Origin of the sequence: Neopusillimonas maritima (assembly GCF_003576595.1) — a bacterium.
Lineage (GTDB): Bacteria > Pseudomonadota > Gammaproteobacteria > Burkholderiales > Burkholderiaceae_B > Neopusillimonas > Neopusillimonas maritima.
The window spans coordinates 1-57,671 of sequence record NZ_NQOU01000007.1 but is presented as its reverse complement, the minus strand read 5'-3'; the positions used below and the strand labels follow the sequence as shown (position 1 = coordinate 57,671).

The 57,671-nt window shown below is 53.4% G+C and carries 48 protein-coding genes and 1 riboswitch (1 of these 49 running past the window's edge); of the genes, 27 read left to right on the top strand and 21 right to left on the bottom strand.

All coding sequences use genetic code 11. The features are described from left to right. Window positions 1-199, bottom strand: partial view of an MFS transporter gene (locus CJO09_RS14180; protein ID WP_119442944.1) — the 5' portion only. It extends 968 nt beyond the left edge of the window; the window shows 199 of its 1,167 coding nt (coding positions 1-199); the start codon lies at window positions 197-199; the stop codon falls past the left edge of the window. 66 nt (window positions 200-265) lie between these two features. Here CJO09_RS14180 and CJO09_RS14175 point away from each other — a divergent pair, with 66 nt between their 5' ends. After that, window positions 266-3,040, top strand: coding sequence for an autotransporter domain-containing protein (locus CJO09_RS14175; protein WP_119442943.1), 2,775 nt, complete (start codon window positions 266-268; stop codon window positions 3,038-3,040). 20 nt (window positions 3,041-3,060) lie between these two features. Here CJO09_RS14175 and CJO09_RS14170 read toward each other — a convergent pair whose 3' ends face one another. Next, complete coding sequence (locus tag CJO09_RS14170; protein WP_119442942.1) at window positions 3,061-3,948, bottom strand: LysR family transcriptional regulator; 888 nt, start codon at window positions 3,946-3,948, stop codon at window positions 3,061-3,063. A 147-nt stretch (window positions 3,949-4,095) separates the two neighbouring features. On the opposite strand from CJO09_RS14170, the gene CJO09_RS14165 reads away from it, so the two are divergent. The 7 genes from CJO09_RS14165 to CJO09_RS14135 all read left to right on the top strand — a co-directional run bounded on the left by CJO09_RS14165 (window position 4,096) and on the right by CJO09_RS14135 (window position 11,777). Further along, window positions 4,096-5,040, top strand: coding sequence for a dioxygenase family protein (locus CJO09_RS14165; RefSeq protein ID WP_119442941.1), 945 nt, complete (start codon window positions 4,096-4,098; stop codon window positions 5,038-5,040). Between the two features lie 42 nt (window positions 5,041-5,082). Then, window positions 5,083-5,889 (top strand): 2-keto-4-pentenoate hydratase, encoded by an 807-nt coding sequence (gene mhpD, locus CJO09_RS14160; protein ID WP_119442940.1) that lies wholly within the window; start codon window positions 5,083-5,085, stop codon window positions 5,887-5,889. Beyond that, window positions 5,886-6,653 (top strand): 2-keto-4-pentenoate hydratase, encoded by a 768-nt coding sequence (locus CJO09_RS14155; protein ID WP_119442939.1) that lies wholly within the window; start codon window positions 5,886-5,888, stop codon window positions 6,651-6,653. The genes mhpD and CJO09_RS14155 overlap by 4 nt, the downstream gene beginning before the upstream one ends. 78 nt (window positions 6,654-6,731) lie before the next feature. Next, window positions 6,732-7,691 (top strand): acetaldehyde dehydrogenase (acetylating), encoded by a 960-nt coding sequence (locus CJO09_RS14150; protein ID WP_119442938.1) that lies wholly within the window; start codon window positions 6,732-6,734, stop codon window positions 7,689-7,691. After that, window positions 7,691-8,728, top strand: coding sequence for a 4-hydroxy-2-oxovalerate aldolase (gene dmpG / locus CJO09_RS14145; RefSeq protein WP_119442937.1), 1,038 nt, complete (start codon window positions 7,691-7,693; stop codon window positions 8,726-8,728). The genes CJO09_RS14150 and dmpG overlap by 1 nt, the downstream gene beginning before the upstream one ends. A 129-nt stretch (window positions 8,729-8,857) precedes the next feature. Beyond that, window positions 8,858-10,030, top strand: coding sequence for an ABC transporter substrate-binding protein (locus CJO09_RS14140; RefSeq protein WP_119442936.1), 1,173 nt, complete (start codon window positions 8,858-8,860; stop codon window positions 10,028-10,030). Window positions 10,031-10,253: 223 nt separating this feature from the next. After that, window positions 10,254-11,777, top strand: a complete 1,524-nt coding sequence (locus CJO09_RS14135; RefSeq protein ID WP_119442935.1) for a sensor domain-containing diguanylate cyclase — start codon at window positions 10,254-10,256, stop codon at window positions 11,775-11,777. Here CJO09_RS14135 and CJO09_RS14130 read toward each other — a convergent pair. Further along, window positions 11,707-12,921, bottom strand: coding sequence for an MFS transporter (locus CJO09_RS14130; protein WP_119442934.1), 1,215 nt, complete (start codon window positions 12,919-12,921; stop codon window positions 11,707-11,709). The genes CJO09_RS14135 and CJO09_RS14130 overlap by 71 nt on opposite strands. A gap of 136 nt (window positions 12,922-13,057) precedes the next feature. On the opposite strand from CJO09_RS14130, the gene CJO09_RS14125 reads away from it, so the two are divergent. Next, entirely contained in the window at window positions 13,058-14,509 is a 1,452-nt protein-coding gene (locus CJO09_RS14125; protein ID WP_119442933.1) for an aldehyde dehydrogenase, read from the top strand. 80 nt (window positions 14,510-14,589) lie between these two features. On the opposite strand, the gene CJO09_RS14120 is transcribed toward CJO09_RS14125, so the two are convergent. From CJO09_RS14120 to CJO09_RS14110, 3 genes are all read right to left on the bottom strand, one after another. After that, entirely contained in the window at window positions 14,590-15,261 is a 672-nt protein-coding gene (locus CJO09_RS14120; protein ID WP_166132232.1) for a YiaD family glycine zipper/OmpA-like lipoprotein, read from the bottom strand. 101 nt (window positions 15,262-15,362) lie between these two features. After that, on the bottom strand, window positions 15,363-16,424 hold the full coding sequence (locus tag CJO09_RS14115; RefSeq protein ID WP_119442932.1) for an amino acid ABC transporter permease: 1,062 nt from the start codon (window positions 16,422-16,424) through the stop codon (window positions 15,363-15,365). Between the two features lie 2 nt (window positions 16,425-16,426). Beyond that, window positions 16,427-17,611, bottom strand: coding sequence for an amino acid ABC transporter permease (locus CJO09_RS14110; RefSeq protein ID WP_119442931.1), 1,185 nt, complete (start codon window positions 17,609-17,611; stop codon window positions 16,427-16,429). Between the two features lie 84 nt (window positions 17,612-17,695). On the opposite strand from CJO09_RS14110, the gene CJO09_RS14105 reads away from it, so the two are divergent. Genes CJO09_RS14105 through mutY form a run of 3 tightly spaced genes read left to right on the top strand, consistent with a single transcriptional unit; the run spans window position 17,696 to window position 20,387 of the window. Beyond that, the gene (locus CJO09_RS14105) at window positions 17,696-18,367 is read left to right on the top strand and encodes a cell division ATP-binding protein FtsE (RefSeq protein WP_119442930.1); all 672 of its coding nucleotides are present in this window, start codon (window positions 17,696-17,698) and stop codon (window positions 18,365-18,367) included. Beyond that, window positions 18,364-19,272, top strand: a complete 909-nt coding sequence (locus CJO09_RS14100) for a cell division protein FtsX (RefSeq protein ID WP_119442929.1) — start codon at window positions 18,364-18,366, stop codon at window positions 19,270-19,272. Before CJO09_RS14105 ends, CJO09_RS14100 begins: the two co-directional genes overlap by 4 nt. 5 nt (window positions 19,273-19,277) lie before the next feature. Further along, window positions 19,278-20,387: an A/G-specific adenine glycosylase gene (mutY, locus tag CJO09_RS14095; RefSeq protein WP_119442928.1), complete on the top strand. Its 1,110-nt coding sequence runs from the start codon at window positions 19,278-19,280 to the stop codon at window positions 20,385-20,387. On the opposite strand, the gene rodA is transcribed toward mutY, so the two are convergent. Genes rodA through CJO09_RS14070 form a run of 5 tightly spaced genes read right to left on the bottom strand, consistent with a single transcriptional unit; the run spans window position 20,384 to window position 25,914 of the window. Then, window positions 20,384-21,529: a rod shape-determining protein RodA gene (gene rodA, locus CJO09_RS14090; protein ID WP_119442927.1), complete on the bottom strand. Its 1,146-nt coding sequence runs from the start codon at window positions 21,527-21,529 to the stop codon at window positions 20,384-20,386. The genes mutY and rodA overlap by 4 nt on opposite strands. Then, entirely contained in the window at window positions 21,526-23,400 is a 1,875-nt protein-coding gene (mrdA, locus tag CJO09_RS14085; protein WP_119442926.1) for a penicillin-binding protein 2, read from the bottom strand. The genes rodA and mrdA overlap by 4 nt, the downstream gene beginning before the upstream one ends. Window positions 23,401-23,417: 17 nt before the next feature. Next, window positions 23,418-23,978 (bottom strand): rod shape-determining protein MreD, encoded by a 561-nt coding sequence (mreD, locus tag CJO09_RS14080; protein ID WP_119442925.1) that lies wholly within the window; start codon window positions 23,976-23,978, stop codon window positions 23,418-23,420. A 3-nt stretch (window positions 23,979-23,981) separates the two neighbouring features. Beyond that, on the bottom strand, window positions 23,982-24,845 hold the full coding sequence (mreC, locus tag CJO09_RS14075; RefSeq protein WP_119442924.1) for a rod shape-determining protein MreC: 864 nt from the start codon (window positions 24,843-24,845) through the stop codon (window positions 23,982-23,984). A gap of 25 nt (window positions 24,846-24,870) precedes the next feature. Next, window positions 24,871-25,914, bottom strand: coding sequence for a rod shape-determining protein (locus CJO09_RS14070; RefSeq protein ID WP_114421406.1), 1,044 nt, complete (start codon window positions 25,912-25,914; stop codon window positions 24,871-24,873). Window positions 25,915-26,219: 305 nt separating this feature from the next. On the opposite strand from CJO09_RS14070, the gene gatC reads away from it, so the two are divergent. Genes gatC through gatB form a run of 3 tightly spaced genes read left to right on the top strand, consistent with a single transcriptional unit; the run spans window position 26,220 to window position 29,529 of the window. Continuing rightward, the gene (gene gatC / locus CJO09_RS14065; RefSeq protein WP_119442923.1) at window positions 26,220-26,528 is read left to right on the top strand and encodes an Asp-tRNA(Asn)/Glu-tRNA(Gln) amidotransferase subunit GatC; all 309 of its coding nucleotides are present in this window, start codon (window positions 26,220-26,222) and stop codon (window positions 26,526-26,528) included. 23 nt (window positions 26,529-26,551) lie between these two features. After that, complete coding sequence (gatA, locus tag CJO09_RS14060; protein WP_119442922.1) at window positions 26,552-28,075, top strand: Asp-tRNA(Asn)/Glu-tRNA(Gln) amidotransferase subunit GatA; 1,524 nt, start codon at window positions 26,552-26,554, stop codon at window positions 28,073-28,075. After that, on the top strand, window positions 28,075-29,529 hold the full coding sequence (gatB, locus tag CJO09_RS14055) for an Asp-tRNA(Asn)/Glu-tRNA(Gln) amidotransferase subunit GatB (protein WP_119442921.1): 1,455 nt from the start codon (window positions 28,075-28,077) through the stop codon (window positions 29,527-29,529). Before gatA ends, gatB begins: the two co-directional genes overlap by 1 nt. 50 nt (window positions 29,530-29,579) lie before the next feature. On the opposite strand, the gene pyrE is transcribed toward gatB, so the two are convergent. Beyond that, window positions 29,580-30,254 carry an orotate phosphoribosyltransferase gene (gene pyrE / locus CJO09_RS14050; RefSeq protein WP_119442920.1) on the bottom strand — a complete coding sequence of 225 codons (675 nt, stop codon included), beginning with the start codon at window positions 30,252-30,254 and terminating at the stop codon, window positions 29,580-29,582. A gap of 184 nt (window positions 30,255-30,438) precedes the next feature. Here pyrE and CJO09_RS14045 point away from each other — a divergent pair, with 184 nt between their 5' ends. The 3 genes from CJO09_RS14045 to CJO09_RS14035 all read left to right on the top strand — a co-directional run bounded on the left by CJO09_RS14045 (window position 30,439) and on the right by CJO09_RS14035 (window position 33,388). Next, a complete protein-coding gene (locus CJO09_RS14045) occupies window positions 30,439-30,849 on the top strand; it encodes a DoxX family protein (RefSeq protein ID WP_119442919.1) in 411 nt (136 codons plus the stop codon). A gap of 69 nt (window positions 30,850-30,918) precedes the next feature. Next, window positions 30,919-31,719 (top strand): DODA-type extradiol aromatic ring-opening family dioxygenase, encoded by an 801-nt coding sequence (locus CJO09_RS14040; protein WP_245961348.1) that lies wholly within the window; start codon window positions 30,919-30,921, stop codon window positions 31,717-31,719. Between the two features lie 190 nt (window positions 31,720-31,909). Then, window positions 31,910-33,388 (top strand): GGDEF domain-containing protein, encoded by a 1,479-nt coding sequence (locus CJO09_RS14035; RefSeq protein WP_119442918.1) that lies wholly within the window; start codon window positions 31,910-31,912, stop codon window positions 33,386-33,388. Window positions 33,389-33,395: 7 nt separating this feature from the next. Here CJO09_RS14035 and CJO09_RS14030 read toward each other — a convergent pair whose 3' ends face one another. From CJO09_RS14030 to metX, 5 genes are all read right to left on the bottom strand, one after another. After that, complete coding sequence (locus tag CJO09_RS14030; RefSeq protein WP_119442917.1) at window positions 33,396-33,848, bottom strand: PACE efflux transporter; 453 nt, start codon at window positions 33,846-33,848, stop codon at window positions 33,396-33,398. A 20-nt stretch (window positions 33,849-33,868) separates the two neighbouring features. After that, a complete protein-coding gene (locus CJO09_RS14025) occupies window positions 33,869-34,657 on the bottom strand; it encodes an exodeoxyribonuclease III (RefSeq protein WP_119442916.1) in 789 nt (262 codons plus the stop codon). A 10-nt stretch (window positions 34,658-34,667) separates the two neighbouring features. Then, a complete protein-coding gene (locus CJO09_RS14020; protein WP_119442915.1) occupies window positions 34,668-35,903 on the bottom strand; it encodes a muropeptide transporter in 1,236 nt (411 codons plus the stop codon). 23 nt (window positions 35,904-35,926) lie between these two features. Then, window positions 35,927-36,562 (bottom strand): methionine biosynthesis protein MetW, encoded by a 636-nt coding sequence (gene metW, locus CJO09_RS14015; RefSeq protein WP_119442914.1) that lies wholly within the window; start codon window positions 36,560-36,562, stop codon window positions 35,927-35,929. Continuing rightward, window positions 36,559-37,788 carry a homoserine O-succinyltransferase MetX gene (gene metX, locus CJO09_RS14010; RefSeq protein WP_119442913.1) on the bottom strand — a complete coding sequence of 410 codons (1,230 nt, stop codon included), beginning with the start codon at window positions 37,786-37,788 and terminating at the stop codon, window positions 36,559-36,561. The genes metW and metX overlap by 4 nt, the downstream gene beginning before the upstream one ends. Then, a riboswitch (SAM riboswitch) is annotated at window positions 37,780-37,858 on the bottom strand. It overlaps the preceding gene by 9 nt. 158 nt (window positions 37,859-38,016) lie before the next feature. Between metX and CJO09_RS14005 the strand changes: the two genes are divergently transcribed. Then, window positions 38,017-38,280: a response regulator transcription factor gene (locus CJO09_RS14005; RefSeq protein ID WP_119442912.1), complete on the top strand. Its 264-nt coding sequence runs from the start codon at window positions 38,017-38,019 to the stop codon at window positions 38,278-38,280. A 19-nt stretch (window positions 38,281-38,299) separates the two neighbouring features. Here CJO09_RS14005 and CJO09_RS14000 read toward each other — a convergent pair whose 3' ends face one another. Continuing rightward, entirely contained in the window at window positions 38,300-38,806 is a 507-nt protein-coding gene (locus tag CJO09_RS14000) for a hypothetical protein (protein ID WP_119442911.1), read from the bottom strand. Window positions 38,807-38,894: 88 nt separating this feature from the next. Between CJO09_RS14000 and gshA the strand changes: the two genes are divergently transcribed. The 8 genes from gshA (at window position 38,895) to CJO09_RS13960 (ending at window position 49,837) form a co-directional block, all read left to right on the top strand. Then, window positions 38,895-40,484: a glutamate--cysteine ligase gene (gene gshA, locus CJO09_RS13995; protein WP_119442910.1), complete on the top strand. Its 1,590-nt coding sequence runs from the start codon at window positions 38,895-38,897 to the stop codon at window positions 40,482-40,484. Between the two features lie 109 nt (window positions 40,485-40,593). Next, window positions 40,594-43,401: an aconitate hydratase gene (locus CJO09_RS13990; RefSeq protein ID WP_119442909.1), complete on the top strand. Its 2,808-nt coding sequence runs from the start codon at window positions 40,594-40,596 to the stop codon at window positions 43,399-43,401. Window positions 43,402-43,514: 113 nt separating this feature from the next. Beyond that, a complete protein-coding gene (locus tag CJO09_RS13985) occupies window positions 43,515-43,700 on the top strand; it encodes a hypothetical protein (protein WP_119442908.1) in 186 nt (61 codons plus the stop codon). A 131-nt stretch (window positions 43,701-43,831) separates the two neighbouring features. Continuing rightward, on the top strand, window positions 43,832-45,289 hold the full coding sequence (locus CJO09_RS13980) for a TolC family outer membrane protein (RefSeq protein ID WP_119442971.1): 1,458 nt from the start codon (window positions 43,832-43,834) through the stop codon (window positions 45,287-45,289). A 48-nt stretch (window positions 45,290-45,337) separates the two neighbouring features. Then, entirely contained in the window at window positions 45,338-45,565 is a 228-nt protein-coding gene (locus tag CJO09_RS13975) for a hypothetical protein (protein WP_114421555.1), read from the top strand. Continuing rightward, the gene (locus tag CJO09_RS13970) at window positions 45,546-47,774 is read left to right on the top strand and encodes a type I secretion system permease/ATPase (protein WP_119442907.1); all 2,229 of its coding nucleotides are present in this window, start codon (window positions 45,546-45,548) and stop codon (window positions 47,772-47,774) included. Before CJO09_RS13975 ends, CJO09_RS13970 begins: the two co-directional genes overlap by 20 nt. Continuing rightward, on the top strand, window positions 47,771-49,183 hold the full coding sequence (locus CJO09_RS13965; RefSeq protein ID WP_119442906.1) for an HlyD family type I secretion periplasmic adaptor subunit: 1,413 nt from the start codon (window positions 47,771-47,773) through the stop codon (window positions 49,181-49,183). The genes CJO09_RS13970 and CJO09_RS13965 overlap by 4 nt, the downstream gene beginning before the upstream one ends. Before the next feature lie 12 nt (window positions 49,184-49,195). Continuing rightward, complete coding sequence (locus CJO09_RS13960; RefSeq protein ID WP_119442905.1) at window positions 49,196-49,837, top strand: response regulator transcription factor; 642 nt, start codon at window positions 49,196-49,198, stop codon at window positions 49,835-49,837. On the opposite strand, the gene CJO09_RS13955 is transcribed toward CJO09_RS13960, so the two are convergent. From CJO09_RS13955 to CJO09_RS13945, 3 genes are all read right to left on the bottom strand, one after another. Beyond that, the gene (locus tag CJO09_RS13955; RefSeq protein ID WP_119442904.1) at window positions 49,834-51,828 is read right to left on the bottom strand and encodes a bifunctional diguanylate cyclase/phosphodiesterase; all 1,995 of its coding nucleotides are present in this window, start codon (window positions 51,826-51,828) and stop codon (window positions 49,834-49,836) included. The genes CJO09_RS13960 and CJO09_RS13955 overlap by 4 nt on opposite strands. Before the next feature lie 34 nt (window positions 51,829-51,862). Further along, the gene (locus CJO09_RS13950) at window positions 51,863-52,555 is read right to left on the bottom strand and encodes a transglutaminase-like cysteine peptidase (protein ID WP_119442903.1); all 693 of its coding nucleotides are present in this window, start codon (window positions 52,553-52,555) and stop codon (window positions 51,863-51,865) included. Window positions 52,556-52,652: 97 nt separating this feature from the next. Further along, window positions 52,653-57,671, bottom strand: a 5,019-nt coding sequence (locus CJO09_RS13945; RefSeq protein WP_119442902.1) for an Ig-like domain-containing protein, incomplete at its 5' end; no start/stop codon positions are given.

Here is a 57,671-nt window from a genome sequence, read left to right as displayed (position 1 = left end):
ATATCGGAGACAGAACCGCATAACTTGCAGCAAAAACCGTTACGGCATATCCTGCGTGGGCGACGCTGACACCCAGCTCCGCGGCCATCTCGGGCAAAAACGCAGAAAGAATAAATGCGTCGGTACCCACAGCAAAGGTACCCAGGGCCAATATGGCAACAGAACGCGCAACGTCGCTTTGTAATCCAGGCAATTTCATCAGTAAACCGTGTCTCTTGTGCTTATTCTGATCAGGCGACACTATACAAGAAGAAATAACGAGACAATGAAAAATACCAATAAGCGGCGCATACCCACGACATTTGCAGCGCTACTCACCCTCATCTCCTTATCAGCAAGCGCAGAGAACTTCGACACGCCGGAATATCGACAGCAGTACGGCCTAGCCATGATCAATGCCGCCCAGGCCTACCAACAAGGTTTCACCGGCCAAGGAGTGCGCGTGGGCGTCATAGACTCAGGCATATTCAGCCTGCATCCCGAATTCCTGGGGCGTATCGGCGGTGGCTGGGATATCTACAACAACCGGGCGATTACGCAAAACTGGGGCATTGATCTTGAAGGACACGGTACCCATGTGTCGGGCATCATTGCCGCCAACCGCAACGGCATTGGCATGCACGGTGTTGCATTTAATTCGCAAATCGTCATGATCCGCAGTGATGACGACGGAGAGGGTGAGGAAGAAGAAAGCTACGAGCAAGAAGATATTGCCTTTGCGCGCGGATGGAACCGGGCGGCCACATTTAACTTACCCATACTGAACGCCAGCCTTGGTTACAACGGTTGCGACCCGGGTGACAGCGGCTCACTGGCCGAACCATGCAATATCCTAGACTACGGTAACGCCGGAAATATCGAAGAGCGGTATCCCCGCTCCCTTGAGGGTCTGCGCGCCTTAACACGCGGCGATACCTTGATGGTGATCTCAACGGGCAACGAACAACAGCCCAGCCCGGATATGCTGGCGGGCTTGCCCCATTACTTCGACGAATTTGAAGACAATTGGGTTGCTGTTGCGGCACTTGGGGAAGATGGCCAGTTGGCGGGCTATTCCAATCTGTGCGGCGTCGCTGCGCAGTGGTGTATTTCCGCCCCCGGCGGCGACTGGGATGAAACACGCGGCATCTATTCAACCAAGACCGGCGGTGGCTACGTGCGCATGTCGGGCACGTCGATGGCGGCACCTCATGTTGCCGGTGCCGCTGCATTGGTAAAGGAAGCGTTCCCGTTCTTCAAAGCCTACCATTTGCAACAGACTCTTTTGACTACGGCAACTGATATTGGCGTCGCAGGAGTCGACAGCACCTACGGTTGGGGCGCGCTGAATGTCGGCAAAGCCGTGAAAGGCCCAGGCGCCTTTACCGATGATTTCGCTGTCGACACACTGGGATACAACGCGACTTTCTCAAACGACATTGGTGGCAACGGCAAACTCATCAAGCTTGGTCAGGGCTCGATAACCCTTACCGGAACCAACAGCTACCAGGGCGGCACTGATATTGTTGGGGGCAAAGTGGTTATGAATGGCATTCAAACCTCAACCACCACCGTTCGAACAGGCGGCACACTGGGCGGCACGGGCACGATTCAAGACGTCCAAAATTATGGGGTGGTGGCGCCGGGCAACTCGATTGGCACGTTGAATATCTTTGGTGACTACACCGCCTACCCGGGTTCACGCCTGGAAATCGAGGTGAATGAAAACAATGCCACCGATGTTCTGCAAGTTACCGGCAACGTTCAACTGGATGGCACCCTTGCGCTTGAAGGCGGACCCTTCCGGCAAGGCGTAGACTACAATTTCCTGGCCGTTAACGGCGGGACGGTTAGCGGAACCTTCGCGGATATTGATACCGACCTCGTGTTTCTTTCACCCAGCTTACGAATTAATAACAGCGGCGCCATTTTCGATGTCCAACGCAATAATGTTGCGTTCTCGAGCTACCTGACAACCTCCAACCAGATCGCGGTAGCCGATGCGTTGGACACGCTCTCAAGCAGTCCGCCGGCCGCCATGAGCGCAATTTTCGACGATTTGCTGAACTCAACACAAACCTCGATCAGCGGCCTTGCTGACTCACTTTCCGGGGAAGGCCATGCCAGCGTGCAAAGCGCCCTATTGCAAGCCGCTTATCAAAGAACAAACCGGTTATCTGAGCGGATAGGCGGGGCGCTGGATCTTGCCGCCTCTTCTTCTGCCTACCCACTCTGGGTAACTTTCGATAACCAATGGCAATCGATGAACGGGCGCAACGGCGCCGCTGACACCCGCTACCGTAATCACGGGTTCACCCTGGGCGGCGATTTTTCAATTGGATCTGACTGGCGCGCCGGCCTTGCAGTGGGTTACAGCGATGGCCGGGTGGAAACCGACGCGCGCCAGACAAGTACCGACGCCGACAATTACGCCGTATCCCTGTATTCCGGCAAAAGCTGGCGCAACGGAAACAGCAGGCTGAACCTGCTATTCGGGGCGAGCCTTTCGCGTCACAATCTTGATGCACAGCGCACCGTTAGCACAGGCGGAGCGCAAACGCTTACGACCGATTACCACGGTTATGGCCGGCAATTGTTTGCTGAACTCGGCTACGCGTTTCAGGTTAGCCCGGCCGGCATGCTTGAACCCTACGCATCCGTGGCATGGTCATCGTTAAAAACGCGTGGTTTTACCGAATCGGGCGGCGCCGCAGCACTGACCGCCGAAAGCCGCACCGACACCGTAGGCACGATGACGCTGGGTATTCGTGGCTTGACACATGTCTCCGTTGGCAAAAAGCAGGCACGCTTGCGCGCGGGAATCGGATGGCGCTATGCCGCCGGCGACCTGACACCGACACGCCTTATGCAGTTCGTTGCAGCACCAACGGCAACATACACCGTTGAAGGCACCGCGCTGGCACGCAATGCCCTGGTCATGGAGCTAGGGGCCGAAGTCGATCTGGGCCGTTACAGCACCCTGGGTTTAGCGTATAACGGCCAATTCGGTGACGGCACGTCTGACAACGCAGGCTCAGTCAACTTACGCGTTCGGTTCTAGGCAGGAACCCGGCAGTTCAATCACTCGTAATTGAACTGCCGTACCAATGCCAGAAACGCATGCAGAATCGGCGAAGTATCATCGCGCCGATACATGCAGCTTAGCTCTATATCTTTCAACGTGTTTGAACGCAACGGCCGGTAAACTACGTTTGGCAAATTAAGGGTTTGAGCCGACTGCGTTGTAATACATACCCCGAAACCGCTTGCCACCATGGCGATACACGTAACGATGTCATCGGTTGCCTGCTCAACCTTGAATTTCAAACCCTCGGTCCGAAACGCGGCGGCAATCTCTTCGCCCAACCCGTGCATCGGTGCATTCGGATACACCACCAAGGGCTCGTTATCGAGATCGGCCAATGTAATATAGGCCCGATCACACAAAGGGTGCCCCTTGTACAAGCCCACCAGAAAGGGTTCGCGCAAGACAATCTCTACAGCAAGGTCGTCTTCGTCGGGCACCAGACGGTTGAACCCGATCGTAATGCGTCGGTCACGCAGTGCCTCCAACTGCTCGGCTTTCGTCATGTTGTACAGCGCCACTTTAACCTTGGGCCGACGTTGGCGGAACTCACTTAGAATTCGCGGAATCGCATTCAACACGCCTGAACTGAAAAACGCAACATCAAGACGCCCGATATAGCCCTGCTCGGCCAGTTGAGCCCGCTCTTCGGCACGACGGCTCAAGGCCAATACGTTTGGCACCTCTTCAAGCAACGCCCGACCGGCTTCAGTCAGCTCGGCGCCTTTTGGCGTGCGCGTAAACAGCGTGACGCCCAGATCGTCTTCCAATGCCTTGATATGCCGGGTAAGAGGCGGCTGCGTAATATGTAGTTTGGCTGCCGCCCGTCCGAAGTTTTGCTCCTGCGCCAACATTAAAAAGTAGCGCATCTGCTTTAGATCCATACCGCCCCCCCTCCTGGTATCCACAACAACCCCATCATACCGAAACGGTATTGAATTTTGATAATTTAGTATTGGACGATATGACGCATTCAATGCGAATATTAGAAGTTGGCCTACTTGACATTTATACGCAGTTCCCCGCGCGCCATGATTATTAAAGACCAAAACGATGTTACCCAAGCCGTATTAGCGGAAATTTCCCGTGCGCCCAACCCGCGTTTCAGAGAAATCATGTCGGCCGCGGTTCAGCACTTGCATGATTTTGCCCGCGACGCACAACTGACCGAAGCCGAATTTCACCAAATGTGCCAATACATTGCGTGCCTGGGGCAGCTTACAACACCGTCACACAACGAAGTAGTGCTGGCATGCGGCTCGCTGGGCTTGTCGTCGCTGGTTTGTCTGTTGAACAACGGCAGTAACGGGCAAACCGAAACAACAGCCAATTTAATGGGCCCGTTCTGGCGACTTAACTCGCCGGCCACGGAAAACGGCGGCTCGATTGTGCGGTCGCCTACGCCGGGTGACCCCATTTTCGTGGAAGCCTGGGTGAAAGACAAGAGCGGAAAGCCGGTTCGCGGTGCCAAAGTCGACGTCTGGCACACCTCTGCCGATGGTTTCTACGAAAACCAGGATCCCGAACAAGCGGAAATGAATCTGCGCGGCCAATTTACAACCGACGAAAATGGTTATATTGCCTTTCGCAGTGTGAAACCGGCCGGCTACCCCGTTCCTGTCTCGGGGCCGGTGGGTGAATTGCTTAAAGCGCAGGGGCGCCACAACATGCGCCCCGCACACATACACTTTATGGTGTTTAAAGAAGGCTATAAAACTCAGTTTTCGCAAGTTTACTCAAGCGATGACCCCAATATCGAGACCGACGCCCAGTTCGGCGTAACCCAGGCACTTCTTGGGGAATACGTCAAACACAATGGGAACGCCCCCAGCGCCGATATCACCGGCACATGGTATTCACTGCAATGCGAGTTTGTCATTGAACCCGGTGAGGCGAGGTTACCCAAACCGCCTATTACGGAAAAAACCAATGCGCCCAGACCCGGCCGGGTCGTACTCGACCGCGTACCCGATTAAACTGTTTTTTATCTATTTACGTTTATCTGAAAGGACTCTTGGATGACGCCTGATCAAATTAAAACCGCCGCTGCCGCATTGCGCCAGGCTGCCGAAACCGGCCAAGCCATTGGCGCCTTGCGCAACGACTACCCGGAACTCACCGTTGAATCGGCTTACGCCATTCAACAAATCAATACCGAACACCGGCTTAAACAAGGGCGGCGCCGCATTGGCTGCAAAATCGGCCTCACCTCGCCGGCTGTTCAAAAACAACTGGGTGTCGACCAGCCCGACTTCGGCGTGCTGTTCGACGACATGGGCTATGGCGACGGCGAGCCTATTCCGTTTTCAGTACTGATGCAGCCCAAAGTCGAAGCAGAAATTGCTTTCGTGCTGAAGAAAGATCTCGACATGCCCAACCCAACACAAGTTGATGTCATGCAAGCCATCGATTACGCCTTGCCCGCCATTGAAATTGTAGGCAGCCGCATTGCCAATTGGGACATTCGCATTACCGACACGATTGCCGACAATGCTTCTTCGTCAACTTACGTACTGGGCACCACACCCCGCCAACTGAGCGAATTCGACGTGCGTCTGTGCGGCATGGCCATGATGAAAAACGGCGAACCGGTGTCAGTCGGCGCCGGCGCAGCCTGCCTGGGCAATCCAATTAATGCGGTTGTATGGCTCGCTCGCACACTTTCCCGGCTGGGTACGCCATTGCAGGCGGGCGAACTCGTTTTATCCGGCGCGCTGGGCCCCATGGCCCCCGTCAATCCGGGCGAAATATTTGAAGCCCGAATTAATGGCCTGGGTAATGTCCGGGCAGTTTTTGAGCCAGACACGACGAAGGAAGACAAATGAAGTCCATAGCTGAATACGCAGAACTTCTAGACGAAGCCGCGCGACTGGGCAACGAAGTGCCCCAGTTCGACACCGAAAACAAGCTCTCGCTGGAAGACGCTTACTCTATCCAGAAAGCCTCGATCGACCGTCGCCTTAGCCGCGGCCAGCGTCGTGTGGGTGTGAAAATGGGCTTCACCAGCCGCGCAAAAATGATCCAAATGGGTCTTTCCGATGTTATTTGGGGTCGTTTAACCGATGCCATGCAGGTGGAAGAAGGCGGCAGTATTGAACTAAAAGGTTATGTACACCCACGTGCGGAGCCTGAACTGGCCTTTTTGCTTAAGCGCCCCCTGGCAGGCGACGTCACCGGGCCGGAGGCCCTGGCTGCGGTTGAAGCAATTGCGCCGGCCATTGAAATTATTGACTCGCGCTACAAAGATTTCAAATTCACGTTACCCGAAGTGATTGCCGACAACGCCTCCTCCAGCAGTTTTGTCATCGGTGCCTGGCACGACCCCAGAACTGATTTCAGCAACCTGGGTCTAACCTTAAGTATGAATGGCAAAACCGTTCAAGTAGGTTCAACCGCCGCGCTGCTGGGCAACCCGTTAAGGTCGCTGGTCGCCGCTGCGCGGGTTTCGGCGCAAGCGGGAGAACCGCTGCAAGCCGGCTGGGTCGTTATGGCGGGCGGCGCAACACCGGCAGAATGGATCAAGCCGGGGCAATACGTTTCGGTTCAAATGGAAGGATTAGGTGAGTGCGGGTTCCACGCCAAAGACTAATGCACCCCACCCTTGCCGGAGCGACACAACGCCGCACCGGCCCTTGACTCGTTTTTATGACTCCTGCAGGAGCACACAATGACACAGAAAGTAAAAGCCGCCATTATTGGTTCAGGCAATATCGGCACCGACCTCATGATCAAGATCATGCGCAACAGCAAAACCCTTGAAATGGGTGCCATGGTAGGGATCGACCCCAAATCCGACGGCCTGGCCCGCGCTGAGCGCATGGGTGTAGCCACGACCGCAGAAGGCATCGACGGCCTGGTGAAAATGGATGTTTTCAAGGAAATCGATGTGGTGTTCGACGCCACATCGGCCGGCGCCCACGCACATCATAACGAGGTACTGCAAAAACACGGTGTGCAGGTTATCGACCTAACCCCGGCCGCCATTGGCCCGTTCGTTATTCCTGCGTTGAACCTGGAAGCGGAGAACGCCACCAACATGAACATGGTCACGTGCGGTGGCCAGGCCACCATTCCCATTGTGGGAGCCGTGTCGCAAGTGGCCAAAGTGCACTATGCGGAAATCGTCGCCTCGATTTCCAGCAAATCGGCCGGGCCGGGTACCCGTGCCAACATCGATGAGTTTACCGAAACCACGCGCGACGCCATCGAAAAACTGGGCGGTGCCGAACGGGGCAAGGCCATTATTATTCTGAACCCGGCCGAACCGCCGCTGATTATGCGCGACACCGTGTTCGTCCTGTCGGAGCCCGCCGACCAGAAAAAAGTGGAAGAAAGCATCGAAAGAATGGTAGCCAAGGTGCAGTCGTACGTACCGGGCTATCGCCTGAAGCAGAAAGTGCAGTTCGACGTCATCGATGAATCGGCCCCCATGAACGTACCGGGCATCGGCCCACGCCACGGTCTGAAAATTGCCGTCTACCTGGAAGTGGAAGGGGCGGCACATTATCTGCCCGCCTATGCCGGCAACCTCGACATCATGACTTCCGCCGCGCTGGCTTGCGGCGACATGATGGCGCGCCGTCGCCTTGAGGCAGGCATGTCAAGAACACAAAAGGAAGTGGTGTAATGGATACGCAAAAGAAACTCTATATCTCCGACGTAACCCTGCGTGACGGCAGCCATGCGATTCGGCATCAATACAGTGTCGATAACGTTCGCGCCATTGCCAAGGCACTTGATGAAGCCGGGGTGTACAGCATTGAAGTGGCGCACGGCGACGGCCTGGAAGGCTCCAGCTTCAACTACGGCTTTGGGGCACACAGCGATGTGGAATGGATTACGGCGGCTGCCGAATCGGTTACCAACACCAAAATTGCCACCCTGCTGCTGCCGGGTATCGGCACCATGCACGACCTGCGCCGCGCCTACGATGCAGGCGCGCGCGTAGTCCGTGTTGCCACACATTGCACGGAAGCCGATGTGTCCCGCCAACATATCGACTATGCCAATGAACTGGGTATGGACGCAGTGGGCTTCCTGATGATGAGCCACATGATTCAACCGGCCCAGTTGGCCGAGCAAGCCAAGCTTATGGAAAGCTACGGCGCCAGTTGCATTTATGTGGTCGACTCAGGCGGTGCGCTCACCATGAACGACGTGCGCGACCGTTTCCGTGCGCTGAAAGACGTTCTAAAGCCCGAAACCGAAACCGGTATTCACGCCCACCACAACCTTAGCCTGGGTGTGGCGAATTCCATCGTAGCGGTGGAAGAAGGTTGTGATCGCATCGACGCCAGCCTGGCGGGTATGGGTGCCGGTGCGGGCAATGCGCCGTTGGAGGTCTTCATTGCCGCAGCCGAACGGCTGGGCTGGAATCACGGTTGCGACCTTTACAAGCTTATGGACGCGGCCGACGACCTGGTGCGGCCGCTGCAAGACCGCCCGGTTCGGGTCGACCGCGAAACGCTTGCGCTCGGGTACGCCGGGGTTTATTCCAGCTTCCTGCGCCATGCGGAAGCAGCTGCGGCCAAATACAACCTGAAAACGGTGGATATCCTGGTTGAACTGGGCAGACGCAAAATGGTGGGCGGCCAGGAAGACATGATTGTCGACGTAGCACTTGACCTACTTGCAAGCCAGGAACAAATGAGCAACAATCAATAACCGTAACATTCAGCACACTTAATCTGACAGGGTTCTGAACAGTTATTGCCTGCTTGGAACCCTTTTTGCTTTAGGTGGGCATGCCTTAACGGTATTAGACTCATAACCAAAATTCTCAGGAGACGACTAATGAGAAAATTCGCCAAAATTGCGCTTGCAGCGGCCTGCTTTGCAACCGCTGCAGTCGCGCACGCTGCAGAACCGTTCAAAATCGGCTTCATTATCCCCATGACAGGCCCATTTGCCTCTACTGGTAAACAAGCCGTTGCCGGCGCCAAACTTTACATGCAGCAGCATGGCGATGAAGTAGCCGGGCGCAAAGTTGAACTCATCATTAAAGACGACGGCGGCGTTCAGCCTGAAACAACCAAACGTATTGCCCAGGAACTGGTCGTGCAGGATAAGGTAAATGTGCTGGCCGGCTTTGGCCTCACACCGCTGGCATTTGCCGCTGCACCCATTGCCACCCAGGCTAAAGTTCCCATGGTGGTCACGGCAGCCGGCACCTCATCAATTGTTCAGAAGTCGCCCTACATCGTGCGTACCTCCATGACACTGCCGCAAACAACTGCGCCTATCGCAGCCTGGGCACGTGACAACAAAGACGTCAAAATCGATACCGCTGTTACGCTGGTAGCCGACTACGGCCCAGGTCACGACGCTGAAAAAGTCTTCGTGAAAACCTTTACGGAAAAAGGCGGGAAAGTGCTGGAAAGCATCCGCAGCCCCATGGCAAACCCCGACTTTTCGGCGTTCCTTCAGCGCGTTCGCGACTTGAAACCCGATGCACTTTTCGTGTTTGTTCCTTCCGGCCAAGGTACCGCAGTGTTGAAGCAGTTCAAGGAACGTAATCTCGCTGCAGAAGGTATCAATCTGATCGGTACCGGCGACATGGTGGAAGACGACCTGATGCCTTCAATGGGTGATGAAGTGCTGGGTATTATCACTTCCCACCACTACTCAGCCGCTCACGATTCCGAAACAAACAAGGAATTTGTAAAAGCGTTCGCCGAGGCCAACGACGGGATGCGTGCCAGCTTCATGGGTGTAGGTGCCTACGACGGCATGCACCTTATTTACGAAGCGTTGAAGAAAGCCGGTCCAGATGCCACGGGCGACGAACTACTGGCCGCTATGAAAGGAATGGAGTGGGAAAGCCCTCGTGGCCCGATCCGTATCGACCCTGAAACACGCGACATCGTTCAGAACATCTACATTCGTGAAGCCAAGAAACTGGATAACGGCGAACGTTATAACGTTGAATTCGACGTCGTGGAAATGTTCAAAGACCCAGGCGTTTAAGCAATATATCAACAGTTAGATAAAAAACCAACGCACTCAAATTGTTGTAAAACGCTCTCTAAGCCCCTTCTGAACTGAAGGGGCTTTTCTTTTAGGCCTTCATAAAATTATAAATTTTATATTTTCAATACTGTGAGCGCGCAGCTCACGCAAATTCATTAAAATCAGCATCACCATTACAGCTTCAGCATGCGTTTTCACCCAATTCACCGGACTTCACTCTATGCAACTGGGCAATCTTTCAGACAGCCAACCAGAAACATGGGGCACCAGCCTGCCCGAATTCTTCGAAATCATGCCGAACTCTTTATGGCTTGAAGACTATAGCCAGCTCTACGAGCTGTTTGAAAATTGGCGTTCGCAAGGTATCACCGATTTACGCGACTATTTGGCAGAAGATGTAACTCGTGTTGCCCAATGTTCTGCGTGCATCAGGGTATTACATGTCAATCGCAAAACGCTCGATATGTTTAATGCCGCCTCGTTCGACGAACTTTCCTCTCGGCTGAGTGAGGTATTGCGTGATGACATGCTGGAGGCACACATTGAAGAGCTGGAGCAGCTCTGGGGGGGCAACGATCGCTTCGAGAGCAAAAGCGTTAATTACACATTAAACGGCGAGAGGCTCGACGTTCTGATCCGTGCCGTTATTTTGCCGGACCACAAAAAGCGCTGGGATCGCGTACTGGTGTCGCTCGACAACATTACAGAGCTTGAAAACGCTCACCGACGTGTGTTGGCAAGCGAACAATATGCACGGGGTATTTTCGAATACGCCCCCGTGTCACTGTGGGTTGAGGATTTTCATCGCATCAAGATCTTGCTGGAAGAGGTGCGTGAACGCGGAATTACCGACTTTAGAACGTTTACCGACGTTCACCCCGACTTCGTCGAGCAATGCATGTCGGAAATCAAAGTGCTGGATGTCAATCAATACACCATTGACATGTTTAAAGCCAAAAACAAACAAGACCTGCTCACCCGGCTGCCCGAAGTGTTCCGCGACGACATGCGGGACCATTTTCGCGAACAACTTATCGACCTGTGGGACGGTAAGCTGTTCATGCAGCGGGAGGTGCTGAATTACGAGCTGGACGGCAACCCGCTTAATATCCATCTGCAGTTTTCAGTGTTCAACGGCCATGAAAAGCATTGGGATTTGGTGCTTCTGGCCCTGACTGACATTACCGCACGCAAGAAAGCCGAAGCCTATCTGGAGTATCTGGGCAAACACGATGTACTGACAAAACTAAAGAACCGTTCATTCTATGTTGATGAAATCAGCCGCCTCGATCGCAAAGGCCCGTTCCCTGTCACGGTTATCATTATCGATATTAATAACCTGAAAACCATTAACGACACCCTGGGCCACGCAGCCGGCGACGACCTGCTTCGGCGCGCAGGCGAAATTCTGGGCCAACTGAACAGCAAAGGGGTCACTGCCATGCGCATAGGGGGCGACGAGTTCGCGGTTTTCATGCCCGGCGCAACCGATGAAGCTCGTACAAACCTGCTGGCCAACCTGAAAAAACTCACCGACCTGAACAACCAGTTCTACAACGGCCCGTTCCTTCAGCTTGCTGCAGGCTGGTCGGTTTGCGAAGAAGGCGAACGCCTGGAAGATGCGCTTCGCGAAGCGGATCATTTAATGTACGAAGAAAAACGGAAATTCTATGCTATGCAATCTTCCGATGACGATGCATCCAGGCAGAGTACGCTGATAAACAGCCCAGAACGACAGTCGTAATAAAACAAAACGTATAAATAGCGGTGCTCAGACCTACATGATCGGCCAATATTCCCACGCCAATAATGGGCACCGTCGCACCGGTATAAGCCGACAGGAAAAAAGTTGACATATTAGCCGCCCGACGATGCTCATCAGCGTGCAGACTGGCAATCATTGAGGCATACATAAAGCCAAACCCCTGGCCAATACCGAAACAAACCATGGCAATAATCAAAATTGCCACACTGTGGGTGTACATACCCGCAGCCAGAAACACAACGCTCAGGCCAAAAGCACCCATACCGAACATCAGCCCCTTGAAAGGGGGCAACTGCGTTTGCGTGGTTTGAACCAATGTAGACGCAATGGCCATGAAAATAAACGCCACGCCCACCACAATCGGCCCCTGCCACGGCAAATTCAGCTCCGGCAAGACCGAGGGCACAAGCGATGCAAACAGGCAGCCGACACCAAAAGTAAAGAACCCCCCGGCACATCCCAAGAGGAATGGCGGTCGATTACCTACAACCGGCAGCGCCATTTTGGGCACGATGGACAAAGGTGCACGAGCACCGACCGGCCCCTGCAACTGATGTCGAGAAGCAATAATTAACAGTAATGTCAGGACGGCGAAGGCCAAAATGAACACATAAGGCAATACCAGTGGGTAAACATTCCATTGGGCGATGACCCCGCCAATCACCGGCCCTGCTCCAAAGCTAACCGTAATGGCACTGGAAGTGACGACAGCCGCTTTGCGGCGGTCTTGCTGAGGATGCGCCTCACCCATCGCCAGGGCAGCCGTGGTGGCAAGAATGCCATTTCCGAAACCAATAATGGCGCGAGCCAGAATTAAGGTTGCCACGCCTTGCGCCACCATCGACAGCCCCAACCCCAACATCAGCATTAATACCGAAGCCACAATGACTTTGAAGCGCCCGAAAGTATCCGACACCCGTCCAAAACAAAGCAAGGTGGCGAAAACAGCCACCATATAGGACGTAAAAATGTAACTTAAGGAGCTGGGTGGAATTTGCCAGGCTCGTTCGTATATGGGATACAGCGGTGTCGGCAAAGAGCTGGTTGCAAAACATAAGCAAACCAGTACGGTAACCCCAACAAAGCCCCCCCAGCGTTTTAACAACTCCATCCCAACAGTCATATAACATTCCGCAACAATCGTTGCACCGATTATAGTAAGTCCACTTACTTTTCCCTAGCGCCAAAAAGGCTCATAATGGAAAATTAAGACGCACTCGTGTTTATTCCGAATTTTGTAACAAACCTGGAGTCAAGCTATGTCAACTATTTCGATGCTTATTAACGGGCAACAAAAGCAAGCCAGCAATGGTAAAACTTTCCAGCGAAAGAACCCGCTTGACGGCAAAGTCGCAACCACCGCCCCGGCCGCAACCGTCGAAGACGCCATCGAAGCTGTTGAAGCCGCCTCCCGGGCTTTCCCCGAATGGGCCGCGAAAGGCCCGACAGAGCGACGTGGCCTGTTGTTGAAAGCAGCCGATGCCCTTGACGCAAAAACCGACGACTTTATCAAAGCCATGGCCGGCGAAACCGGGTCGGCCGCCATGTGGGCCGGCTTCAATGCGCACCTGGCAGCCAATATGCTTCGCGAAGCCGCATCGCTTACCACACAAATAAACGGCGACCTCATCCCGTCCGATGTTCCCGGCAGCCTGGCAATGGGTGTTCGGCAGCCTGCAGGCGTGGTGTTGGGCATGGCGCCCTGGAATGCGCCCATCATCCTGGGCACCCGGGCCGTTGCCGTTCCCCTGGCCTGCGGCAATACCGTTGTAATGAAAGGGTCGGAAGTATGTCCGGCCACCCACAGCCTGATTATCGAATCACTTCAGGAAGCCGGCTTGCCTAACGGGGTAGTGAATTTCATCACCAACGACCCAGCCGATGCGGGCCCTATTGTTGAGGCCATGATCGCTCACCCTGCCGTTCGGCGCGTCAATTTCACCGGTTCCACACGGGTTGGCAGAATCATCGCCTCGGTCTGCGCGAAATATCTGAAACCTTCTATTTTGGAACTGGGCGGCAAAGCACCGCTGGTCGTTCTCGACGATGCAAACATCGAAGAAGCCGTTAACGGAACCGCTTTTGGCGCGTTCGCAAATTCCGGCCAAATCTGCATGTCAACGGAACGCATTATTGTCGACAATAAAATCGCCGACGCGTTTATTCCCGCACTCACCGAAAAGGCGCGCAACCTGCCGCTGGGTGATCCGCGCGAAGGCCCGGTTGTCCTGGGTTCGGTGGTCGATATGTCGACGGTTGAACGTTGCAATGCGCTCATCGACGACGCGTTGGAAAAAGGCGCCAAGCTACTTTGCGGCGGCAAGGCTGAAAACACCTTAATGCCCGCCACACTGATCGACCACGTTACGCCGGAAATGAAAATCTACAGCGAGGAAACCTTTGCGCCGGTAAAGGCCATTGTCCGTGTTAACGGGGTTGAAGAAGCGATTCAAGTGGCGAATGACAACGACTACGGCCTGTCAGCGGCGGTATTCGGAAAAGATATCGGGCGGGCATGGCAAGTTGCTTCGCGTATTGAATCAGGCATTTGCCACATTAACGGCCCCACAGTTCACGATGAGGCACAAATGCCGTTTGGCGGCGTAAAAGACAGCGGTTTCGGCCGCTTCGGCGGGCGTGCCGGCATTGAGGCCTTCACCGAACTACGCTGGATGTCGATTCAAACCACCCCCCGCCACTATCCGTTCTAATAAGCAGCGCATTAAATTGTTACAAAAAACCCGTCGTCCAAAATGGTACGACGGGTTTTTTGCATTCAATGCTTAAAAAATTATTGTTTAACAGCGTACAAGAACAGCTCAACACGACGGTTCAGCGCGCGGCCCTGCTCGGTACTGTTATCACCAATGGGGTTGGCGGAAGCACGCCCTTCAGCAGTTAAACGTCCCATGGAAATACCCTGTCGGGCAATATAGTTTGTAACGGCTTCAGCACGGCTTAACGACAAGCGCTGGTTCAGCTCAGCCGGGCCGGTGCTGTCGGTGTAGCCAATAGCCTTGGCACGCAACTCGGGATGCTGGGCAAGCGCCCGTGACACACTGTCAAGCACAGGTAGCAAACCGGCTTTCAGATCAGACTTCCCTGTGTCAAACGACACATTGCTTGGAATGTGAACTTTAAGCGTTCCGTCGGGCATTTCAACAACAGCCACCCCTAAATCGCGAGCGCCGGATTGCTCAACATCATTCTTGATGCCCGACCAGTTATAGCCCATGATGCTGCCGGCAACGGCACCGATCCCGGCGCCGATTAATGCGGCCTCACTGCTATCGCCTATTAATGCGCCAAGCCCGGCGCCTACGGCTGCACCTGCGCCGGCACCGGCTGCTGTGCGACCCCCTTGGCTCATACCGCCCATTGTTCGGTCCACCGTGGCACAACCGCCCATCATTGCCAAGGCAACTACGCTAATCGCAACGCGCTTGTTAACTAAAGTGTTCATATTCTTCTCCTTCTTGGGTTACGGGTTCCAGAACCATAACGAACCCTAAGTGCGCTATCTATCCTATCAGTTGCGTACGGGCTTAAATGTTACGAATTTATTCAGCCTTGACGCCATTGTCTTTCAAGCGACTGGCTATACCGGGAAATGGAAAAACACAAAACAAAATAAATAGCCCCAATGAACAAGTAAGCTTCGGTGCTAAACCCTTGCCATTGCGCATCGGCCAAAGCCGCCTTGGTCGCTTGCATGAGATCGAAAACGCCAATAACAACCACCAAAGACGTATCTTTCAGTACAGAAATAAAAATACCTACCAGCGGCCCGACAATGGCCCTAAGCGCCTGGGGCAGCACAATAAAAAGCGTTTTTTGCCAGTAGCCCAGGCCCAATGAGTCGGCCCCTTCGTACTGCCCTTTGGGAATCGCCTGTAAGCCACCACGAACAGTTTCAGCAATATAGGCAGCCACGAACAAAACAATGGCAATTTGAGCGCGCAACAACTTGTTAATGTTAAGGCCTTCGGGCAGAAACAACGGTAGCATTACCGAAGCCATAAACAACAAACTGATCAGCGGCACACCACGAATCAACTCGATATAAATCACACACACCGACCGTACTGCAGGCAAGTCGGAGCGTCGACCCAATGCCAGCAACACGCCAAGTGGAAACGCCAGACCCACCCCCACGGTGGCCAGAATCAAGGTAAGGGGCAAGCCGCCCCACAGGCGGGTTTCAACAAAAGAAAGCCCCAGAACCCCGCCCCACATGAGAACACCCACCAGCGCCAACGCCCCCAACCAATAAATAGCCAGGGCCGGCCGCCAGAAGCGACGCCGGCAACTGAGTACGACAATACCGATAAGCACCACACACGCCAGCAAAGGACGCCACTGTTCTGCATACGGGTACAAGCCAAACAAGATAACTCGATGCTTCTGGACAATAAACGTCCAGCAGGCACCGGCCACTTGCGCACAGGCTTGCGGGCTGTCGCCTCCAAACCGGGCAGACAAAAACAGCCACTCCACTGCGGCCGGCAATGTCGCAGCCAACAGCCCGACAAGAACCACCGTAACCAAAGCGTTGAACGGCGTATTTACCAATGTGTGATACCAGCGTACCGGGCGCTGACCAACGTGTATTGAGGCGGCTGTCATTCTTACCGCTCCTTTAGGGCAATACGCCGGTTATACAAATTCATGACGGCCGATATCGACAAGCTGACTGTTAAATAGGCGGCCATAATAATCAAAACGCCTTCAATTGCCTGACCCGTTTGATTCAGTGTTGTATTGGCAATTGAGACAATATCGGGATAGCCGATTGCAACAGCCAGAGAGCTGTTTTTGGTCAGGTTCAAATATTGACTTGTCATTGGCGGCACAATTACCCGTAACGCCTGGGGAATAATAATCCGGCGCAACACCTGGCTATCTTGTAATCCCAGGGCACGACCAGCCTGCCACTGCCCCGCCCCCACCGACTGAATACCAGACCGCACCACCTCAGCAACAAAAGCTGCGGTATACAGCACCAGCCCCAGCAACAGAGCGGTGAACTCCGGGCTTAATGTTGCACCTCCGGCAAAGTTAAAGCCTTTCAGCTCGGGCACGCTTACGTGAAGCCCTGGCGAGAATGCAATCGTGGCTGCGAATGCAACCGCCAGAAAAAACACCATACCAATCAGTGTCAGTGCCTTGCCCGGATGGCGGCCTGTTTTTGCTTTGCGGCCTAAACGCGCTGCAACAATTAAATACAATACGACCACAAACAATGCCAGCCAGAAAACTGAACCATTCACCCCCAACAGCCACGGAACAGTTAAACCCCGGTTAGATAAAAACACACCCGACACCGGCTCCAGTGCAAGCCGGGGTGAAGGCAAGCTTTGCGTAATAAGGGCGTACCAGAAAAACAACTGCAATAACAAGGGGATATTACGCATCACTTCAATATAGGCCGTTGCCACTGCAGCCAACAGCCGATTGCCCGACAAGCGTGCAATGCCGATCAGGCTACCCAGCAAAGTTGCCAAAATCACCCCAAGGGCCGCGACTTTCAACGTATTCAGAATGCCAACCCATAAAGCACGGGCGTAAGAGTCGGCAGGACGATAAGCGACCGGGCTCTCGCTGATTGCGAAACCCGCCTCCCGCTCCAGAAAGCCGAACCCGGTTGAAATGTTGCGGGCAGCCAAATTAACCAGCGTGTTATCGACCAACCAATAAACCAGCAAACCAATACCCAGCAACATGGCCAACTGGTATATCCAGGCTCGCACCCTGGCGTTGCGCCACGACCAGCGGGCAAAATGGGAAGAGCGTCGATTTGCAGGAAAAGTCATAGAGATTGACGCATTAACAGGATAAAGTATCGAAGGCACGATATCATATCCGCCTATGAGCGATTTCTATAGCCAACGGTCAACATGATTGAGTTTCAACACGTTTTCAAATCCTATGGCCGGAGCCGAAACATTCTGGCCGACATCAACTTCCGTATTGAAGCGGGGGAATTCGTTTTTGTTTCAGGCCCGTCGGGTGCCGGGAAATCCACGCTGCTGAAGCTCATTGGTGGGCTTGAACCCCCCAGCCGCGGCAGTATTACGGTGAACAAGAACCGCATTGATAAAATGCCGGGTCGCGCAAGACCCTATTTGCGCCGGGCCGTAGGTGTGATTTTGCAAGACACCCATCTGCTGTTTGACCGCAGCGCTTTTGAAAACGTGCTGTTACCCCTTACCGTTGTCGGGCTCGAACGGTCTCAAGCCATTACCCGAGCCCGGGCTGCACTCGATAAGGTGGGTTTGGCGGGTAAAGAAGACTTGAACCCCGTTGAAATGTCGGGCGGCGAACAACAGCGCCTGGCGATTGCACGCGCCATTGTGAATCGCCCCGCCATTCTGATTGCCGATGAGCCTACCGCCAACCTGGACCACGAAAGCGCCCGACGCATCATGGATGTGTTTCGCGACTTCAACCGGGTGGGTGTCACCACGCTAATCGCCTCTCACGACACCTCTCTAATGGCCACTTACGCTTCACGCACGCTGCAAATACTCCCTGGCCGCTTCACTGATTTACGCGGGGTGCAGGCATGAGACGCTGGATACGCCATCACCGTTATGCGTTAGCAATCGCCTTTCGACGCCTGCTGTCGAATCCATTTTCATCATTGGCGAACTTGCTGGTTATTGCCCTGACCTTAACGCTACCCATCATCGGCACCGCTTTTCTGGTCGCCGCGCAACCGGTTGTCAAACAAGTTTCCATCACGCCTGAAATTACCTTGTTTATCGATCTCTCGCACGATCAGGAAAAGGCGCAAAGCATCGCTACCCGAATTCGCAACGAGCATGAAGCCGACGTTGCAAATGTACGCGTTATTCCCAGGGACCAGGCCATGAACAACCTGAAGGGCAATCCGGCGTGGTCGGATGCGCTGGCCGTACTTCCCGATAATCCCCTTCCCCACGCAGTCGTCATCACGCTTAAGGAAACCGAAGATTTACCTGAGCGCGTGGCCGCCCTGACAAACCTTTGGAAAAATCTGGACGGCGTTGGCACCGTGCAACACGACGCCGCCTGGGTCCAACGGCTGGCGGCCATCCTGGCGTTTCTTCGGGTTGGCCTGGGTTTAATGGCCGCAGGTGTCGTGCTGGTTGTTTTAGCCACCGTGTTCAACACAGTACGTATGCAAGCTTTGAGCCAGCGGGAAGAAATCGCTGTCGCCCGCCTTGTTGGTGCAACAGAGTCGTTTGTTCGACGCCCATTTCTTTATCTGGGTGCCCTTACAGGTGTTATCGCAAGCGTTGCCGCCATTATTTTCGCAAAACTGGCACTGGTTCCAATGAACGAAAATCTGGCAACGTTAGCCGGTACTTACAACGCCCAACTGGCGCTTAGCCTGCCTAACACACACCATCTGTTGCTGGCCATATTCACCGTTGCTGTTTTGGCAGCCTTATCGGCGCGTTGGTCTGTTACCCGAAATACCCGCTTTTAACCGGTATGACCACTGCTACAAGTACGCCGCCACCCAAAGTAGGTGTCGAGACCTTCGCCCAAGCTGTATCGAACTGGCAAAAATCAGAAGGACGCCATCATCTGCCCTGGCAAAACACCCGGGACCCTTACCGTATTTGGCTATCGGAGATTATGCTGCAGCAAACGCAGGTTGGCACGGTAATCGACTACTATCACCGCTTCCTGAAGCGATTCCCAACGTTAGCCGATTTGGCTCGGGCGTCCCAGGCAGACGTACTGGCATACTGGGCCGGCTTGGGTTACTACGCTCGGGCTCGTAATCTTCACCGCTGCGCGCAAACCGTCATGGAACAATGGGGCGGAAAATTCCCGGAAACACCAGAGCAAATCGCAACACTACCGGGTATTGGGCGCTCTACCGCCGCAGCCATTGCAGCATTTTCATTTGGGGGGCGTGCCCCCATTCTGGATGGTAATGTAAAGCGCGTCTTTACCCGGTTTTTCGGCGTATTTGGCTATACCGGCACGAAAGCAGTTGAAACAGAGCTTTGGTCTATTGCACAAGCCATTCTTGATCATGGCCCCCGGGATCTCGATATGATCTCGTATACCCAGGGTTTAATGGATTTGGGAGCAACGCGGTGTACGCGAACAAAACCCGATTGCACGCACTGCCCTTTAACCACCTCGTGCTACGCCAACCTTAATAATGCCCAGAAAGCGTTGCCCTCGGCGCGACCACGTAAACTTGTGCCGCAGCGGGAATGTCATATGCTGATATTGCTACACAATGACAATGTCCTGCTGGAAAAACGCCCCCAAACCGGAATTTGGGGCGGACTCTGGTGTTTACCGCAATTCAACGAATTCGACGCGCTGGAAAACGCCTGCGTGAATTGGGGCGTTAAACCCTCGGCGCAAAGCAAAATGGCAACACTTCAACACACATTCACGCACTTCAAATTGCAGATAACGCCCTGGTGGCTGACAGTTAAGCGTATACCGCTGGCAGAACCCAACAACGACTATTGCTGGCAGCCTCTAAACCTGCTGGCCGATACCGGCTTGCCCGCCCCGGTGCAAAAAATCCTTCATGGTGTTCGCCAAAGCCTGCTTTCAAACAATAAAGCCTAACGTGCCTGAGACGGCTGACGGTAATGATTAATACTCATCAATAGGCCGCACGCGATGCCCAAGGTTAATAAGGCCGTACCGCCATAACTCATAAACGGCAGGGGTACCCCAACCACCGGCAAAATACCCGTGACCATACCGATATTCACAAAAACATAAACGAAAAAGGTCATTGACAGCGCACCCGCAAGCAAACGGCCGAATTGGGTCGTTGCGCGTGCTGAAATAAATAGCCCGCGCACAATAAAAAGCGCAAACAGCACCAATAGCATGACCCCGCCATACAAACCAAACTCTTCCGCATACACCGCAAAAATGAAATCGGTTGTACGCTCGGGAACAAAATCAAGGTGTGCCTGGGTTCCTTCCATATACCCTTTACCATAAACGCCCCCGGAACCGATGGCGATCATTGACTGAATCGTGTGAAAACCTTTCCCAAGCGGGTCGGAGCTGGGGTTAAGCAATGTGCAAACTCGATTCTTCTGATATTCATGCATGACGACCCAATCCACCTCAGGTTTGCAAATATCAGTTTCAAAATAAACCATGGTGCCCAAGCCTACGGCCATGACCACCCCAAGAGGCACCAAAAGCCGAAAGGACAAGCCGGCAAAATAAATAACGAAAAAACCCGACAACAACACTAATAGTGCCGTACCCAGATCGGGCTGACGCACAATTAAAACAAACGGAATAGCCAGCAGAATAATCGCAGCAAGAAGATCCAATAGCCGCATGCGTTTGGCTTCGAGCTGCTGAAAGTACCAGGCCAACATCATTGGCACGGTCAACTTCAACATTTCGGAGGGCTGAATGCGGATAACGCCCAGATCGAGCCAGCGGGTGGCCCCTTTACTGGTTTCACCAAAAAACTCCACGGCGACAAGCAGCAAAACACCCACCACATAGAGCGCAGGAGAGAGTTTTAACCAATATTTTGGGGGCACTGCCGCAACAAACCACAGCGCAATAAACGCCAGAGAATAGTTGCGCACTTGACTGGCAAAGCGCCAATCGGTGCCGCCAACCGCAGAATGCATGATCACCAGACCCAAGCCGGCCATCAAGATCAACAAGGCCAATAACGGCCAGTCAAAAACCGTTAAAACCTTCAAAACCCATCGAAAATACTGCTTCATGGGCTCACCTCGGCAAGCGTGGTATTGGTGTCGGCCTTTAACCAATAATCAAAAACCTTGCGCGCGATCGGTGCCGCAACCGTTGAACCCCAACCGCCATTTTCCACGATCAGGGCAACGGCGATGCGCGGTTTGACTGTCGGGGCATAAGCCATAAACAACGCGTGATCACGCAAGCGCTCGTCAAGTTCGCTGGATTTGTATTCCGCCCCGCGCAAGCTGAAAACCTGCGCTGTACCCGTTTTCCCCGCCGCCTGATACGGAGCACCGTCAAATGCCACTCGAGCGGTCCCCTCATTCACGACGCCCGCAAGCGCGTTTTCAATTACCTCAATATTTTCGGGTTTAAGGTCAACAACGTGAGAGGGTTCGGTTACCGTTTTCTTCAACAGGCCTGTTTGCGAATTTCGCACCAGATTCACCAAATGCGGTGTCATATAAACGCCTTTGCTGGCCAATACCGCGGTGGCTTGCGCAAGCTGAAGCAGCGTGAACGAGTTGTAACCTTGCCCCACTGCCACCGACACTGTTTCCCCAACGTACCATCGCTGCTGTTCCGGCTTGCGGAACGCTTTCTCTTTCCAATCGGTTGAGGGCAAAATGCCCCGGCGCTCACCATCCAGGTCAATACCCGTGTATTGCCCGAACCCAAACTGCTTGCTGAAGTCATGCAGCGCATTTACGCCAATCTCGGGGCCCAAAGAGTAAAAGTAGGTATCCGATGACTTCACCAACGCCCGATACATATCGGTTTGACCATAAGCGATTGAACCCGCGTTGCGAAAACGCTGTCGCCCCAACTCAAAATAACCTGGATCATAAATTTTGGTTTTAGCGTCCCGCACTCCCAACTCCAGTGCCGCCAACGCCACGAACGGCTTATAAGTTGACCCAATAGGATAAGTGCCATACAAAGGCCGGTTAATTAAAGGATGATCTTCCGACTCGTTAAGCATACGCCAGTTGTCAACGTCGATGCCGTCTATAAACAAATTAGGGTCGAACGATGGTGCAGACACAAAAGCCAACACCTCACCGGTTTCCGGCTCAATTGCAACCAGGGCGCCGCGCTTTCCCTGAAATTCTTTTTCAACAAGCTGTTGCAACCCAAGGTCCAGAGAAAGGATTAAATCGGAACCCGGGACTGGGTCCGTTCGCCGCAATGTTCTCACCGGCCGCCCGGTTGCCGTTACTTCGACCTCCTCGACACCCGTTTGACCATGCAATACATGCTCCCAGGTTTTTTCAATTCCCTTTTTGCCGATATTATGGGTACCACGGTAATTTCCCAATTGCCCATCACGCTCAAGACGCTCCAGGTCTTGTTCCGAGATGCGACCCACGTAACCCAAAACATGAGCGGCACTTGAACCATGCGGATACTCCCTGACCCAACGTGCATTCAGCGTCACACCGGGAAATTTATACGCATGTGCTGCAAACCACGCCGCTTCAGTTTCATTAAGGTTATTACGCAACATGACGCGGGCGTATCGACTCGATTGATTCACACGCTGTAAAAATCGTTTCTGGCTCGTTGGGCTGATATAAACCAATTGTGAAAGCGTATTCAGCATGGCTTTCAGATCAGAAACTTCGGCCGGTATAACCTCAAGGGTGTAATCACGATAATTACGGGCCAATACCGCGCCGTTCCGATCCAGAATTTCACCTCGCCTGGGCGGAATCGGGACTACCGCAATACGGTTTTCATCCGCCCGCGCCGCCAAACCTTCGTAACGCTCAACCTGCAAATACCACAAGCGGCCCACAAGCAGGAAAAAGCAAACGACTACGAAGATGCCGGCCACCCACAAACGCAACCAGACTTTGCGCTTTTGTTCGTGCGAGGTTTTCTTGAATTCGAACATACTTGCCGACAATAAAATTAGGCGTTGCCACCATCAAGCTCTTCATGCAGGCGATGAGGCAAATAATGCAACAAAATATCGGCAACCGGCCACAAGCCTGCAGTGAACACCGCCGACACAAGCCATGACCACCCCAGCCAATGCCCTGCCAGCCAGGAACTGATCATGATGTAAATTGTTTGCACCAACAGCAAAACGGGCAGGATGTGAATGGCCTGTACGACCGAATTAAAACGCTGCAGGCGACGGCCCAGTGTGACCACACCATAAGCAGCCAAACCATAAACAAGGGCGTGCCCCCCCAATGGACCTGCATCATGAACATCCATAAGCAGACCAAAGGCAAAAGCGGTAAACAGCCCAACACGCCGCGGCTCATTCAGGCACCAGAACAAAAGCACCAATAACAATAAGTCGGGCGCATAGGGCCACACCCGCCAGGACGCCAACGAAGCAAGCCACACTATAAAAATAGAACCCCACACCAACAGTAAGCTGGATGAACGGCCAAACGAGCGAGTATCGATCGGCGTTAGAGCGGATAGCGATGACTTGGAGCCAGTTCCACGCGGTGCCATAGCTTAGGGCTCCACTTCGGATAAAAGTTCGGACTGCTCCGACAAGAGCACTAAAAAATGCCGATATCGCTCAGGATGCGACAAAGGTGTTGCCACCGCCACCGCGAACCCGCTTACCGCATCGCGACGAACTTCATCAACCCTTGCAACTGCCAAACCGGCTGGAAACAGGCCGCCAATACCGCTCGTGACTAAAGTATCGCCTGTACGCACGTCCGCGTTCAAGGGCAGGTAACGCGCCTCAATTTTTCCGGCGGGATTCCCGCCAAAGGCGATTAAACGCAAACCATTGCGCACGACCTGAACCGGCACCGACACTTTTTCATCAGTGATCAATGCCGCCTCCGACGTAAAAGGCGTAACTCGCACGACCTGCCCAACAACGCCGCCTTCATCAATAACAGGCATTCCAGGGGCAATGCCGCTGTCGGAACCTTTATTGAAAATCAGATGGCGGTTGTAAGGATTGGCAGGCTCATAAAGAACCTCGACAGCCACCGACTGCTGCTCGGCCGGTGCGGTAACGTTCAATAGACGACGCAATTGCTGATTCTCGGTCGCCAACTGCGCAGCATGGCTGGCAAGCTGCGCCAACTCTATTCTTTGCCGCTGCAGCGCTTCTTTTTCTTCTTTGGCAACCGTTGCCGCGTTAGCCCAACTGCGCACCCCTTCGATTAAATCCCGAGGGGCCATTGCGGCACGCTGAAAAGGATAAATCAGAACTGACACTGCCTGCCGGGCAGGCTCAAACACCTTCCAACGGGCATCGACGACGAGCAGTACGAGCGATAGCACCAGAATGACCAACAAACGGAACTCCGCTGTTGGCCCCCGCCTGAATAATCGAAGAGTCGCATTCTGCTGCATCGTTCAAGGCCGCACCGTCTTGCGCTTAATCGTAGATGAAAACTGTACCCAAACGTTCCAGGTGTTCCAGTGCCTCTCCGCAACCGCGAACGACGCAGGTAAGCGGGTCGTCGGCCACAATAACCGGCAAGCCCGTTTCTTCCTGCAGCAAACGGTCGAGGTCGCGCAACAGCGCACCGCCACCCGTAAGGGCAATCCCTTTCTCGGTAATATCGGCGCCCAGTTCCGGAGGCGTTTGTTCAAGTGCCGTTTTCACTGCTGAAACGATTTGATTCAACGGATCGGTAAGCGATTCAAGAATTTCGTTTGAAGACACCGAAAAACTACGTGGCACGCCCTCGGAAAGATTACGGCCTTTGACCTCAATTTCTCGAATTTCCGCGCCTGGGAAGGCCGAACCGATTTCCTTCTTGATGTATTCAGCAGTAGGCTCACCGATAAGCATGCCATAGTTACGGCGAATGTAATTGATGATGGCTTCATCGAATTTGTCGCCACCCACGCGCACGGAACCCTTGTAAACCATGCCACCCAGCGATATAACGGCAACTTCCGTCGTGCCGCCGCCAATGTCGACGACCATGGAGCCGCTGGCATCAGAAACGCCCAGACCGGCACCAATAGCAGCCGCCATCGGTTCTTCAATGAGATAAACCTGGCTGGCGCCCGCACCGAGCGCGGATTCGCGAATAGCGCGGCGCTCAACCTGAGTGGAGCCACACGGCACACACACGATAATGCGCGGACTCGGCGCAAACATGCTGCCTGGATGCACCATGCGTATAAACTGTTTGAGCATTTGCTCGGTAACGGTAAAGTCGGCGATAACGCCGTCTTTCATGGGACGAATGGCTTCAATATTACCGGGGACCCGCCCCAGCATTTGCTTGGCCTCTCGCCCCACAGCCTGAATAATTTTCTTGCCGTTGGGGGAACCGTCGTGACGGATGGCCACCACGGAGGGCTCATCGAGTACGATGCCTTTGCCACGAACATAAATAAGTGTATTGGCCGTACCCAGGTCGATGGCCATATCACTGGAAAAATAACTGCGGAGAAATCCGAACATGTGCGCTCAGTAATATCTAGATATTGAGAGAAAGCCGGTTAATTTGGCGCTACTATGTGAAGCAACGGCCCAAGCCAACGCCCGTTCAAGCTTAGGCAAGCTGCGGCTTTAGGCCGAATTTTCCAAGCTTAACACGCGCGCGCAGGCTTAATTAACTGAATTAGCCGTAAATCATAACTTATAATTCAGTTTAAACAGGGGCTTCAATGCCCCATTCATTTTTAGTAACGGGTTTTCACTAGCTGGGTCATACTTTTTTACCTACCCGGCGCGTCAATACCTAATGATTTTCGCGGATTCTCTGAATGGCAATTACACAAGACGATGTTTCCCGCGTGGCACGGCTCGCCCGCATCGCGCTGTCGGACACCGAGCAGGCACGTATGGAAAGTGAACTCAACGGCATTCTGGGCCTCATTGAACAACTGCAGGCCGTCGACACAACGGGCATCGAGCCTATGGCGCATCCGCTATCGGCGCATCAAGACATTCACGCCCGCCTGCGCGAAGACGTCGCCGCCCCAACCCAAACAACGGGCCAGCGCGATCATCTCATGGCCAACGCCCCGGCCAACGAAGAAGGTCTGTTTCTGGTACCTAAAGTTATTGAATAAGCCCGATACTGATCACCCTCACTATGTCTTCTAATTTCGAATTCTCCGGTATTGCAGAACTTGGCATTGCGTTGCGCGAACGCAAAGTCAGCGCGTGCGAGCTTGCACAAGCCTCTTTGAATCTCGCGAAACAGCACACGAATCTGAATGCCTTTCTGCACATCGACGATCAACTCACGCTCGAACAGGCCAAACACGCTGACGCATTGCTGGCGCAAGGGAAAGGCGGCCCTTTAACCGGCATTCCCATTGCTCACAAAGATATTTTTGTTACCCAAAAGTGGAAAACAACGGCCGCAAGCAAAATGCTGGAACACTACACCAGCCCATTCGACGCCACCGTTGTACAACGTTTGAACGACGCGGGGGCCGTATCGGTCGGCAAGCTCAATTGTGACGAATTCGCAATGGGTTCAGGTAATGAAAACTCGGCTTTCGGCGCAACACGCAATCCTTGGGATCCGGAGTCTGTCCCCGGCGGCTCATCAGGAGGGTCGGCTGCAGCTGTTGCCGCAGGCATTGTCCCAGCAACTACAGGTACCGACACTGGCGGCTCGGTGCGCCAACCTGCGGCTTTATGCGGCGTGAGCGGTATCAAACCCACATACGGAACAGTGTCAAGGTTCGGGATGATTGCTTTCGGATCCAGTCTCGATCAAGCGGGCCCCATTGCGCGCAGCGCAAACGACCTGGTCGATATACTCGATATTATGGGCGGCTTTGACGAACGCGACTCAACCAGCCTTGAAACGTGCGACGGAATCGCCAACCAGCCCGGGCGGGTTCGTGAGGCCTACGACACAAAACAAGCACATTTTTCGGGGCAAGGTTCCCAACCCTTGAAAGGTTTACGCATCGGAGTACCCAAGGAGTACTTCAATGCAAGCCTGGCGCCCGATGTGGCGCAGGCCGTTGAAACGGCCCTGGCGCAATACGAAAGCCTGGGCGCCGTACGCGTGGAAATTTCACTCCCTCGCACCCAATTAGCCATCCCCTCTTATTACGTTATTGCGCCGGCTGAAGCATCCAGCAATTTGTCGCGCTACGACGGCGTCCGGTACGGGCTTCGCGCAGCCGATTACAACAACCTTGAAGAAATGACCAGCCGTACCCGCGCCGAAGGGTTCGGCGACGAAGTCAAACGGCGCATCATGGTGGGTACCTATGTGCTGTGCCATGGTTATTACGATGCTTATTATCTGCAGGCGCAACGGGTGCGTCGCATGATCACCGACGACTTCCAACAAGCATTTGCCGAAAAATGCGACGTCATCATGGGGCCGGTTACGCCCTCGGTTGCCAAAAAGATAGGTGACAACCGCGACGACCCAACGGCCGATTGGCTGGCCGATGTTTATACCCTTGGCGTCAGCCTGGCGGGCCTGCCCGCCATGTCGATCCCCTGCGGCTTCGGAGGGCAAAACGCCACACTGCCCATCGGCCTGCAACTCATCGGCAACTATTTCACCGAAGGTCAACTGTTAGCCGTTGCCGACCGCTACCAGAACGTTACCGACTGGCATCAACGCAAACCGGATCAAAAATAATGGAATGGGAAATCGTTATCGGGCTGGAAACACACGCCCAGTTGTCTACCGAATCCAAAATCTTTTCCAACAGCAGCACCCGCTATGGGGCGCAGCCCAACACCCAGGCCAACGAAGTTGATATGGCCCTGCCGGGCAGCCTGCCGGTTCTTAATAGGGGAGCCGTTGAGCGCGCCATTCAATTCGGGTTGGCCGTCGATGCACATATCGCACCACGCTCTGTTTTCGCACGCAAAAACTATTTTTACCCCGATCTGCCGAAAAACTATCAAATAAGTCAGTTCGAAATCCCGGTCGTTCAGGGCGGAAAAGTGTATTTCCAACTTGGCGAAGAGGAAAAAGTCGTCAACCTGACCCGCGCCCACCTTGAGGAAGACGCAGGCAAGTCGCTTCACGAAAACTATACCGATGCCAACGGACGCCCGGCCTCGGGAATTGATTTAAATCGCGCCGGCACACCCTTACTGGAAATTGTGTCTGAGCCTGAAATGCGTTCGGCAGCGGAAGCCGTTGCGTACGCCCGCACTCTGCACAGCCTGGTGGTGTGGCTGGGCATTTGCGACGGCAACATGCAGGAGGGCTCATTCCGTTGCGATGCAAACGTCTCGGTTCGTCCCAAAGGCCAAGAAGAATTCGGCACACGTTGCGAGATCAAGAACCTGAACTCCTTCCGTTTCCTTGAACGTGCCATTCAGTACGAAGCCCAGCGCCAGATTGAAATCATTGAAGACGGCGGCGCAATCCGTCAGGAAACACGACTTTACGATGCCGATGAAGACGTCACCCGAAGCATGCGCAGCAAGGAAGACTCCGACGACTACCGCTACTTCCCCGACCCCGACCTTCCCCCGTTGGTCATTACGTCAGATTGGGTCGAACGCGTACAACAGGCCATGCCTGAATTACCGCAGGCCAAGAAAAGCCGCTTCCAGGAAACCTTGGGGCTGACACCGTACGACGCCGCCCAGTTAACCCTAAACCGCGACCTTGCCGACTATTTTGAGCAAACCGCAGCGGGTTTGCCGGGCGACCAGGCAAAGCTGGCCGCCAACTGGGTACTCGGCGAAGTTTCGGCGGCGTTAAACCGCGACGAAATTTCAATTGACCAATCATCGGTCAAGCCGACCCGGTTATCTGCGCTCATCAATCGCATTATCGACGGCACCATTTCAAACAAAATCGCCCGAGACGTTTTTGCCGCCATGTGGGAAGACAAGAACGATGCCGACCCCGATGCCATTATTGAGGCAAAAGGACTCAAGCAAATTAGCGACAGCGGCGCCATCGGCAAGATGATCGACGACGTTCTGGCCGCCAACCCCGCCATCGTCGACGAATATCGCGCCGGTAAGCAAAAGGCGTTCAACTCACTGGTAGGACAGGTCATGAAAGCTGCAAAAGGGAAAGCCAACCCTCAGCAAGTTAATAGTCTGCTGAAAGAAAAACTGGGTTAGCGTTCCGTCTGAGATGAGTTGAAAACTAACAAAGCAACCCTGCGCCGGGCCTATACAACACCGTATTTGGCCCGGTAAGCGGCAACGGCTTCCCGATGCCCTGCAAAATCTGCATCCTGATCAAGCAGTTGCATAATGTCGCTTAATGAAGCGATGCTTACAACGGGAATGCCGTATCGCTGAGACACTTCCTGAACAGCTGAATGCGCCGACAACGCGTCGTCGGGTCCGGCCCGTTCCATACGGTCCAGCGCAATCAGCACCGCAGCCGGTTCTGCACCCGCCTCGCGAATCAGGTCGACCGACTCACGCACCGATGTCCCCGCCGTAATGACGTCGTCGATAATAACAACACGGCCCTGCAAGGGCGCACCCACCAGGGTTCCGCCCTCACCATGATCTTTTGCCTCTTTACGATTGAAAGCAAACGGTACATCGCGGCCGTTCATTCCCGGGTGATTAGCCAGTGCAACCGCCGTTGCGGTTGCCAATGGGATCCCTTTGTAAGCCGGACCGAACAACATATCGAAACCCACACCGGAATCAACCAGCGCCTGAGCATAAAACCCCGCAAGGCGGCCCACGGTAAAGCCTGAGTTGAACAAGCCCGCGTTAAAAAAATATGGGCTGATACGACCGGATTTGACGCGAAACTCGCCGAACCTCAATACCCCTTGCTCAAGCGAGAAGCGGACAAAATCATTACGCGCGTTCGATTGGGACATAACTGTACTTTTCTTCATTAATCAAAAACAACATTATTACGCATTCGGACATGTGAATGTCGCCAAAAGCCAGTATCTTCCTTTAAACTTACCCAGACTGCGCAGAGCCCGGGTAGCTGGTTCTCTGCTTGTGCCGTCGTTTCACTGCCTGACTCCGCTTTACTCATTCTGATAAGGAATCAATATGGAAAACACCTGCACGCTTTGGGCTCCCCGTATCCTGGGGGTACTAAGAATTGTCACCGGCTACCTCTTTTTCTGGCATGGCTCGGCAAAACTATTCGGCATTCCACACGTCCCCATGTTCGACAATTTGCAAATTATGTCGTTGGTTGGGTTAGCAGGCATTATCGAAGTTGTGTTCGGCTTCCTTGTCTTTATTGGTCTTTTCACCCGTTTTTCTGCGTTCATTGCCTCCGGCATGTGCGCGGCGGCCTACTTTATCGGCCACGTTGCCACACAAGGCCAATTCTTTTTGCCTATGCTCAACAGAGGTGAGGCCGCCGTGTTGTTCAGCTTTATTTTCTTCTACATTATTTTTGCCGGCCCCGGCACATGGAGTATTGACGGACTGCGCAAAGACAAAACCAGCTAGGTGGTTGAGTAACGGGAACCGCAAGCACGTTATGATTGTCTTATTTACATGATGCAACATTCGACAATCATGAAGCAGACACCTGTTTATTATCTTTCGCACGGAGGCGGGCCCTGGCCATACATGCCGGAGGCCCGCGAAAAATACGCCATTCTTACGAAGGCGTTGCAGGATATTCCGCAACAACTGGAAAGGAAGCCGGATGCCATTGTGATGGTCTCGGCTCATTGGGAAGGCGACAACACGTTTCTGGTCATGGGCAACCCCCACCCGCCCATGTATTACGACTACTACAATTTCCCCGAACATACCTACCATGTCCAGTATCCGGCCCCGGGTTCCCCTTCCCTGGCGCGCGAGCTGGCACAACTGATTGGCGATGCCGGGCTTCCAGTGGCCATTGACAACCAGCGTGGATTCGATCACGGGGCATTTGTACCTCTTCACGTCATGTATCCAGAGGCCGACATTCCGGTTGTGCAACTTTCCATAGAAACCCATTTTGATCCTGAATTGCATCTGGCACTTGGACGTGCGCTGGCACCGCTAAGGGAAAAGAACATTCTTATTCTGGGTAGCGGCCTCAGTTATCACAACCTGCGCGAAATTCGCACAATCGGCGCTGAGCCTTCCGCTCAATTCGATGCCTGGTTGCAGGAAGTGCTGGTAAATGGCCCGGTTGCAGAGCGTGCCTATAAACTTAAACAATGGGAAACGGCTCCTGCAGCCCGCCGTGCCCACCCGAGGGAAGATCACTTGCTACCGTTGATGGTCGCGGTAGGCGCCGCCGAGAATGAAACCGGCACTTGTGTTCATCACGAAGTAACGGCATTTGCAAATATCACCGCTTCGAGCTTTCGATTCGGTTAATTGAACCGATAGCTCATAAAACCATAACAAACCGCACGATTCCACTACAGTGAATTTTCACTCAATAAAGTTCCGCATTATCTTACTGTGCGTCCTTTTGGTCGTGTTCGGTTTTGTATTCCGGCTTCTCGTGGTTTTACCGCTAGCCAAACAGGAATTACACGAGTTAGTCACAACCCAACAGCTGTCGATGGCCTCGTACATAGCCGATGAAATAGACCAGAAAGTACGGACACGGCAAGAAACACTGGAACGGATCGCGGGCTCCTACCCTCATGAGTCCGGCAACGACCCCAGTGTTATCGAAGCATGGCTGTCCCGCGTGCAAACGTTGAGCCCCTTTTTTCTTTCCGGCATGATGATCGTATTGAAAGACGGCACCTTGCGGGCATCCAACACACCTGCAAGCACCACAGCTCATCATGACGCTTTATTTACCGAGACCCAATGGCTACTAAGCATTCTAAACTCAGGTGGGCCACAGATTAGCCCTCCGTTTAAAGATCCGGACCAAAACACAGCAATGATTGCATTTGGTATTGGGATCCGCGACCAAAGTGGTGCTGTAACGGCCGTTCTGGTTGGCTTAACGCAACTTGATGCGGCAGGCTTTTTACAAGAACTGAACACCCAGAAATGGGGGAATGGTGGCAGCTACCTGATTATTTCGCCTCACGACCAGATGTTCCTGGGCGCCAACGATCCCTCCTTTATCATGAAACGCACCCCAAAGCCGGGCATTAACCTGCTTCACGACAAAGCCATGGCGGGTTATCGCGGCCCAGGGGTTACCGTGAATGCCCAGGGAGTCGAGGAAGTGGTCGGTATTCAATCGGTACCCAGTACAGGCTGGTTTGTTGTTTCCCGTATCCCCGTTGAAAAGGCCTACGCCCCTATCGACACCATTGCTGATTACGTCATCATGGCGGGCGCATTATTGTCGGCGATCGCGCTCACTTGCCTGGCCCTATTCCTTCCTCATGTATTTCGCCGGCTCGACCGTGCTACACAAGCGATTGGCGACATGGCATCGGGGCGAAAACCTTTACATGCCCTGCCCGAAGATGGAAAAGACGAAGCCGGTGCATTGGTCAGGCAGTTCAACCTGCTGGTGAAAAGAATTCAGGATCAGGAAACGTCATTACGACGCAACGAGGCGAAACTGGCCTACATGGCCACCCACGATACGCTGACCAAGTTATACAACCGCCCAATGCTCATGTCGCGCCTTCAACATAGCCTTGAAATTGCGCATCGCCATCGGGCTGCCGGCGCGGTTCTATTTTGTGATCTAGACGGTTTTAAGCCTGTTAACGATAACTTCGGCCACGATGTCGGCGACCAGCTGCTTGTTGAAGTGGCCCGTTGCCTTTTATCGGGACGACGACAAACCGATACGGTTGCACGCCTGGGCGGAGATGAGTTCGTTATTGTGCTGACCGACCTCAAGGCGCCGGTTGAAGACGCAAAACGATTGGCGCAACAATACCTGGACGCAATCAGGGCACCATTCAATATCGACGGAAAAGAACTCAAAATAAGCCTTTCCATTGGTATTGCCTTATTTGGTAATGAATCGATTAGCCCTTCCCAACTGTTGTCCAACGCCGATACCGCCATGTATCGCGCCAAAAATCTTGGGAAAAATCGCTACTGCCTTCATCAATAATGACGGCTTATGCCTTTTTTGCAGCCAGATTGTTATCGGAATCAGGCAACGCCGAGGCCGGCAACCCGAAAACATGATCGAATACACGCGTAAATACGAAGGTGTAGACCAAAAAAAACACCAGCAGACCGGCATCAAGAATAAACGCCTCCCACAAAGAAACGCTTAACCACCAAGCGAAAAAAGGAACTAAAAACAAGACCAGGCCCCCTTCGAACCCGACCGCATGCGCAATGCGCCGACGCGTACTGCGCCCTTTCTTCACCTGCCGCGCTTCCCAAGACTCGAATAAAGTGTTCCAAACAAGATTCCATAGCACGGCAATCCCCGACGCCGCGACCGAAGCCACCCAGGAATCGAACACACTGAAACCCAGCAAATAAAAGACGACACCGGTCAGTAGAATGGCAATGGTTTCGTATAGCGATACATAAACAACTTTGCGCTTGATTCCTTGCATAACAAACGTTGGAAACCTTTTTAATCAATCAATTTTGTATCGTAGTCAATCATGAGCGGCGCATGATCGCTAAACCAGCTTTCCTTGTAAATAGACGCGCTTTGCGCTGTGGCCGCGATATCTGCCGTGGCAATCTGGTAATCAATGCGCCAACCCACGTTGTTTGCCCGAGCCTGACCACGATTACTCCACCACGTGTAGGCTTCGCCGGTGGCATCAGGATACAGATGACGATACACATCGACCCAACCCAGTTCATCGAAAACTTTGGTTAGCCATGCCCGCTCCTCGGGCAAAAAACCGCTGTTTTTCAAATTGCCCTTCCAGTTTTTAAGGTCGATTTCTTTGTGGGCGATATTCCAGTCGCCGCATAAAATAACGCGCCTGCCCGCTTTGGCCAAATCTGCCAAATGACCATAGAAACATTCCATGAAGTGATACTTGGCGCTTTGGCGATGATCGCCACTGGAGCCGGAAGGAAGATACACCGAAATCATGGAAAAGCCGTCATACACCAGTTCAATGTAACGCCCTTCCGCATCAATTTGCGGCACACCCAGACCTTCCACGACTTGATCGGGCTCTTTTCGTGCGTAAATCCCCACACCGCTATAGCCCTTCTTCTCGGCGTAATGAAAGTATCCGTGATACCCATTCGGTGACTGCATGGGCTCCGTCATGTCGGCGGCCTGAGCCTTAAGTTCTTGCACACACACAAAATCAGCCTGCTGTTCGGGCAACCAGTCAAAAAAACCTTTTCGATGAGCTGATCGGACACCATTCAAATTGGCTGAAATCACACGCAACATAGAACACCTTTTACCTACTCAACTGGTCCAAAGCCTTAATCTCGGCGCGTTTAAACCACAGTAGCGCCAAGCCGGGCAAAGCAATGAAAACCGTCATAATGAAGAAAACAGGCCAGCCCAACGCCAGCACGATCGGTGGTGTCAACGGCCCCGCGAGATAAGTTCGCCCCACTGCCGACAAAGCCGACAAGAGCGCAAATTGCGTCGCCGAAAACTGCTGATTACATAGCGCCATAAGCAACGCAACAAAAGCCGCCGTCCCCAATCCGCCGCAGACATTCTCTATTGCTACCACCAAGCCCATTGAATACAAATGGGGGGGGGTGACGGCCAGCACCCAATAGCCAAAGTTAGACACGGCCTGCAGCAATCCAAATAACATCAAAGCCCGGTACAACCCCATTTTCGACATGATGCTGCCACCTGCCAGCGCACCGATAATGGTTGCCGCCAAACCGAAAATTTTATTAATCGACCCAACCTCTTCCATACTGAAACCGGCGCCCCGAATAAGGAACGTCGTTGACAATGCCCCGGCAAATGCATCGCCTAACTTATAAAGCACAATAAGCACAAGAATCAGAATGGCGCCACGTCGGCTGAAGAACTCTTTCAACGGCTCAACCACCGCCAGGCCCAAAGTGCGGGGCGCTTTTGCCACGATTTCCGGTTCCGGAGCAAGTATCGTGGCAACGGCACATACCAGCATGAACACGCCCATCAGCACGTAGGTATATTGCCAGCCCAACCAGGTACCGGCCAAAATAAGCGCAAGACCACCTGACACAATCATGGCCAGGCGATAGCCCAATACTTTTAGAGCAGCCCCGGCGGCTCGCTCGTGATCCCGCAATACGTCGGTACTGTAAGCATCAAAGGCAATGTCTTGTGTCGCAGACAAGAAAGCAACAATAACCGCAAAAACCGCGAGCAAACCCAAGTGCGAGGACGGCGCCAAAAAGCCCATGCCGGCAATAAATAAAGCCAGCAAAACCTGACTAAAAAACATCCAGCTACGACGACGCCCCAGAAAATCAGGCGCATAACGGTCAACCAGCGGCGCCCAAAGAAACTTGAGGGTATAAGCCGTTCCTACCAGCGTAAGAAAACCAATGCTCTGCAGTGATACACCATCGACCGTGGCCCACGCCTGCAAAGTGCCGCTGGTTAAAGCAAGCGGCAAACCACTGGCAAACCCCAACACCAATAGCGGATAAACCCGCGAGCTAGCATAAACGCTTTTCAGTAGAGAAATAACAACCCCCTTTGTCAGGAACGGGCCGGTTGCCGAAACGGTGACTCAAACCGGTAAACGACTAAAGTGCTACGCCAACTTTTAAAACGATGAATTTCGTTCTGTCGGTTAAACGCCGCAACATGCGTAACCCGCAAACCCAGCTTACGCGCCAGATCCTCAAAATCGCGCATGGTGCATAAATGAATGTTGGGGGTGTTATACCACTGATAAGGCATCTCTCCGGTGACCGGCATGCGCCCCGCCAGAATGGATAAGCCATGGGTCCAGTACCCAAAATTGGGGAACGAAACAATACCGAATCGCGCAACACGCGCCATTTCCCGCAAAATATGCTCTGTGCGATGCATGGATTGCAACGTTTGAGACAACACAACAGAATGGAACTGCTGATCGTCAAACAGGGCCAGCCCCTCTTCCAGGTTTTGCTGAATAACACGCACACCCCGCTTTACGGATGCAATAACACACTCATCGTCGAATTCAACACCGGCGCCGCTAACCTGTTTATGGTCGCGCAAATAGGCCAATAACGTGCCGTCGCCGCAACCCAGGTCGAGCACACGACTGCCGGGTTCAACCCACCCCGCAATACGTCGCAAATCCGGGCGAGTGGTCATGTCGCCTTTGAAGGCAATAGGCTGTTTCATGCCAGCACCCCCAATGTTTCTGCGCGTTCACCCAAATTAAGCTCGCGGGCGATTTGATCGTAATACCCTTGCATTACGGCGTGATAGCGACGGTCGTCGAGCAAGAACGCATCGTGACCATGCGGGGCGTCGATTTCGGCATACGTTACCGGCAAATGATTTTTCAGCAGGGCCTGAACAATTTCCCGGGAGCGCGAAGGTGGAAAACGCCAATCGGTTGTAAACGAAACCAGCAGGAAATTCGCCGTAGCGGTGGACAACGCTTTGGCCAGGTCACCATGATAATGGCGTGCAGGGTCAAAATAATCGAGCGCACGTGTAATCAGCAAATACGTATTGGCGTCGAAATAATTGGAAAACTTCTCGCCCTGGTAACGCAGATACGACTCCACTTCGAACTCGACATCGTACCCATAATGGAACTCGCCGTTTTCGGCTGGCGCACGCTGCGTGCGCCCGAATTTCGCCGCCATATCGTCGTCGGACAAATAAGTGATATGTCCCACCATTCTGGCGAGTGCCAGGCCACGCCGAGGCACCGTATTATGGGCGTAATAATCGCCACCGTGGAAATCAGGATCGGTAATAATGGCGCGCCGCGCCACCTCATTAAAGCCAATATTCTGGGCCGACAACCGGGGGGTACTGGCAATAACGATACAGTTTTCCACACGATCCGGGCACGTGATCGCCCACCCAAGCGCCTGCATGCCACCCAAGGATCCACCCATAACGGCGGCAAACTTCCGGATTCCGAAATAGTCTGCCAGACGCGCCTGTGCGTGTACCCAGTCTTTCACGGTAAGCATTGGGAACGCGGCGCCCCAGGGCTTGCCGGTATCAGGGTTGATGCTGGCCGGCCCCGTCGACCCAAAACAGGAGCCGATATTATTCACGCCAATCACAAAAAAACGGTTGGTATCCAGCGCTTTTCCCGGCCCGACCATGTTGTCCCACCAGCCGACGTCCTTCGGATTCTCGGCGGAAATACCCGCCACATGGTGCGAAGCATTCAAGGCGTGGCAGACCAGTACTGCGTTGCTGCGGTCGTGGTTCAGCGTTCCGTAGGTTTCCACCGCCAGAGAGTATTGCGGCAAAACCTGGCCACTGGCTAACGCCAACGGCTCGGTGAAATGAATGTATTCGGGGGAAACAATGCCTACAGACCCTGGGGGAATTGGCGTGCTGTCTGGCTGTGAAGAAAAATTTTCAGTTGATTGGGTCATATAGGGACCTCTTTAGCTGGATTTATCGCGCGCCCGCAAGCAGATCAAGCAAATCGGCGCTGAAAACGGAATTTTTTTGATTCTAACACTACTGCATGAAAGTACCAGGCACACACTGACAATCGACAAGAACCTGATGCGTCAGCCCCTAATTTTACGACCGCCCTGAAAATTGATACATTACAAGAACAATAAGTATTTTCGAACAATTTATAACAAAAACGATCCATGCCAGAACAAACCAGCCTAGAACTGATCCGAAAAACCAGCAATTCTCCGCTCACATCGCGCCAAACCCAATGTCTTTATTGGGCCAGCATCGGTAAAACAAGTCGGGAAATGGGCCAAATCCTTACCATTTCAGAAAGCACAGCCAATTATCACGTTCGGGAAGCCTGTACAAAACTGGGTGTACACAGCCGGCAAGCAGGCATTGTCAAAGCAATGAGCGCAGGCTATTTACCCCACTACAACAGCAAAATTACAGACTGAATCGGCGAACACCTTCTCCTTAGAACCCCACACCCGCGAAAAACTCCGTGGCATGTTCTTCCGGAAAAAGAGCTTGCGGCGCAACAACAATGCCCTCAAGCAGGTAGTCTGAAGTTATCCAGACTTTGGCAGACAACTGCATATCGCCGTTCGGCCCTTTGCCTGTTACAACAAAAAGCTCACCCGGAGCGGGTAAAGGGTTGGGTGTCGCCTGATTGAAGTTGCTGTAGAACGACGATACCACCTGCCGATACAGCGCCTGCCGGGCTACTGCATTCTCCTGAAGACGAGCACCCAGCGGCGCGTGCCCGATCGCGAAAATGGCACTCTTCACTGTTGTACCCGTCATCGATAAAACCAGCGTCTCTCCCTCAAAAATGAAACGCTTTTCATCCACCTTGGGCTTATCAGGGAAAATCGCGCTGACCGCGGCACCCGAAATCGCCACCTCACGCCAGTTATATTCTGGTGAACAGGCAACCAAACCAATGAGTGCAAACAACGCACATAAAACTCGCAAAAACACTACACTTTCCCCTAAGATTAAAAAGTAACGCCCATCAGACGACTCGGGTAAAATCCGCCGCTAACAACCAGAACACAATACGATTCACATGTCATCAAGCCCAGAACGAAATGCCTTGCTGCGCCCCCATACCGAGATTCTGACAGGAATCCTTCGGGGTATCGAAAAAGAGGGCCTGCGTGTCGACGAGCAAGGAAAGCTGGCGCTTACCCCTCATCCGTCGCAACTAGGCAGTGCACTGACGCACCCGAAAATTACCACTGATTACGCAGAGGCGCTTCTGGAGCTCATCACCGAGACACACGGAAACGTAACCTCGCTGCGTGAAGAGCTCTGCGCTATTCATCGCTTTGTGGCAGGCAAACTGAACAATGAGATGATTTGGAATCAGTCGATGCCCCCCTTACTGCCGCCGGAACCCGATATTCCTATTGCGTGGTACGGGCCGTCGAATACAGGCATGCTCAAACATGTGTATCGTCGCGGCCTGGCCGAGCGTTATGGCAAAGCCATGCAATGTATTGCCGGCGTTCATTACAACTTTTCATTGCCAGACGCGCTTTGGACTGTATTAAATACCGACGGCCAGGGTATTGAACAAATTCGTTCACGCGGCTATCTGGCACTGATCCGGAATTTTACCCGGTACTCATGGTTACTTATGTACCTGTTCGGCGCCTCCCCGGCCGTCTCAGAAAACTTTCTGTTAAATCGGCCTCACCAGCTTGAACGCCTCGACGCCGACACGTTTTATTTGCCGCATGCCACCAGCCTGCGCATGAGCGACCTGGGCTACAACAACAAAGCACAATCCGAACTAGAGCTTTGCTACAACGATATTGAAACGTTTCTGAAACGCATGCACGATGCGGTTACCACACCCTGGGCCCCGTATCAGAAAATCGGCACTCATCGCGGTGAACAATGGATTCAGCTCAACACAAACCTGCTGCAAATAGAGAACGAATACTATTCAAGCATTCGCCCCAAGCGCGCAGTTGAACGTGGGGAGCGGCCCTCGGCGGCGCTCGCCGCCCGGGGGGTACAGTACATTGAAGTGCGCTGTCTTGATATCGACCCTGAATGCCCAATAGGCATTAGCGCGGAAACCTGTGCCTTCATGGACACTTTCCTGCTTTTCTGCGCAACGGAAGACAGCCCTATGTTCCCCAATAATGGGTTCTGCCGCGACAGCAGCGACAACTTTTCCGTTGTGGCAAAGCGTGGACGCGAACCCGGTCTGACACTTATCCGGCAAAACAAGTCCGTGCCGCTGGCGAACTGGGGGCATGAGCTTCTGGAACGCATGGCGCCGTATGCAGAAATGCTCGACAGCGCGTATAAAACAAATCTCCACACGCAGGGCCTGCAGGCACAAAGAATCAAACTGGACGACACGAACGAAACGCCCTCGGGACGCCTGCTGCAGACGCTTAAAGAGTCGGAACAATCGTTGCAGGCATTCACGCTCGCTCAAAGCAGACGGCATCACGAAACGCTTGCACGCGAACCGCTGCCGCCGGCCACCCAATCGGAGTTCGAACGCTTGACGGCGCAGTCGCTGGTCGACCAGATCGACATCGAAAAGAGCGACAACGAATCGTTTGAAGATTACGTTGCCCGCTACCATGCAGCGTTAAAACCCCCGGTTGTCGTGTGGGCCTTGCCCACCGAGTAACGGATTCTGCGCAAACCAGCGTGAAACCATTCAACCCAGCGTGTAAGATAAGGGCTAACACTTAATACGTGGCCAACGCCCGGCCCTGCTATTTCCAGGAGATTGCGTCATGACACATCCAAACAGCTTCGATGCCAAACAAACATTAAAAGTTGGCAACGATTCCTACGAAATTTATCGGCTGGATGCCGTCAAGGGAAGCGGACTCAATGTCTCCAGCCTTCCCTACAGTTTAAAAATTCTTCTTGAGAATTTATTACGTACCGAAAACGGTTCAGACGTAACGGCGGAAGACATTCGCGCACTGGCTGGATGGGACGAAAGTGCGCAACCCAACCGCGAAATTGCATTTACGCCGGCACGTGTTGTTTTACAAGACTTCACTGGCGTACCGGCGGTGGTCGACCTGGCCACCATGCGCGAAGCGGTAAAAGACTTAGGCGGCGACCCCACCAAAATTAACCCTCTGGCACCGGTTGAACTGGTCATTGACCACTCGGTAATTGTTGACGTGTTCGGGCAAAAAACCGCCTTCGAACAGAACGTTGAAATTGAATACAAACGCAACCTTGAGCGTTATCAATTTCTGCGCTGGGGCCAGAATGCTTTCGAGAACTTTAAAGTTGTGCCGCCGGGCACGGGTATTGTTCACCAGGTAAACCTCGAACACTTATCCCGAGTGGTCTTTACCAAAGACCAGAACGGCACTAAACAAGCCTACCCCGACACCTGTGTCGGTACCGATTCGCACACGCCTATGGTAAACGGCCTGGGTATCGTTGCTTGGGGCGTGGGCGGCATTGAGGCCGAAGCCGCCATGCTGGGCCAACCCATTTCCATGCTTATCCCGCGCGTTGTCGGCTTCAAGCTGACCGGTTCACTACCCGAAGGCACCACCGCCACCGACTTGGTGTTAACCATTACCGAAATGCTGCGCAAACATCGCGTCGTTGGGAAATTCGTTGAGTTTTACGGGCCGGGTGTGGCCTCCGTGCCCCTCGCTAATCGGGCCACCATCGGCAACATGAGTCCGGAATACGGCTCAACCATTGCTATCTTCCCGATCGACGACGAAACCCTCAACTATATGCGCCTTACCGGCCGGAGCAATGAACAAATTGCGTTGGTGGAGGCTTATGCGAAAGAGCAAGGGCTATGGCACGACCCAAAGGCGCAGCCACGCTACTCTGAAACACTGGAACTGGATTTATCCACGGTGGTTCCGTCAATTGCAGGCCCCAAACGCCCTCAAGACCGCATTGCCTTAACAGATTCGAAAAGCTCTTTCCGCAGCGCCTTGTCTTCTTATGTCGAGCTGCCTGGCGGCAAACCGGTTGGCTACGACAAAGCGGTGGCCGAGTCATTTCCGGCTTCCGACCCCCCGGCACAAGACAGCAAAACCGCGCGTGCGCCCACACCCACCGACCACACCGAACACGCAGAAACCAACCCTGCAGCAGATTCTGCACCGGTCAAATTCGCCGACGGCACCGAGTGCCGGATTAATCACGGGGCCGTCGTTATTGCAGCCATTACCTCCTGCACTAACACGTCTAACCCGGCCGTCATGATCGCCGCCGCACTATTGGCCAAGAAGGCAGTTGAAAAGGGCCTTAAGCGCAAACCGTGGGTTAAAACCAGCTTGGCGCCCGGGTCGCGCGTCGTCACCGATTATTACGAACGCGCAGGACTCACCCCTTACCTGAACGAACTGGGCTTTAATTTGGTGGGCTACGGTTGCACAACCTGTATCGGTAACTCCGGGCCGCTGATTCCCGAAGTAAGTGAAGCCATCACGAACAATGACCTTTCCGTCGTATCGGTATTGTCGGGGAATCGCAACTTCGAAGGGCGCATTCACCCTGAAGTAAAAATGAACTACCTCATGTCGCCCCCACTGGTTGTGGCTTATGCCCTGGCGGGCACAATGGATCTGGATCTGTACCGGGAACCCATTGGCCGGGATCACGATGGCAAAGACGTTTACTTGAAAGATATTTGGCCCTCCACCAGTGAAGTGCAAGCCGTTATTGACCAAGCTATTGCCGAAGACATGTACGCCACAGGTTACCGTGACGTATTCGCAGGCGACGAACGCTGGCAGGCATTGCCTACCCCATCGGGCCAATTGTTCGACTGGGACACACACTCTACTTATGTGCGCAAACCGCCTTACTTCGAGAATATGCCTCGCACGCCAGGCGCGGTTTCCGACATCAAAAACGCGCGTGTGCTGGCACTACTGGGCGACTCCGTCACAACCGACCACATCAGCCCGGCCGGTTCTATCGCCAAAAACTCCCCAGCCGCACAATACTTGAAGGAACATGGCGTTGAACCCGCCGACTTCAACTCTTATGGCTCACGTCGCGGCAACCACGAGGTCATGATCCGCGGCACGTTTGCCAACGTACGCCTGCGTAACCAGCTTGCACTGGAAACCGAGGGCGGGTACACACGTGATTTCACGCGCGCTGAAGGGCCCGTCACCACGATTTACGACGCATCACGCAACTATCTGCAAGCAAATACACCACTGGTGATTCTTGCCGGTAAAGAGTATGGTTCGGGCTCATCGCGAGACTGGGCTGCGAAAGGCACGGTTCTGTTGGGTGTACGCGCCGTTATTGCTGAGTCATATGAACGCATCCACCGCTCTAACCTGCTGGGCATGGGGGTACTACCGCTTCAATTCCCCGATGGCCAAAGCGTCGAAACGCTTGGGCTGACCGGCGAAGAAAGTTTCGATATTTCAGGCATAGAGGCCTTGAATACCGACACCATTCCCAAGACTGTGGCGGTTAAAGCGGGGAATGTGGAGTTTGAGGCTATTGTAAGAATTGATACCCCCAGCGAGGCGCAGTACTACCGCAACGGCGGCATCATGCAATATGTGTTACGCAACTTACTTGATTAACCTATAAGTTACCGTTATTTGGTATTCGGTAACGCTGGTCAAACTCTTGTTACTGCTATAAAATTGGGGCTACCAATAGAAAGGTAGCCCTTTTTATTGCAGGACGCACGGTTATGCTTCAAGAATACGGGCCGGAAACCCGTAGCTCCGCCGTGCCGAACGGCGAGTATAGCCGTATGAAAACCACCATTAACACCGGTTCTGTTCGCTTTCCGCAACAAACAAACTTACAAATAGCTGACACAACGCCTATTCCTGTGTTGTACTCCACGCTCACAATAACCACACTGGTACACTAGTTATTAGTTTAGTAACTTTAAGTTGTATCGGTAACATACCGTTTTACCTGGTTTTTTGGTTGTGAGTCACGAGTTACAAAGGAGATAGGGTGCTGTTGCGACACTCAGTTGTTATTGCCGTAACGTGTGTAATGGGTTTGGCCACGAGTATTGCCGTCGGCCAGGGGCGGACTGCGCCCTACGAAACACTCAGGGAAACGGTGGAAAAAGCCATTTTCACCAACCCTGAAGTACGTGCACAGTTCCAGACATTTATCGCGTCTTTGGAAACACAAAACTTCACAAGAGGCGACCTCCTCCCGTCTGTGGATCTGCAGGCGCAGTTTGGGCGTGAACAACGCGCGAATATCCCTGGCAGCCCCTCTCAGAACTGGACACGTTACGGTTACACGTTGCAGCTTACTCAACTTCTTTACGATGGGCAGGCAACAGCCAACAGCATTCGGCAACAGGGTTTTGAAAAACTATCCGCCTATTACGAATTACTGGCCACCACCGATAGTCTGGCAACAGAAGCCGTTAACGCATACCTGGATGTCCAGCGGTTTCGTGAAATGGTGCAATACGCCGAAGAGAATTACGCCATTCACGAAAAAACCATGACGCTTATCCGCGAACGACAGGAATCCGGTGTTGGGCGCGGGGTCGATTATGAACAGGCAGCCGGCCGTCTGGCCTTGGCACAGAGCAATCTGATGCAAGAAAACAACAATTTGAATGATGTTGTTCAGCGCTACCGACGAATAGTGGGTCAATACCCCCCCGACGTTTTATCGCCTCCACCCGATGTATCGGACAAAATTCCTAAAGAGCCGTCCAATTTTCGATCTTCCCTGGTAGCAAACCCCAGTATCTTGTCGAAGCAGGCACTGGTTATCGCAGCCAAAGCCAGTCGTGAGGCCGCCAAAGGGCAGTTTGCGCCTGTTGTGGAGCTTCGAGCGTCGACCGGGCGTGACAGGCCGCAGGAAGACCCCACTGCGCACGATATTCAGACATCGAATGTTCAAGTCGTGATGTCCTACAACCTTTATAGGGGCGGCAGCGATTCGGCACGCGTGCGACAAACTGCAGCGCAATGGTACGCGGCGCGCGATGTGCGCGACTACACCTGCCGCAACCTGCAGCAGGAGCTTTCCACCGCATGGAACAACATTCAGCGTCTACGTCAGCAGCGCCCCTACCTGGCAGGTCACGAGGCGGCTATGGAGAAAGTGCGGGTGGCGGCAGAGCAACAGTTTGAAATCGGTCAGCGCTCACTACTCGACCTGCTGGATACCTCAAATGAACTGTTTGATTCACGACGCGCATTGGCAAACGGCGTGTATGATCTGCTGCAAGCGGAATATCGCTGGATAGCGCTTTCTCATCGATTATTGCCCGTGTTGGGCCTAAGCCAGCCACATGAACAAACCGTGCCTGAAAATACGGAACTCAGTCTGCCGCAAAGCAGTCTGGATAATTGCATGACGCCTACCCCTGACACCCGTAATCTCGCCCCGGTCAAGGTCACTTACCGAGACGACATGCAACCGCCCCGCATCAGCCCATTGAATACCGGCGTTGCGGATGATTCATCAACGTTAAATTAGCTGCGATGTACCATGTCCAGACCTATGCTATCGATTGTGCGACCGCCTATGGAAGAGGAAGAGAAAAAACCTAACAAAGTTGAGCTCTCGGAGCTTGACGCAGAGTTTATTCGCGTACTGGAAGACTTGATTGATGCCCTGATCGCGAATGGCACGTTGCGACTCACCGACCTGCCGCCCCAAGCCCTGCAAAAACTGCAACAACGGAAAAAAGCGCGTCAACGTTTGCGTGATTCGCTGAATTTATTGGATGACGATGACGAGAGTCTTTTCTAAGTCGAACGCAGCACCGGCGGAAGAACCAACGCCAGAAACAGAAGACGCGAATCCTGCGAATGATTCTGTTTGGCGGTTGCCGCCGCACACCGTGCACGACGACCCACTACTGAACTGCCTGGTTGATATTACCAAGCTGTTCGGCAACCCCTGCACGGCGCAAACGCTGGCCGGTGGTTTACCGTTGGTTGAAAACAGACTCTCACCTTCGTTACTGTCCCGGGCTGCCGCCCGCGCGCAATGTTCGGCTCGCCTGCTAAGGCGTGAACTGGACGAAATTCCTACGTCATTATTACCCTGCATTCTGCTTCTCAAGCGTAATCGCGCCTGCCTGCTTCTGGAAATTCGACCTGACAATTATCTAGTCCAATTTCCAGAGATTGGAACACCCTGCGAAATCAGTAAACAGGCATTAGAAGCGGACTACACAGGCGTTGCCGCTTTCATCCGCCCACAGTTCCGCTTTGACGCGCGCTCCCCCGAGGTAGAAAAGGAACGTAAAGGTCACTGGTTCTGGAACGCCGTATTTGATAACCGCCGCCTTTATCGCGACGCACTGGTTTCAGCTTTTCTCATTAATTTCTTCGCCTTGGTCACGCCCTTGTTCACGATGAATGTGTACGATCGTGTGGTACCGAATAACGCAATGGACACACTATGGGTGCTTGCTATTGGTGTGTTCGTGGCCATTGTGCTGAATTACATTCTGACCACAATCCGTGCCCACGTCGTTGACACAGCCAGCAAACGTATCGATGTGAAACTTTCCGCCCAAATCATGGAGCAAGTTCTTGATTTAAAAATGGAAAGCCGCCCTGTTTCAGTCGGTTCCTTTGCAGCCAATTTACGCTCGTTTGAGTCCGTGCGCGACTTCATCGCCTCGGCCAGTCTTACCACGCTGGTCGATCTGCCATTCGTATTGATTTTCCTGGCTGCATTAATGTGGATCTCGCCATGGATGGTGATTCCGCCTGCCATTGCCATTGTGATTGTGCTGATTGTTTCCTGGATTGCCCAGGCAAAAATGGCGCGCATGGTGGAAGAGACTTTTAAAGCCAGCTCTCAGCGCAATGCCGTACTGGTTGAAGCTTTGGGCGGCATAGAAACGATTAAAACCCTGAACGCCCAGGGTAGCGCCCAACGCACCTGGGAGAACACCACAAAATTTCTTGCACAACTTGGTTCCAAAATCAAGTTTCTGTCGGCTGCGACTGTCGGCTTTGTGCAAACGGCCCAACAGCTGGTTACCATCGCAGTAGTCATTATTGGGGTGCTGCTTTTACAAGATGCCGCAATGACCTTGGGTGGAATTATTGCGTCTTCAATGATCGCGGGGCGCTGCCTGGCCCCGCTTGGCCAGGTTGCCGGCCTAATGATGCAGTATCAGAATGCCCGCACCTCGCTGGAATCGATCGACGGGTATATGAAAATGCCGATCGAACATCCGCCAAACCGCACCTATGTTCCACGTTCTCACCTGGAAGGTAGTATTGAGTTCCGGGGGGTTAGCTTCGCTTACCCCGGCTCAAAAGAAAACGCGCTGAACGGCATTAACCTGAAAATTAACCCAGGTGAAAAAATCGGCATTATCGGTCGAATTGGCTCCGGCAAATCGACACTTGAAAAATTAATTCTTGGTCTTTATGCACCCAGCGAAGGCAGTGTCTTGATCGACGGTATCGACATACGCCAAATCGACCCGGCCGATGTACGGCGTGCGGTAGGTCATGTTCCGCAAGACCCGATTTTATTCTATGGTTCCCTGCGACACAACCTCACCTTGGGTGCACCTTTCGTTGATGATGACGACATGTTAAGCGTCGCCGCCGTGGCTGGTGTCGACGAATTCGCGGCTAATCATCCCGATGGCTATGACATGGTTATAGGCGAGCGTGGCGATTCCTTGTCGGGCGGCCAACGACAATCGATTGCCGTGGCACGCGCACTCATCAACAACCCCCCCATATTGCTGCTCGATGAACCCAGCAGCAATATGGATCACCAAAGCGAAGCAGCGCTTAAATCCAGACTGCGTAAAGCATGTGAAGGCAAAACCATGCTGATTGTGACGCATCGCACAGCCATGCTGGAAATCGTAGACCGCTTACTGGTTGTTGACGGTGGCAAAATTGTTGCCGATGGGCCAAAAGCACAAGTGGTCGATGCATTGCGTCAAGGTCAGGTTAGTCGGGCGAGGAACCGTTCATGACGGGAAGGCGTCGTCGTTCCGTTCTGGGCTGGCTGTTCTACCCCATCTGGCCCGGCCCACGCGATCTTGTTTATTTTCTGGTTATCGGCAAACGTTCGAAAGACCAGTTATCGGACAAGGCGTTGCTTGATGACGCACAGTGGGCCATTTCCGAGCAGCAAGCCAGTGGCTCGAGAATCTTATTATGGTTCTCGCTAGTTGTTATTGCCGCTTTCTTTATCTGGGCGTCATTAGCGCAAATTGACGAGGTCGTAAAAGGGAGCGGCAAGGTTGTGCCGTCACGCCAGGTGCAAATCATTCAAAGTCTCGACGGGGGCATCGTTGAGGAACTAATGGTACGTACCGGTGAAGAGGTGCAGGCCGGGCAAGTACTTTTGCGCATTGATACCACGCGCTTCTCCTCCAGCTTGGGGGAAAGCCGCGCCGAATGGCTGGCATTACTGGCCAAGGCTGCACGATTACAAGCATTAGCGGAAAACATGCCTTTCCAGGCACCGGAGATCGTTCTAGAAGAATCACCGGAAGTAGCCGCTATGGAAAGGGAGCTATGGCAGAAACGCACTGAAGAGCTTGCTATCGCCATTAATATTGCTCGCGACCAACTAGTACAGCGACAACAGGAGCTACGCGAAACACAAGCAAATCTTGCACAAGCCGCCTCAAGCTGCCAACTGACATCACGTGAATTGAATGTGACACGCCCCTTACTCAAAAGTGGCGCCGTATCTGAAGTGGATTTATTACGTTTACAACGCGACGTTGCCAAGTTTTGTGGTGAGGAGCAAGCTGCCAAAGCGCAAATTGAGCGCCTTCAAGCTGCGATTTCCGAATCGCAAAGCAAACTCGAAGAGGCGGAAATAAGCATTCGAAATACTGCCCGCGATGAGTTGTCTGATGTTCGCTCCCGTCTGGCAGCCCTTTCCCAAAGCCAACTGGCTCTAGCCGATCGAGTTCGTTTGGCCGATATTCGATCACCCGTTAACGGTACCGTTAAAACAGTCCTCACCAATACTGTAGGGGGGGTGGTTGAACCTGGTGAAGAAGTACTGGAGATTGTTCCAAACGACGATACATTACTGCTGGATGTGCGCGTCAGCCCCCGTGACATCGCTTTCTTGCACCCAAATCAAGAGGCCGAGGTTCGATTCACCGCTTACGACTTCGCGGTTTATGGCGGCCTGGATGGCGAGGTGGAACAAATTGGCGCCGATACCTTCACCGACGAAGACGGCAACGCCTACTACAACATCAAGGTCCGCACCGACCAGAATTATGTGCGCAACCCCGACAACCCGATTATTCCGGGGATGGTGGCCGACGTTAGCATTCTGACCGGCAAACGAACCGTGATGCAGTACCTCCTGAAACCCATTTTGCGTGCAAAAAACAACGCACTGACAGAACGATAAAAAAGAGCGCACATAATGAGCATTCCGGTACTACTGATTACACAGGATGACAGTTTGTGGCAGCACTGGCGGAAAATTAACGCACAAAGCTGGGCGCCCGCGCGCGGCCACGACCTGTCTGATCTGGATCGTTGGCGCCAACATGGCAGGTCTCTTGTTGTTCTGGATCGCCAACTTCCAAAACTTCCCGACTGGGATGACGTGCAATGGAAAAAGCATTTCCACGACCTGCAAATCATCATTGCCAGTATTCGGCCCAACGATCACGAGGCCTCACGAACCTTTACCGCCGGGAGCAGCGGCTACCTGCATGCTTATAGCCCCATTCCGGTCTTGGAGAGCGCACTTCAAAGCGTCAGTGCAGGCAGTGTCTGGATGGGCCGCTCCCTGGTTAACCGAATCCTGCAAGAAATTGATCGTCGCCTTAAACCCGGGCAAGAAAGCAAGGGGCAGGCCTGGGCAGACCCATTAACCTTACGGGAAAAAGAGGTGGCACAGCGCGCCGCCGTGGGACGAAGCAATCAGGAAATCGCCGATGAGCTGGGTATCACCGAGCGCACCGTACGGGCGCACATGACCGCTATTTTTGAAAAGCTGGGTGTAGCCGATCGTTTGACGCTGGCCCTGAAAGTGCATGGAATCAGCGCAAGTTAAACATTAGACTCCGGTTTCGCATCTTGTTCGGAGCGCTCCAAATAAATACCCTGCCGCATTAACAAATTCGCCGTACCCTGATCGGGGACGTCATCGGCCAGCACACTGATTTTTAGCTTCCGGGCTGTTTGAATAACCGCACCCAACAAGTTCTGGCTGCCGGGACTGCCCAGAACACCCGCCACGAAATCGCCGCCGATTTTCAAATAACTAAACGGCGCCTGATGCAAGTAAATAAGCGCTTCGGGTTGATTACCCAAATTGCGAAGGCCAACCTTGACGCCACACGCAACAACATCCCGGCAAAACGCCTGTACTTCCGCCGACCCCGACACCAAGGCGAACGCATCAACCTCAAGACACAAGCGCGACACAACATTTGCCGGAGCCGCATGCAGCAAATCCACCACAGTCGGCGTAAACTTTCCGTGTAACAACGATGCTAAAGAAACCCGAAGAACCAACTCTTCGGGGTTATCTGTCAGCCAGGTCAGCGCGAGTTGAATCGCTTTTAAATCACATTGACTTGAATAACCCAGCCGCTGAGCTGCCGGCATAAACAAAAACCCGGGAATTGCCGTTCCTTCACGACTTTGATCAAGCAAAATTAATAACGCCTCGTAGCGCTTGATCTCACCCAATTCATTGTGATAAAGACGATGGGTATAACTCAGCACCAGGCCATCATGCTCCAGCGCATGACCAATAAGTTCGGACCACTCGGATTCACTTGGCGCCGCCTTGCTTTCCAATACCTGCATAGGCTGAGCAACGTATTCAATATCTTTATGACCCGAACTTTCCGCGCGCATCAAGGCATGATCAAGGGCTGATAAAACCGTACTGACGTCACCGTATTGCCCCGCATCAATCAACGCGTAAGCCCAACGCGATACTCCGCCTTCACGTAACGTAACCTGTAACTGGGTAAGCGTTTTTCGTACATGCTGGGCCAGGCGAATAGCGTCCAGACTACTTGGGGTTAGCATTAAAAGCACGAAGTCGGACCCATTGAGCCGGGCGAGCACGCAAGGAATATCGGGAAACTGTTTCACCGCCGCGAGCACGCGCTCCCCCACCGTTTTAAGCCATTCATCAACCTGAACACGTGACAGTGCCCGATTGATTGCGGCGAGATCGCGCTGGCGAAACAGCAAAATATGGCCCTCAACCGCTGCACCCCGGGCTTGCTTTTCCATGCGCCGACGTAAATCGTTCACAAAATACTTTCGATTTGCCAGACCGGTAACCGGGTCGCGATTCAACTCCAGTTCCAACGACTCGATACGACTATCAAGCTCGGCTTGGGTCGCCTTGATACGTTCGCGCGCCTGACCAATGGCGTCGGACACATCGTGTAACTCGCTAAAATGTGATTCGCTAGATTCACTTAGGATAGCAGCCGGTTGCCCAGTTGTACTGATCGCTTCCAGTTGCGTTGTAATTTCCCGCTTCAATGCGCGGCGGAACCAACGCACCAAAATAATGGCAAACAACGCCCAGACTACCCCCACCCCAATCACAATGAACAACAGACGGAACACGCTATTCCAAAGTGATTGCAAAGCATATTGATCATCGGCCATGACTGAAATCGTGCCAATTCGCTGCCAACCGTCGGTAACTTCCCTAACCTGCGCTTTTGCGTTGAGCGTAACCAAACCCGAAAACCAGTCGGGCACCGCTTTGGGCTGAGAGGCTCGATCGAGTTCTAGGCGGAACACGTCATTTTCGGCGGTTGGTGTGAACACGATTTGCTCGAACTGACCACTATCAAATAATGCGGTAACAAGCAGTTCCCGAGTGGCGCGGTCTTGATTACCGGGTTGCGACATCAACAACGCAAGAGTAGAGGCCGCGTTCCGGCTTTGCGCCTGAAGTTCGTTATTTAAATACTGACGCGCCGTATCCAGGCTAACAAACAACGTTCCAGCCAAAATACCGGCCACAACCAGCGTCACGCTAAGCAGCAATTGTTTTAGTAGTGACATAATCCGAGCCCTGTAAAAAGCATCATGTATCTGCTCATGGCGTAAACCCTTGATTCTGCATTCGTTGCATCAGCGTTCGCCAACGGCCGATTTGGTTAACCGACGCCGGCTTGGCGCCCGGCACGTAGATACCCTGAACATTAAAACTGAAAACCGGCGTGAGGTCGCCACGTTCGCCGGCCGGCTTAATCGTGTCGATTAAACTGTCGAGCACTAGTGGTTCTGAAGTTGGGGTTTCGTAATAACCCAGCACCATATGCGCGATTGCCTCGTTCTTAACCTGGGCACGCACATAAATAAAACGCAGTTTCTCGGGCGAAACCCCCAAGCTGATCAAGGAAAAATACTTACCGATGACGAAGTCTTCGCAATCGCCCAAACCTTTGCCCAGACTATCCAACGGAGTAGCCCAAAAATCGGTTTGATTCCACACATCACGATCTTCGGCCTGGCGCACCGACCTGTTCCAAAACCGGTTAACAACAGATAACTGTGCAGTTTGCGCGAGACCCTGTGCGCTTTCAAGTGCCTTGAGCCAATCCTGAACCGCAGCCTGCCCTTTATTGCCATAAAGGCGCCGGCCTTGCTCGACCATGGTATCCGCCTCAAAAAGTGTCAGGCCCTGGGCACGAGAGAGGATAGGAAAAAGTAATAGCGCGACCAGCCCGATAACAGGCAGCCAATTTCGACGCGAGAAAACGCATGCAAGCGTATCGAGGAGGCGCATGCAACGGATTGTAAACGTATTTTCGGGTGATGCGCCGGTAACCCGCGCGCGGCGGCAAGCTCAACAACCTAGCAGAGCCTACCGCCGCGGGACTGCGTCATGAAGAGGAGTCTATTTTCAACTTCCCGTCGTTGATGAGGTTCTGGATTAATTGGTTCTGATCAGTATAAGAACCCATCAAATCGGCATTTTCAATCACAATTTCATGATCGTAGCCGCTTCCATCGACACCCAATTGCCCTGTCGTTGACACCTTAATTACCGTATTAGTCACACCATTTTCCTCGTTCAGGCCAATGTGCAGAAACTCGGTAATGTCACCTTCAAGGTTTGATTCGGACAACAAATCGCTCAGGTCGAGCTGATCGGCACCAAGTGGATCCGAACCTCCCATCCCAAAGTCTTTCACAACATCAGTGGACGCAGGGTCATCAGGATCAGCAAGCTCCCATTTAAAGACATCGTCACCGGCCCCCCCGAACAACACATCGGAACCCGCGCCACCAATCAGGGTGTCATTCCCATCGTGGCCAACCAGCAGGTCATCACCGTCATCACCTTCAAGGGTGTTATCGGATTGATTCCCGAAAACAGCGACGTCTTCTGAAGACTCTACAGGATCGTCGTCGTGATCATGATCATCATCGCCGTCGTCATCATCGTCATCGTCATCGTCATCATCGTCGTCTTCGTATTCGTCTTCGTCGTCATCATCGTCGTCGTCAGCTTCCTGGTTATCAACCGAAACCGGCTCGACCAATACCTCGTCGGTTACCGTTTCGGAGTCACCTCCGACTGACTCTGTCGACGTCACTGCTGCCGTTATGGTGAACGGCGCCGTCCCCAACGGCGTTGTCATTGTCAGACCCGGCAAATCTTCAATATCCACCAACCACGTGCCGTCCTGTTGCAGCTCACCGGCACTTAACGTGACTACCTCGGGAATACCAGACAAAACAACGGCGGAGAGTGTTTCACTACCATCGTTATCAGTGAGCTCGACGGAAATGTCGACTGAACGCGTCTCATATCCAGTCGCTTCATACGAGGCTTCCACTTCACCATAATACGAAGTGCCATCGCCGAAAATAATATCGTCGATCTTGTGATGTTGAATCGAATAGCCGGTCTCCCTATCGCTGATCATCGTCCAGCTTTGCCCGTTAGGGGGAGTAATAATGTAAGCGTCACGCGGCTTGCTCAGGAAGATCACATCGACATCTTTTTTACCCCCCGCGGCAGCGTTAACCATGAGCCCGTCCATGTCGGACGTGATGTCGCCACGCACGACGTAAACGTCGGAACGTTTGTTGTTGTCGCCGACATCGCCCTCATCCAGATACCGAACCGTAACCTTGCCATTTGTATCGACCTGACCATTTTCGTAAGTGAAAGACCGATTACCAGGCAAATCAATTTCAAGGTTTGTATCGCTATACGTTACAGTTGGATCTCCAACGGAAATTGATAGTTCCGGCGCATCTGCTTCTGGGTTTAAATCGACAAACACATCAGTTTGGGTGCTGGCCTCAGCCGCGGCACCCGCTTGGGCCGACCCTTCGCTGGAATAAGCCGTAGCCTGAATACTGAATGGTTCGGTACCGATTGGAACCTGGATGGTGACCGAGGTACTCAGCGGCGACACACCGCTTGTGTTTTCGATATACCAATCGCCGTTCTCCAACTGGGTCGCACCGACGACCGTCGCACCGACAGGTACGCCGCTTAACACCACACCTGTAAGTGTTTCACTGCCATCAGTGTCGGTAAGAGCCGCCTCGACATTTACCTCAATCTCGTCATAGCCACCCTCTTCTGCCACTACTTCGAGATTCGGAATGGGACCTGGGTTCTGAGTGTTACCACTACCAATACTCTGGCCATCTCCAAACAGAATCCCACGAATATTATTCAGATTAATCGTTAAGCCTGAATCAAGGTCCTTAATGGCAACACTGATGTTGGGAATGCCATTATTAACGTTAATGTTCAGGTTAGTGATCTGATAGTTTGAGTAATCCTTACTGAAGTAAACATAATCGTTATTTCCGCTAATGCCATACAGGTTCTGCCATTGATTGCCGCTATGGCCTTCAACCACCGTATCAAAATCACCCACGATGGCGATAATGTCGGTTGCAGAACTGTTGTTATTAATGTTGCCGCCGGTGTTGGAACTGAAAGGCGGCATTAACAATTGCCCTGAAAGGCCTGAAGCCTCAAGGTTATCCTCGGAAATCATCAGCGCAATACCGGCGAAAGCCATGACAGTTTGCGCAGTCCCTTCAACCCGATTTACGGCCCCCACCTCGACTTCAATCGTAGGCGCGTCTGCTACAGGTTTGATGTCAATACGCAGCGTTGCTTCATCGCCTTCGTTTTGCTCGTCGTAAGGTTTGAAACTGATTTCAGCATAATCTTGTTGATTATTACCTGTACCCGCAGCGTCATCACCATCCCAGCCGGATTCGTTGGCTGCGGGCATGAAACGCAACTTTCCTGCGTCGATATCTGCTTTGCTAATCTCGAACGGGCCACCCGACAGATCAATCGCAACCCATTCCGGCTCCGGCGCATCGGGATTACTGGAGAACTGCAGCACACCGTTTTGTGGAAGTCCTGTGATCAAGACGCCCTCGGCCGATGAGCCCGAATCATCGGAAATGTTGAAATCACCCCAGCTTATATCCAACGGTGTGTCTTCCGTACCGGTCACTTGATCTGGGCCTGCAATAGGCGCCAGATCAATGTCATACGTGCGGCTTGTTGTAGCGGAAGTTGTGTTTCCAGCCAAGTCCGTCGCGCTGACCACGGCCGTTAGAGTATTGTTTTCCGTTAACACTGAACCGGGGACAGAGACAGACCAGGTACCGTCTTCAACTGTGGCGGTGTACTCATTGGTGCCAATCGTCACAGTGACGGTGTCGCCGTCCTGGACATCACCACCAACCGTACCGGTCAGGGTCACATCACCTTCAGCTTCCGCCGCGTTGATCACATCATCGCCAGCAATGGTGTCGATACTAATCGTGGCAGAGACTTCCGTATCTACACTGTACGTATGTTTGGCCGTCGCGGTTGCCGTATTACCAGCGGCATCGGTCGTCGTAACAGACACATCGACTGTCGTGTCAGCAGCCAAGTCGGAACCCGCTACATCTACAGACCAGGCGCCATCAGCCACCTGCGTCGTGTAGGTCTGACCGTTTACGGTCACAGTCACCGTGTCGCCATCTTGAACATCACCACCGACGCTGCCTGAGACAGTGACATCACCACCAGACTCAGCGGCGTTAATGACGTTATCGGACGTAATGTCGTTAACTGTGATCGACGCATCGATCTCAGTATCAACCGTGTAACCCTGAGATGTGGACGCACTGGTGCTGTTACCCGCGGCATCCGTTGTGGTCACCGAAGCAGATACGTTGGAATTGGTTGCCAGCACCGAACCCGGTACCGACACAGACCAAGCACCGTCTTCAACTGTGGCCGTGTACTCATTGGCACCAACCGTCACGGTGACCGTATCACCGTCTTGAACATCACCACCAACCGTACCGGTCAGCGTGACGTCACCTTCAGCTTCCGCTGCGTTGATGACATCGTCACCCGCAATCGTGTCGATGCCAATCGTGGCAGAGACTTCCGTATCCACACTGTAGGTGTGTTCCGCTGTCGCAGTGGCACTGTTGCCCGCTGCGTCAGTCGTCGTGACAGAGACCTCAACCGTCGTATCAGCAGCCAAGTCGGAACCCGCTACATCCACCGACCACGCGCCATCGGCCACCTGGGTCGTGTAAGTCTGGCCGTTCACCGTCACGGTGGCCGTGTCACCATCCTGCACGTCGCCACCGACAGAACCAGAGACGGTCACGTCTGTACCTGCTTCCGCAGCATTGACGATGTTGTCGGACGTAATGTCATCCACCGTGATCGACGCATCGATCTCGGTATCAACTGTGTAGCCTTGAGAAGTCGAAGCGTTCGCGGTGTTGCCGGCTGCATCCGTTGTGGACACAGCTGCACTGACGTCGGAATTGGCTGCCAGCACCGAACCCGGCACCGACACAGACCATGTGCCGCCAGAAACAGTCGCTTCGTAGCTGTTCTCACCCACGGTGACCGTCACCGTGTCACCATCCTGGACATCGCCACCCACCGTACCGCTCAGTGTGACGTCACCTTCGGCTTCAGCCGCGTTGATCACGTCGTCACCCGCGATAGTGTCGATACTGATCGTGGCGGATACCTCGGTGTCCACACTGTAAGTGTGTTCCGCTGTCGCAGTAGCACTGTTGCCAGCAGCATCAGTTGTCGTCACAGAGACGTTAACTGCACTGTCAGCAGCCAAGTCAGAGCCAGCCACATCCACCGACCAGACGCCATCCGCAACCTCGGTTGTATATGTCTGACCATTGACGGTCACAGTGACCGTATCACCATCCTGTACATCACCGCCCACAGAACCAGAGACGGTCACATCACCACCGGACTCGGCCGCGTTAATGACGTTGTCAGACGTAATGTCGTTAACCGTGATCGACGCATCGATCTCGGTATCAACGGTGTAACCTTGAGAAGCCGAAGCGTTCGCGGTATTGCCGGCTGCGTCGGTCGTCGTGACCGAAGCACTGACGTTGCTGTTATCAGCAAGGACTGAGCCGGGGACAGATACCGACCAGGTACCACCAGAAACCGTGGCTTCGTAGCTGTTCTCACCCACGGTGATTGTTACCGTATCACCGTCTTGAACATCACCACCGACCGTACCGGTCAGGGTTATGTTTGCTTCTGCCTCGGCGGCGTTAATGACGTCGTCACCGGCAATCGTGTCGATCGTGATCGTCGCAGACACTTCAGTATCTACGCTGTATGTGTGTTCCGCTGTCGCAGTGGCACTGTTGCCTGCCGCATCCGTGGTCGTGACCGACACATCAACTGTTGTATCAGCAGCCAAGTCGGAACCGGCTACATCCACCGACCAGGCGCCATCAGCAACCTGCGTTGTATAAGTCTGACCGTTTACGGTGATCGTGACCGTATCACCGTCTTGAACATCACCACCGACCGTACCGGTCAGGGTTATGTTTGCTTCTGCCTCGGCGGCGTTAAT

Bases quoted from the DNA above. Each gene is read 5' to 3' on its own strand.
- CJO09_RS14175 (WP_119442943.1), top strand. From the start codon at position 266: ATGAAAAATACCAATAAGCGGCGCATACCCACGACATTTGCAGCGCTA.
- CJO09_RS14170 (WP_119442942.1), bottom strand. From the start codon at position 3,948: ATGGATCTAAAGCAGATGCGCTACTTTTTAATGTTGGCGCAGGAGCAA.
- CJO09_RS14165 (WP_119442941.1), top strand. From the start codon at position 4,096: ATGATTATTAAAGACCAAAACGATGTTACCCAAGCCGTATTAGCGGAA.
- mhpD (WP_119442940.1), top strand. From the start codon at position 5,083: ATGACGCCTGATCAAATTAAAACCGCCGCTGCCGCATTGCGCCAGGCT.
- CJO09_RS14155 (WP_119442939.1), top strand. From the start codon at position 5,886: ATGAAGTCCATAGCTGAATACGCAGAACTTCTAGACGAAGCCGCGCGA.
- CJO09_RS14150 (WP_119442938.1), top strand. From the start codon at position 6,732: ATGACACAGAAAGTAAAAGCCGCCATTATTGGTTCAGGCAATATCGGC.
- dmpG (WP_119442937.1), top strand. From the start codon at position 7,691: ATGGATACGCAAAAGAAACTCTATATCTCCGACGTAACCCTGCGTGAC.
- CJO09_RS14140 (WP_119442936.1), top strand. From the start codon at position 8,858: ATGAGAAAATTCGCCAAAATTGCGCTTGCAGCGGCCTGCTTTGCAACC.
- CJO09_RS14135 (WP_119442935.1), top strand. From the start codon at position 10,254: ATGCAACTGGGCAATCTTTCAGACAGCCAACCAGAAACATGGGGCACC.
- CJO09_RS14130 (WP_119442934.1), bottom strand. From the start codon at position 12,921: ATGACTGTTGGGATGGAGTTGTTAAAACGCTGGGGGGGCTTTGTTGGG.
- CJO09_RS14125 (WP_119442933.1), top strand. From the start codon at position 13,058: ATGTCAACTATTTCGATGCTTATTAACGGGCAACAAAAGCAAGCCAGC.
- CJO09_RS14120 (WP_166132232.1), bottom strand. From the start codon at position 15,261: ATGAACACTTTAGTTAACAAGCGCGTTGCGATTAGCGTAGTTGCCTTG.
- CJO09_RS14115 (WP_119442932.1), bottom strand. From the start codon at position 16,424: ATGACAGCCGCCTCAATACACGTTGGTCAGCGCCCGGTACGCTGGTAT.
- CJO09_RS14110 (WP_119442931.1), bottom strand. From the start codon at position 17,611: ATGACTTTTCCTGCAAATCGACGCTCTTCCCATTTTGCCCGCTGGTCG.
- CJO09_RS14105 (WP_119442930.1), top strand. From the start codon at position 17,696: ATGATTGAGTTTCAACACGTTTTCAAATCCTATGGCCGGAGCCGAAAC.
- CJO09_RS14100 (WP_119442929.1), top strand. From the start codon at position 18,364: ATGAGACGCTGGATACGCCATCACCGTTATGCGTTAGCAATCGCCTTT.
- mutY (WP_119442928.1), top strand. From the start codon at position 19,278: ATGACCACTGCTACAAGTACGCCGCCACCCAAAGTAGGTGTCGAGACC.
- rodA (WP_119442927.1), bottom strand. From the start codon at position 21,529: ATGAAGCAGTATTTTCGATGGGTTTTGAAGGTTTTAACGGTTTTTGAC.
- mrdA (WP_119442926.1), bottom strand. From the start codon at position 23,400: ATGTTCGAATTCAAGAAAACCTCGCACGAACAAAAGCGCAAAGTCTGG.
- mreD (WP_119442925.1), bottom strand. From the start codon at position 23,978: ATGGCACCGCGTGGAACTGGCTCCAAGTCATCGCTATCCGCTCTAACG.
- mreC (WP_119442924.1), bottom strand. From the start codon at position 24,845: ATGCAGCAGAATGCGACTCTTCGATTATTCAGGCGGGGGCCAACAGCG.
- CJO09_RS14070 (WP_114421406.1), bottom strand. From the start codon at position 25,914: ATGTTCGGATTTCTCCGCAGTTATTTTTCCAGTGATATGGCCATCGAC.
- gatC (WP_119442923.1), top strand. From the start codon at position 26,220: ATGGCAATTACACAAGACGATGTTTCCCGCGTGGCACGGCTCGCCCGC.
- gatA (WP_119442922.1), top strand. From the start codon at position 26,552: ATGTCTTCTAATTTCGAATTCTCCGGTATTGCAGAACTTGGCATTGCG.
- gatB (WP_119442921.1), top strand. From the start codon at position 28,075: ATGGAATGGGAAATCGTTATCGGGCTGGAAACACACGCCCAGTTGTCT.
- pyrE (WP_119442920.1), bottom strand. From the start codon at position 30,254: ATGTCCCAATCGAACGCGCGTAATGATTTTGTCCGCTTCTCGCTTGAG.
- CJO09_RS14045 (WP_119442919.1), top strand. From the start codon at position 30,439: ATGGAAAACACCTGCACGCTTTGGGCTCCCCGTATCCTGGGGGTACTA.
- CJO09_RS14040 (WP_245961348.1), top strand. From the start codon at position 30,919: ATGAAGCAGACACCTGTTTATTATCTTTCGCACGGAGGCGGGCCCTGG.
- CJO09_RS14035 (WP_119442918.1), top strand. From the start codon at position 31,910: ATGGCCTCGTACATAGCCGATGAAATAGACCAGAAAGTACGGACACGG.
- CJO09_RS14030 (WP_119442917.1), bottom strand. From the start codon at position 33,848: ATGCAAGGAATCAAGCGCAAAGTTGTTTATGTATCGCTATACGAAACC.
- CJO09_RS14025 (WP_119442916.1), bottom strand. From the start codon at position 34,657: ATGTTGCGTGTGATTTCAGCCAATTTGAATGGTGTCCGATCAGCTCAT.
- metW (WP_119442914.1), bottom strand. From the start codon at position 36,562: ATGAAACAGCCTATTGCCTTCAAAGGCGACATGACCACTCGCCCGGAT.
- metX (WP_119442913.1), bottom strand. From the start codon at position 37,788: ATGACCCAATCAACTGAAAATTTTTCTTCACAGCCAGACAGCACGCCA.
- CJO09_RS14005 (WP_119442912.1), top strand. From the start codon at position 38,017: ATGCCAGAACAAACCAGCCTAGAACTGATCCGAAAAACCAGCAATTCT.
- gshA (WP_119442910.1), top strand. From the start codon at position 38,895: ATGTCATCAAGCCCAGAACGAAATGCCTTGCTGCGCCCCCATACCGAG.
- CJO09_RS13990 (WP_119442909.1), top strand. From the start codon at position 40,594: ATGACACATCCAAACAGCTTCGATGCCAAACAAACATTAAAAGTTGGC.
- CJO09_RS13985 (WP_119442908.1), top strand. From the start codon at position 43,515: ATGCTTCAAGAATACGGGCCGGAAACCCGTAGCTCCGCCGTGCCGAAC.
- CJO09_RS13980 (WP_119442971.1), top strand. From the start codon at position 43,832: ATGGGTTTGGCCACGAGTATTGCCGTCGGCCAGGGGCGGACTGCGCCC.
- CJO09_RS13975 (WP_114421555.1), top strand. From the start codon at position 45,338: ATGGAAGAGGAAGAGAAAAAACCTAACAAAGTTGAGCTCTCGGAGCTT.
- CJO09_RS13970 (WP_119442907.1), top strand. From the start codon at position 45,546: ATGACGAGAGTCTTTTCTAAGTCGAACGCAGCACCGGCGGAAGAACCA.
- CJO09_RS13965 (WP_119442906.1), top strand. From the start codon at position 47,771: ATGACGGGAAGGCGTCGTCGTTCCGTTCTGGGCTGGCTGTTCTACCCC.
- CJO09_RS13955 (WP_119442904.1), bottom strand. From the start codon at position 51,828: ATGTCACTACTAAAACAATTGCTGCTTAGCGTGACGCTGGTTGTGGCC.
- CJO09_RS13950 (WP_119442903.1), bottom strand. From the start codon at position 52,555: ATGCGCCTCCTCGATACGCTTGCATGCGTTTTCTCGCGTCGAAATTGG.